68 protein-coding genes (1 of these 68 cut by a window edge) are annotated in these 53,752 nt (G+C 62.0%); 63 read left to right on the top strand and 5 right to left on the bottom strand.

The annotated features are described in order from the left end of the window. The 12 genes from GO615_RS18975 to GO615_RS18920 form a co-directional block, all read left to right on the top strand. Positions 1–417, top strand: the 3' portion of a protein-coding gene (locus tag GO615_RS18975; protein WP_169130901.1) for a DUF932 domain-containing protein. The gene continues 411 nt to the left of window position 1, outside the view; the window shows 417 of its 828 coding nt (coding positions 412–828); the start codon falls outside the window, past its left edge; the stop codon is at positions 415–417. A 69-nt stretch (positions 418–486) separates the two neighbouring features. Further along, complete coding sequence (locus GO615_RS18970) at positions 487–795, top strand: hypothetical protein (protein ID WP_009242150.1); 309 nt, start codon at positions 487–489, stop codon at positions 793–795. Positions 796–902: 107 nt separating this feature from the next. Then, the gene (locus tag GO615_RS18965; RefSeq protein ID WP_009242149.1) at positions 903–1,133 is read left to right on the top strand and encodes a hypothetical protein; all 231 of its coding nucleotides are present in this window, start codon (positions 903–905) and stop codon (positions 1,131–1,133) included. Positions 1,134–2,235: 1,102 nt separating this feature from the next. Then, positions 2,236–4,212, top strand: coding sequence for a DUF3560 domain-containing protein (locus GO615_RS18960; protein ID WP_049791400.1), 1,977 nt, complete (start codon positions 2,236–2,238; stop codon positions 4,210–4,212). Positions 4,213–4,265: 53 nt separating this feature from the next. Further along, positions 4,266–4,733: a stable inheritance protein KleA gene (kleA, locus tag GO615_RS18955; protein ID WP_009242059.1), complete on the top strand. Its 468-nt coding sequence runs from the start codon at positions 4,266–4,268 to the stop codon at positions 4,731–4,733. A 13-nt stretch (positions 4,734–4,746) separates the two neighbouring features. After that, positions 4,747–5,196 carry a hypothetical protein gene (locus tag GO615_RS18950; RefSeq protein WP_013723336.1) on the top strand — a complete coding sequence of 150 codons (450 nt, stop codon included), beginning with the start codon at positions 4,747–4,749 and terminating at the stop codon, positions 5,194–5,196. A gap of 43 nt (positions 5,197–5,239) precedes the next feature. After that, positions 5,240–5,458 carry a hypothetical protein gene (locus tag GO615_RS18945; RefSeq protein WP_013723337.1) on the top strand — a complete coding sequence of 73 codons (219 nt, stop codon included), beginning with the start codon at positions 5,240–5,242 and terminating at the stop codon, positions 5,456–5,458. 559 nt (positions 5,459–6,017) lie between these two features. Next, the gene (gene radC, locus GO615_RS18940; RefSeq protein WP_013723338.1) at positions 6,018–6,512 is read left to right on the top strand and encodes a RadC family protein; all 495 of its coding nucleotides are present in this window, start codon (positions 6,018–6,020) and stop codon (positions 6,510–6,512) included. A 172-nt stretch (positions 6,513–6,684) separates the two neighbouring features. Then, positions 6,685–7,014 carry a hypothetical protein gene (locus GO615_RS18935; protein WP_013723339.1) on the top strand — a complete coding sequence of 110 codons (330 nt, stop codon included), beginning with the start codon at positions 6,685–6,687 and terminating at the stop codon, positions 7,012–7,014. A 14-nt stretch (positions 7,015–7,028) separates the two neighbouring features. Then, positions 7,029–7,355 carry a ParB N-terminal domain-containing protein gene (locus GO615_RS18930; RefSeq protein ID WP_013723340.1) on the top strand — a complete coding sequence of 109 codons (327 nt, stop codon included), beginning with the start codon at positions 7,029–7,031 and terminating at the stop codon, positions 7,353–7,355. Positions 7,356–7,367: 12 nt separating this feature from the next. Continuing rightward, positions 7,368–7,604, top strand: coding sequence for a hypothetical protein (locus GO615_RS18925; protein WP_009242065.1), 237 nt, complete (start codon positions 7,368–7,370; stop codon positions 7,602–7,604). A gap of 7 nt (positions 7,605–7,611) precedes the next feature. Continuing rightward, a complete protein-coding gene (locus GO615_RS18920) occupies positions 7,612–8,229 on the top strand; it encodes a recombinase family protein (RefSeq protein WP_009242066.1) in 618 nt (205 codons plus the stop codon). 635 nt (positions 8,230–8,864) lie between these two features. On the opposite strand, the gene GO615_RS18915 is transcribed toward GO615_RS18920, so the two are convergent. Then, positions 8,865–9,086: a hypothetical protein gene (locus tag GO615_RS18915; RefSeq protein WP_009242067.1), complete on the bottom strand. Its 222-nt coding sequence runs from the start codon at positions 9,084–9,086 to the stop codon at positions 8,865–8,867. 592 nt (positions 9,087–9,678) lie between these two features. After that, entirely contained in the window at positions 9,679–9,999 is a 321-nt protein-coding gene (locus GO615_RS18910; protein ID WP_013723342.1) for a hypothetical protein, read from the bottom strand. A gap of 312 nt (positions 10,000–10,311) precedes the next feature. On the opposite strand from GO615_RS18910, the gene GO615_RS18905 reads away from it, so the two are divergent. From GO615_RS18905 to GO615_RS18870, 8 genes are all read left to right on the top strand, one after another. Beyond that, complete coding sequence (locus GO615_RS18905; RefSeq protein ID WP_169130899.1) at positions 10,312–10,689, top strand: plasmid mobilization protein; 378 nt, start codon at positions 10,312–10,314, stop codon at positions 10,687–10,689. 1 nt (position 10,690) lies between these two features. Further along, positions 10,691–12,688, top strand: a complete 1,998-nt coding sequence (locus GO615_RS18900) for a type IV secretion system DNA-binding domain-containing protein (RefSeq protein ID WP_009242071.1) — start codon at positions 10,691–10,693, stop codon at positions 12,686–12,688. Between the two features lie 11 nt (positions 12,689–12,699). Continuing rightward, entirely contained in the window at positions 12,700–13,155 is a 456-nt protein-coding gene (locus GO615_RS18895) for a protein-disulfide reductase DsbD N-terminal domain-containing protein (RefSeq protein ID WP_169130897.1), read from the top strand. A gap of 5 nt (positions 13,156–13,160) precedes the next feature. After that, positions 13,161–16,037, top strand: a complete 2,877-nt coding sequence (gene mobF, locus GO615_RS18890; RefSeq protein ID WP_238530183.1) for a MobF family relaxase — start codon at positions 13,161–13,163, stop codon at positions 16,035–16,037. A 141-nt stretch (positions 16,038–16,178) separates the two neighbouring features. Beyond that, positions 16,179–16,391, top strand: a complete 213-nt coding sequence (locus GO615_RS18885; RefSeq protein ID WP_009242074.1) for a hypothetical protein — start codon at positions 16,179–16,181, stop codon at positions 16,389–16,391. Positions 16,392–16,481: 90 nt separating this feature from the next. Continuing rightward, complete coding sequence (locus GO615_RS29225; RefSeq protein ID WP_009242075.1) at positions 16,482–17,336, top strand: PAS domain-containing protein; 855 nt, start codon at positions 16,482–16,484, stop codon at positions 17,334–17,336. Between the two features lie 32 nt (positions 17,337–17,368). Next, complete coding sequence (locus GO615_RS18875) at positions 17,369–17,644, top strand: YunC family protein (RefSeq protein ID WP_009242076.1); 276 nt, start codon at positions 17,369–17,371, stop codon at positions 17,642–17,644. A 41-nt stretch (positions 17,645–17,685) separates the two neighbouring features. Then, positions 17,686–18,621, top strand: coding sequence for a sensor histidine kinase (locus tag GO615_RS18870; protein ID WP_232295875.1), 936 nt, complete (start codon positions 17,686–17,688; stop codon positions 18,619–18,621). Here GO615_RS18870 and GO615_RS18865 read toward each other — a convergent pair. Continuing rightward, positions 18,590–19,438 (bottom strand): response regulator transcription factor, encoded by an 849-nt coding sequence (locus tag GO615_RS18865; protein WP_231403503.1) that lies wholly within the window; start codon positions 19,436–19,438, stop codon positions 18,590–18,592. The two genes, GO615_RS18870 and GO615_RS18865, sit on opposite strands and share 32 nt — an antisense overlap. Before the next feature lie 294 nt (positions 19,439–19,732). On the opposite strand from GO615_RS18865, the gene GO615_RS18860 reads away from it, so the two are divergent. The 22 genes from GO615_RS18860 (at position 19,733) to GO615_RS18755 (ending at position 39,655) form a co-directional block, all read left to right on the top strand. Then, complete coding sequence (locus GO615_RS18860; protein ID WP_013723312.1) at positions 19,733–20,233, top strand: lytic transglycosylase domain-containing protein; 501 nt, start codon at positions 19,733–19,735, stop codon at positions 20,231–20,233. 1 nt (position 20,234) lies between these two features. After that, on the top strand, positions 20,235–20,618 hold the full coding sequence (locus GO615_RS18855) for a hypothetical protein (protein ID WP_009242080.1): 384 nt from the start codon (positions 20,235–20,237) through the stop codon (positions 20,616–20,618). A gap of 94 nt (positions 20,619–20,712) precedes the next feature. Next, on the top strand, positions 20,713–21,045 hold the full coding sequence (locus GO615_RS18850; RefSeq protein ID WP_009242081.1) for a TrbC/VirB2 family protein: 333 nt from the start codon (positions 20,713–20,715) through the stop codon (positions 21,043–21,045). Positions 21,046–21,060: 15 nt separating this feature from the next. Beyond that, entirely contained in the window at positions 21,061–21,354 is a 294-nt protein-coding gene (gene traL / locus GO615_RS18845; protein ID WP_009242082.1) for a type IV conjugative transfer system protein TraL, read from the top strand. A 14-nt stretch (positions 21,355–21,368) separates the two neighbouring features. Next, entirely contained in the window at positions 21,369–21,962 is a 594-nt protein-coding gene (locus GO615_RS18840; RefSeq protein ID WP_009242083.1) for a type IV conjugative transfer system protein TraE, read from the top strand. After that, the gene (locus GO615_RS18835) at positions 21,898–22,635 is read left to right on the top strand and encodes a type-F conjugative transfer system secretin TraK (RefSeq protein WP_009277744.1); all 738 of its coding nucleotides are present in this window, start codon (positions 21,898–21,900) and stop codon (positions 22,633–22,635) included. The genes GO615_RS18840 and GO615_RS18835 overlap by 65 nt, the downstream gene beginning before the upstream one ends. Further along, a complete protein-coding gene (locus GO615_RS18830; protein ID WP_009242085.1) occupies positions 22,628–23,977 on the top strand; it encodes a TraB/TrbI/VirB10 family type IV secretion system protein in 1,350 nt (449 codons plus the stop codon). Before GO615_RS18835 ends, GO615_RS18830 begins: the two co-directional genes overlap by 8 nt. Further along, positions 23,970–24,719 carry a DsbC family protein gene (locus tag GO615_RS18825; protein ID WP_009242086.1) on the top strand — a complete coding sequence of 250 codons (750 nt, stop codon included), beginning with the start codon at positions 23,970–23,972 and terminating at the stop codon, positions 24,717–24,719. Before GO615_RS18830 ends, GO615_RS18825 begins: the two co-directional genes overlap by 8 nt. After that, a complete protein-coding gene (locus tag GO615_RS18820; RefSeq protein WP_009242087.1) occupies positions 24,716–24,865 on the top strand; it encodes a hypothetical protein in 150 nt (49 codons plus the stop codon). Before GO615_RS18825 ends, GO615_RS18820 begins: the two co-directional genes overlap by 4 nt. Further along, positions 24,862–25,512: a type IV conjugative transfer system lipoprotein TraV gene (traV, locus tag GO615_RS18815; protein WP_009242088.1), complete on the top strand. Its 651-nt coding sequence runs from the start codon at positions 24,862–24,864 to the stop codon at positions 25,510–25,512. Before GO615_RS18820 ends, traV begins: the two co-directional genes overlap by 4 nt. A gap of 37 nt (positions 25,513–25,549) precedes the next feature. Further along, positions 25,550–28,174: a type IV secretion system protein TraC gene (gene traC, locus GO615_RS18810; protein ID WP_013723313.1), complete on the top strand. Its 2,625-nt coding sequence runs from the start codon at positions 25,550–25,552 to the stop codon at positions 28,172–28,174. Further along, positions 28,164–28,592 carry a hypothetical protein gene (locus tag GO615_RS18805; protein WP_011798629.1) on the top strand — a complete coding sequence of 143 codons (429 nt, stop codon included), beginning with the start codon at positions 28,164–28,166 and terminating at the stop codon, positions 28,590–28,592. Before traC ends, GO615_RS18805 begins: the two co-directional genes overlap by 11 nt. After that, positions 28,592–29,068: a S26 family signal peptidase gene (locus tag GO615_RS18800; RefSeq protein ID WP_009242091.1), complete on the top strand. Its 477-nt coding sequence runs from the start codon at positions 28,592–28,594 to the stop codon at positions 29,066–29,068. The genes GO615_RS18805 and GO615_RS18800 overlap by 1 nt, the downstream gene beginning before the upstream one ends. Further along, a complete protein-coding gene (gene traW / locus GO615_RS18795; RefSeq protein WP_009242092.1) occupies positions 29,055–29,693 on the top strand; it encodes a type-F conjugative transfer system protein TraW in 639 nt (212 codons plus the stop codon). The genes GO615_RS18800 and traW overlap by 14 nt, the downstream gene beginning before the upstream one ends. Then, positions 29,690–30,691 (top strand): conjugal transfer pilus assembly protein TraU, encoded by a 1,002-nt coding sequence (gene traU, locus GO615_RS18790; RefSeq protein ID WP_009242093.1) that lies wholly within the window; start codon positions 29,690–29,692, stop codon positions 30,689–30,691. Before traW ends, traU begins: the two co-directional genes overlap by 4 nt. Beyond that, a complete protein-coding gene (gene trbC / locus GO615_RS18785; protein ID WP_009242094.1) occupies positions 30,691–31,467 on the top strand; it encodes a type-F conjugative transfer system pilin assembly protein TrbC in 777 nt (258 codons plus the stop codon). Before traU ends, trbC begins: the two co-directional genes overlap by 1 nt. Beyond that, positions 31,464–32,762, top strand: a complete 1,299-nt coding sequence (locus tag GO615_RS18780; protein ID WP_013723314.1) for a hypothetical protein — start codon at positions 31,464–31,466, stop codon at positions 32,760–32,762. Before trbC ends, GO615_RS18780 begins: the two co-directional genes overlap by 4 nt. After that, positions 32,759–34,003: a conjugal transfer protein TraN gene (locus GO615_RS18775; protein WP_009242096.1), complete on the top strand. Its 1,245-nt coding sequence runs from the start codon at positions 32,759–32,761 to the stop codon at positions 34,001–34,003. The genes GO615_RS18780 and GO615_RS18775 overlap by 4 nt, the downstream gene beginning before the upstream one ends. Continuing rightward, entirely contained in the window at positions 34,000–34,362 is a 363-nt protein-coding gene (locus GO615_RS18770; RefSeq protein ID WP_009242097.1) for a hypothetical protein, read from the top strand. Before GO615_RS18775 ends, GO615_RS18770 begins: the two co-directional genes overlap by 4 nt. Before the next feature lie 4 nt (positions 34,363–34,366). Next, positions 34,367–35,179, top strand: coding sequence for a conjugal transfer protein TraF (locus tag GO615_RS18765; RefSeq protein ID WP_009242098.1), 813 nt, complete (start codon positions 34,367–34,369; stop codon positions 35,177–35,179). Positions 35,180–35,189: 10 nt separating this feature from the next. After that, complete coding sequence (locus GO615_RS18760; protein WP_009242099.1) at positions 35,190–36,596, top strand: conjugal transfer protein TraH; 1,407 nt, start codon at positions 35,190–35,192, stop codon at positions 36,594–36,596. An 11-nt stretch (positions 36,597–36,607) separates the two neighbouring features. Then, positions 36,608–39,655, top strand: a complete 3,048-nt coding sequence (locus GO615_RS18755) for a conjugal transfer protein TraG N-terminal domain-containing protein (protein ID WP_009277742.1) — start codon at positions 36,608–36,610, stop codon at positions 39,653–39,655. A gap of 24 nt (positions 39,656–39,679) precedes the next feature. Here GO615_RS18755 and GO615_RS18750 read toward each other — a convergent pair whose 3' ends face one another. Both GO615_RS18750 and GO615_RS18745 read right to left on the bottom strand, forming a co-directional pair. Beyond that, positions 39,680–39,991 (bottom strand): hypothetical protein, encoded by a 312-nt coding sequence (locus tag GO615_RS18750; protein WP_232295882.1) that lies wholly within the window; start codon positions 39,989–39,991, stop codon positions 39,680–39,682. Beyond that, complete coding sequence (locus GO615_RS18745) at positions 39,991–40,245, bottom strand: hypothetical protein (RefSeq protein ID WP_013723315.1); 255 nt, start codon at positions 40,243–40,245, stop codon at positions 39,991–39,993. The genes GO615_RS18750 and GO615_RS18745 overlap by 1 nt, the downstream gene beginning before the upstream one ends. Positions 40,246–40,328: 83 nt before the next feature. Between GO615_RS18745 and GO615_RS18740 the strand changes: the two genes are divergently transcribed. The 21 genes from GO615_RS18740 (at position 40,329) to GO615_RS18640 (ending at position 53,626) form a co-directional block, all read left to right on the top strand. Continuing rightward, positions 40,329–40,658, top strand: a complete 330-nt coding sequence (locus GO615_RS18740; protein ID WP_009277741.1) for a TrfB-related DNA-binding protein — start codon at positions 40,329–40,331, stop codon at positions 40,656–40,658. Positions 40,659–40,733: 75 nt separating this feature from the next. Continuing rightward, positions 40,734–41,459 (top strand): M48 family metallopeptidase, encoded by a 726-nt coding sequence (locus tag GO615_RS18735; protein WP_009242138.1) that lies wholly within the window; start codon positions 40,734–40,736, stop codon positions 41,457–41,459. A gap of 7 nt (positions 41,460–41,466) precedes the next feature. Then, on the top strand, positions 41,467–41,727 hold the full coding sequence (locus GO615_RS18730; RefSeq protein ID WP_009242137.1) for a hypothetical protein: 261 nt from the start codon (positions 41,467–41,469) through the stop codon (positions 41,725–41,727). Beyond that, positions 41,727–42,146 (top strand): CFI-box-CTERM domain-containing protein, encoded by a 420-nt coding sequence (locus GO615_RS18725; protein ID WP_013723316.1) that lies wholly within the window; start codon positions 41,727–41,729, stop codon positions 42,144–42,146. Before GO615_RS18730 ends, GO615_RS18725 begins: the two co-directional genes overlap by 1 nt. Beyond that, positions 42,143–42,667, top strand: a complete 525-nt coding sequence (locus GO615_RS18720; RefSeq protein ID WP_009242135.1) for a PD-(D/E)XK nuclease family protein — start codon at positions 42,143–42,145, stop codon at positions 42,665–42,667. The genes GO615_RS18725 and GO615_RS18720 overlap by 4 nt, the downstream gene beginning before the upstream one ends. A 23-nt stretch (positions 42,668–42,690) precedes the next feature. Continuing rightward, complete coding sequence (locus GO615_RS18715) at positions 42,691–43,059, top strand: hypothetical protein (protein WP_169130895.1); 369 nt, start codon at positions 42,691–42,693, stop codon at positions 43,057–43,059. A 125-nt stretch (positions 43,060–43,184) separates the two neighbouring features. Next, complete coding sequence (locus tag GO615_RS18710) at positions 43,185–43,430, top strand: hypothetical protein (RefSeq protein WP_009242133.1); 246 nt, start codon at positions 43,185–43,187, stop codon at positions 43,428–43,430. Positions 43,431–43,442: 12 nt separating this feature from the next. Further along, entirely contained in the window at positions 43,443–43,670 is a 228-nt protein-coding gene (locus GO615_RS18705; RefSeq protein ID WP_013723317.1) for an antitoxin VbhA family protein, read from the top strand. Further along, on the top strand, positions 43,667–44,755 hold the full coding sequence (locus GO615_RS18700) for a Fic/DOC family protein (protein WP_009242131.1): 1,089 nt from the start codon (positions 43,667–43,669) through the stop codon (positions 44,753–44,755). Before GO615_RS18705 ends, GO615_RS18700 begins: the two co-directional genes overlap by 4 nt. Positions 44,756–44,787: 32 nt before the next feature. Then, on the top strand, positions 44,788–45,249 hold the full coding sequence (locus GO615_RS18695) for a hypothetical protein (protein WP_009242130.1): 462 nt from the start codon (positions 44,788–44,790) through the stop codon (positions 45,247–45,249). A gap of 12 nt (positions 45,250–45,261) precedes the next feature. After that, a complete protein-coding gene (locus GO615_RS18690) occupies positions 45,262–45,522 on the top strand; it encodes a hypothetical protein (protein WP_009242129.1) in 261 nt (86 codons plus the stop codon). A gap of 17 nt (positions 45,523–45,539) precedes the next feature. Further along, positions 45,540–47,222: a zeta toxin family protein gene (locus GO615_RS18685; protein WP_169130893.1), complete on the top strand. Its 1,683-nt coding sequence runs from the start codon at positions 45,540–45,542 to the stop codon at positions 47,220–47,222. Positions 47,223–47,237: 15 nt separating this feature from the next. Beyond that, positions 47,238–48,449 (top strand): DUF1173 domain-containing protein, encoded by a 1,212-nt coding sequence (locus GO615_RS18680; RefSeq protein ID WP_009242127.1) that lies wholly within the window; start codon positions 47,238–47,240, stop codon positions 48,447–48,449. Further along, a complete protein-coding gene (locus GO615_RS18675; protein ID WP_009242126.1) occupies positions 48,446–48,970 on the top strand; it encodes an HAD domain-containing protein in 525 nt (174 codons plus the stop codon). The genes GO615_RS18680 and GO615_RS18675 overlap by 4 nt, the downstream gene beginning before the upstream one ends. Positions 48,971–49,125: 155 nt before the next feature. After that, positions 49,126–49,401, top strand: coding sequence for an HU family DNA-binding protein (locus tag GO615_RS18670; RefSeq protein ID WP_009242125.1), 276 nt, complete (start codon positions 49,126–49,128; stop codon positions 49,399–49,401). A 3-nt stretch (positions 49,402–49,404) separates the two neighbouring features. Then, positions 49,405–50,460, top strand: coding sequence for an OmpA family protein (locus GO615_RS18665; RefSeq protein WP_013723319.1), 1,056 nt, complete (start codon positions 49,405–49,407; stop codon positions 50,458–50,460). A gap of 9 nt (positions 50,461–50,469) precedes the next feature. Next, positions 50,470–51,288: a retropepsin-like aspartic protease family protein gene (locus GO615_RS18660; RefSeq protein ID WP_232295879.1), complete on the top strand. Its 819-nt coding sequence runs from the start codon at positions 50,470–50,472 to the stop codon at positions 51,286–51,288. After that, positions 51,285–52,076: a hypothetical protein gene (locus tag GO615_RS18655; protein ID WP_238530181.1), complete on the top strand. Its 792-nt coding sequence runs from the start codon at positions 51,285–51,287 to the stop codon at positions 52,074–52,076. The genes GO615_RS18660 and GO615_RS18655 overlap by 4 nt, the downstream gene beginning before the upstream one ends. 31 nt (positions 52,077–52,107) lie before the next feature. After that, positions 52,108–52,458: a DUF1294 domain-containing protein gene (locus GO615_RS18650; protein ID WP_246262370.1), complete on the top strand. Its 351-nt coding sequence runs from the start codon at positions 52,108–52,110 to the stop codon at positions 52,456–52,458. After that, positions 52,455–52,982, top strand: coding sequence for a retropepsin-like aspartic protease family protein (locus GO615_RS18645; RefSeq protein ID WP_013723322.1), 528 nt, complete (start codon positions 52,455–52,457; stop codon positions 52,980–52,982). Before GO615_RS18650 ends, GO615_RS18645 begins: the two co-directional genes overlap by 4 nt. Further along, on the top strand, positions 52,979–53,626 hold the full coding sequence (locus tag GO615_RS18640; RefSeq protein ID WP_013723323.1) for a phosphohydrolase: 648 nt from the start codon (positions 52,979–52,981) through the stop codon (positions 53,624–53,626). Before GO615_RS18645 ends, GO615_RS18640 begins: the two co-directional genes overlap by 4 nt. Positions 53,627–53,752: the final 126 nt, after the last annotated feature.

The raw sequence follows: 53,752 nt of genomic DNA, 5'->3' as shown, positions 1-53,752 counted from the left end.
GTGCGCCATAACGGCGACGTGGTGGGCGATGTGATCGAAGGCGCTTTGAAGGTGCTGGACAGCTTCGAGGAAGCCACCGCCCAGCGCGAGGCCATGCAGGTGCTCACGCTCAACCAGGGCGAGCAGGCCGCCTTTGCCCGCGCTGCACTGGCCCTGAAGTACGACGACCAGGACAGCGGGGCTGTGCCCGTGACTGAATCCCAAATCCTGGCCCCGCGCCGCTTCGAGGACCGCCGCGACGACATGTGGACGACCTTCAACCGCGTGCAGGAAAACATGATGAAGGGCGGACTGCGCGGCCGCAACCGCAGCGGCCGCACCACCACGACGCGCCCGGTCAACGGCATCGACCAGAGCGTTAAGCTGAACCGCGCCTTGTGGGTGCTGGCCGAGGAAATGCGCCGCCTGAAGGGCTAACCCGAGCCGCCCGGCCACGCTGGACGCGCGGCCGGGCCTCCCTCCCACCACTACACGAAGGACGACACCATGAGCAGCCACCACGAATGGGCCGAGGAAGTCACCGCCCAGCACGACGCGCAAAAGCCCTATGCACCCGAGAACGGCCAGCCCTTGCGGTTCAAAGCCGGCGATCCAGTGATTTACACGAACCCGGCAGGCATTGAGTTTCCCTTGCGTGTCACCGGCTTCTATCAGCGCCCGGCTTCGCCGTGCGGCCAGTACGCGAACGGCGCGCGCTATCTGCTGGACTGGGATTGCCCGTGGTTCCCGGTTCCCGAATCCCGCTTGCGCCTGGATGAATCCCGCGCCGTGCCCGAGCTGGAGGCCGCCGCCTAAATCGGAGCGCCGGCCGCTGGCCGGCGCTGCACCCGGCTGACGCGCACCAGGGCGAGCAGGCCCGCGCGTCAGCCTCACCCTCGACCATCCAACCCAAGGACATGACCATGAGCAAGACCGCTACCGACACTGCCACCAACGAACTGATCCGCCACGCTATCGCCGCATGGGGCTACTTGGTGCGCTGGGGTTCCCGCCTGACCCTGGCCGAGTTCGCGGCCGCGATCCGCCGCCACTCGTCCCATGCGCGCGCCGAGGCCCTGGCCGCCGCGCTCGAATCGGCCACCGGCTTTGTGGCCCGCGACTGGCGCGGCTTCCGTGCCAACTGGCAATGCTGATGACCACCGCCCGCCTGCGCGGGCGGGCGCTCTTGGGGCTGCGCCCCGCCGCGCGGCATCCTGCTGGGCTTGGCCGGCACGGCTACGCCGTCCCGGTATGGCCCTTTTCCGGGTGCGCGCCGTGGGCGTGAGAGCTGGCCAGGGCTTCGGTTCCCGGAAGCCGAAACGTGGGCTTTGCCCGGCGTGTGCAAAGCACGGTTTGACGCAATGGCGGGCCACGGCTGCGGGGATGCTCCGCTGGTGCCAGTATTGCCAGCACAGCGAAGGGCAGGGCGTCTATGACCTGTTGCACCAGGATTCCCGCCGTCGTTAGGGCGTCTCCCCTGCGGGGCCGGGCTTTCGTGCTGCGCATCGAGCCGCCTGCGGCGTCTCGCCCCTTCGGGCGTCAATCCCTGACGCCTCCGCGCCTTACCGGCGCTGCGCGCTCCGCTTGCCCGGCCTGAAGGCCGCATCGAGGAACTTTCGCGCGCGAAAGTTCGGGCTGTGGATCTGATCCGTGGTGTGCCGGCGCTGGTGCGCTGAATCCGCTACGCGCGGGGCCGCACCCCACCACTACCTCGCGCCTTTATTCGTCGTCATGGTGCCCTCCGGCCGGGCTTCTCCGGTCAAGGGCCGGGCTGCGCCCTGAAATCCTCACCCGTTCGGTGCTCGCCCTTCGGGCTGCGCTCCGCGTGCGGCCTCCGGTTTCTCCCTTGACCGCGCCCGTCCTGCGTGCTCCTGGACGCCGAGGCGACGAGGTAGATGGTGGGATGCAAAAGCCGGCCCCGCGCTCCGCTGGCCATGTGGGTGATCGACGGGGAGCAGGGGAGCTTGTGCCCCTGCGGGGCAAGAGCAACTGCAACACCTTGGGGGCCTGTTCCGGCCCCCAAACCCCGCCCCGAGGCTCCAAGGTAGCTTGCCTGAACCCCGAAGAAACACAAGCCCGGAACCCGCGAAAAATCAGGCTTTTTTCTCTCACAAACTATTGACGGTCAATAGTTTGACGGGTAGAATGTAGGCATTGCTTCAGTGATGAGGCGATGCCCCGGCAGGGGTGACGGTGAGCAGACCAGACCCCAGCCGCTTAGACCATCTTCAACCCTTCCGCATAAGGAAAACGACCATGCAAACGCTGACCGCCACCTATTCCCCCGAAGACAACAAGCTGCGCCTTTATCCGTCCTCACGACTGGACAGCGCGACTTATGAGCGCGTGAAGGCGGCCGGCTTCAAGTGGGCACCCCGTCAAGAGCTTTTCGTGGCCCCCATGTGGACGCCGGCCCGCGAAGACCTCCTGATGGAGCTGTGCGGCGAGATTGGCGACGAGGACACGGGCCTAGTTGAGCGCGCCGAGGAGCGCGCCGACCGCTTCGAGGACTACAGCGACAAGCGCGCCCATGACGCCAGCGCAGCGCGCAACGCCGTGCAGGCCATCGGGCAGCGGTTCGAGTTCGGGCAACCCATCCTTGTGGGCCATCACAGCGAACGCAAGGCCCGCAAGGACGCCGAGCGCATGGAAAACGGGATGCGCCGTGCCGTGCAGATGTGGGAAACCTCCGAATACTGGAAGCAGCGCGCAGCCGGTGCCCTGCGTCATGCGAAATACAAGGAGCTGCCCGCCGTCCGTCATCGCCGCATCAAGGGGCTGGAGGCCGACAAGCGCAAGCAGGAGCGCAGCAAGCAAGAGGCCGAAATGTGGCTGAAGCTGTGGCTTGAATGCGAGGCCGAGCGAGACGCCGAGCTGCAAAAGGCCGTGGCCCTGCGCATCGCTGGCATGTGCTGGCTGCACTTGCCGCGCAAGGAAGGCGACCGCGAAGACTGGAGCCACACCCCGACCGCTTACGACGCCTTGAACGGCTCGCATCCGAACCTCTACGCGCCGCGCACCCTGGCCGAAGTGATCGAGGCCGCCAAGAAGACCTACCCGGCCACGGTTGCCCACTGTGACCGCTGGATTGCCCACTATGAAAACCGGATTGCCTACGAGCGCGCCATGCTGGACGAGCAAGGCGGCCTGAAGGCCGAGGGCTTCGACATCCAGCCGGGCGGCCGCGTCCTGGTTGATGGTGAATGGCTGGTGGTGATGCGCGTCAACAAGAAGGGCGGCCAGATCAACAGCGTGACCACGAACGCCCGTTATGTGCGCGTGCGCGGCATTGAGGAAATCAAGGACTACCGCGCGCCGACCGAGGAAGACGCCGCCAAGGTCAAGAAGGCCGCCAAGCTGCCGCCGCTGGTGAATTTCCCCGGTGAAGGCTTCATCGAAATGACCGCCGAGGAATATAAGCGCAAGCCCGCCGACTACAAGGGCACCCGCACCGCGCAAGCCACGGCCGAGCATGGCGCGTACCGCTACCGCACCGCCTTTTTGGCCAATAGCGGCTATCGGATCGTGCAGGTTTACATCACCGACGCCAAGCGCGTGGACAAGCCCGCGCCCGAGGCCGCCGAGCCGGTGAAATTCGAGCGCGAACCCGTGGCCCCGGCCCCGGTGACGGCCGAGCAGGCCCCGGCCAGCACCGAGAGCGCCGACAACCGCGCCGCGATGGCCGAGGACTTCCAAGCCATGCGCGACCAGCTCAAGGCTGGCGTGCAGGTTGTGAGCGTCCCGCAACTTTTCCCGACCCCGGCCGATCTGGCCGCGCGCATGGTTGAGCTGGCCGACATCGAACCGGGAATGCGCGTGCTGGAGCCGAGCGCCGGCACCGGCCGGATTCTGGAGCAGTTGCCCGAGGGCTGCGAAGTGGTGGCCGTGGAGATTAACGCGGCCTTGGGCGGCCGCCTCGATGCAGACCGCCGCGCCGTGGTGATCGGTGACTTCCTGCAATGCACGCCCGAAACCCTGTGGGGATCGTTCGACCGCATTCTGATGAATCCACCCTTTGCCAACGCCGACGACATCAAGCACATCCGCCACGCGCTGCGCTTCCTGAAGCCGGGCGGCAAGCTGGTAGCGATCTGCGCCAACGGCCCCCGCCAGAATGACCAGCTCCGCCCGCTGGTGGAGCAGCACGGCGGCGAATGGGAGAGCCTGCCCCCCGATACCTTCGCGGAATCCGGCACCGCCGTAAATACCGCCCTTTTCACCCTGACCGCCTAACCCACCAACGCACGCGCCCCGGCTTCGCCGGGGCCTCTCAAGGAGTACGAGCCATGCAACCGAAATTCATGCCTTGGGTTGACCTGCTGCCGGAAGTGGGCGACCCGATCCGCAACGAGCGCAACAAGCTGGCCGCCAAGCTGGCCAGCGCCGAGGAACTGGAAAAACAAGCGGCCGCGCTGCGCGCGGGAGTCCGTGAGGGCCGCGCCGCCCTGCTGGATCGAATCATGAAGCAATGGACACTGCACGACATCGAGCAGGCCGCGACCGCAGCCGCCGACCGTGGCCAGCCGTTCCCGCCCGGCTTCGTGAAAGACGGCGAGCTGCGCGAGGCGCTGCGCGCCCTCGATGGTGCCCCGTCCCCGCTGGAGGTGCTGCAAGCCTTCCACGCTGGCCGCGTGATCCGGCAGCACAACCTTTTCAGCACCGCGACCGAGGAAGAACAGCGCGCCACGCTGCACCGGGTTTTTGACTGGTGGAATTACGGCGCTGTCCCGCTGCTGACCCGCTTGGAAGGCTAGGGGAGGGCGGCCGATGTCTATACAGGAGCAGGCCGCCGCACTGGTGGCCGCCGTCGATCCGGCCGCTGTCGCGGCCCTGATCGCGGAATTCCCCGAGGCCGAGAAGGTGGGCATCCGCGCCAACTGGCAAAGCCTCGATCCCCATCTAGGGCACCGCGTCCCGAAGGCCACGGCCGACCGGGCCGAGTACCTGGCCCGGAAAATCGAGCAGTACGAGGCCGAGCTACAGCGCGACATCGCCACATATACGCGCTACCGCGAGCAGGGCCTAGCGGCCCTGTCCGCTTACGACGTGTGCATTTCCAGCGGTAACAACCCGCTGGGCGCGCTGCGCACGGCGCTGCGCCTGAAGGACGCCCACATTTCCTATGACCTGTCCATTCTGGTCAAGCTGACGCTTGAGCTGGAGGACGTGAAAACCGAGCTGGCCGAGGCGGAACCCCCGCAACTGGCCCTTTTTTGAAACGCGCGGCCGCCCGGTGGCGGCCGCAACTGGAGCACCTACTATGCCCCGCGCCCATGTCCCGACCATTGACGAAGTTTTAGCCGATCCCGCCGCCTCCCACTGGATGAAAAACGCGCTGCGCTCCGCGCTGACCCGTGACCCGGTGGACGTGGCCAACGATGCCGCCTTCCTGTGCGCCCTGCTGGACAAGCGAGCCGATGCTGCTATGGAGGCGGGCAGGGCGGCCGTAGCCGCGACCGCTCCCCAGGTGGAGCGGTAGGCCGGCGACAAGCCCGGCTGCGCCGGGCTGGAAGGGCAGGGCTTTGCCCTGCTGGCTGGGCCGGCAAGCCTGCGCGCTGCGCGCACCGTCCTGCCGGCGTCCTTCCTTGTGTCGCTGCTGCTGGCTGGGTGGATCTTCTCCTTCCCCGTGTTCCTCTCTCTCCCTGGCTTCCTCTAACCCCTGAAAACCTGCCGGGCGAATCGCCCCGCGTTGCGGGCCGACCGGGCTGCTCCAGGTTCGCGCATTCGCGCTCATCCCCGCGTTGCGGGGACTGCTGCGCAGCCTTGCACATCCCTTTCGCTTGCGCCCTCCGGGCGCTGGCCTGTCGGCCTGAAGTGAGCTTTCGCGCGCGAAAGCTAGACAACTGCACAAAGGCGTCCGTGGTGTGCAGAGGGTGGGGGTTGCCTGTCACTTCCAAGGGTATCAGTTCGTTCTCGCCGTCAAGGGCTGCGCGCCCTGGCGGGCGCTTGCGGCCGCTGGCCGTTTCACCCTTGACCGCTGCGCTGCGAACCGATCCAGAGGAAGTAGGCAATCCCGCCCACTTCCTGGAGTCCATGACATGACTGCTTCGCACATCGACCTTTTCACCATTGACGACAACGGCCAGTTTCAACTGGCCAGCGCCGGCCAAGTCATCGAGGCCGCCTTGGCCATCCTTGACGAAAAGGTGATGCGCAACGGCCTGATTTCCGCGCCGGCTGACGCCAGCGCCTTCTTCTCGCTGCGCCTTGGGAGCTTGGAGCATGAAGTGTTCGCGGCCATCTTCCTGGACGCACAGAACCGCGTCATCGAGTACATCGAGCTGTTCCGGGGCACGCTGACGCAGACCAGCGTGTACCCGCGCGAGGTGGTGAAGACCTCGCTGCGCCTGAACGCCGCCGCCGTCATCTTCGCGCACAACCACCCCTCCGGGGTGCCCGAGCCGTCACGCGCCGATGAGAACCTGACCAAAGTGCTGAAGGATGCGCTCGCCCTGGTGGACGTGCGCGTGCTGGATCACGTCGTCGTCGCCGGCGGGGCGTCCGTGTCCTTCGCTCAACGCGGCCTGCTGTAGCCGCTGCCAGCCGGGTGAAAAACCCGGCAAACGCCCCTCCGGGGCGTTTTGCCCGGTAGTTTTAACGACCGTTTTTCCTGCCGGAAAAAGCGGCATTAAAACGTACCTTTTAATTACCGTCGAATCCGGTAAAATTCGCCCTTTCTGGACAAATAACTACCGTGAGGCCCTTATGAGCGAGCATCGCCCGATCTACGGCGCGAATACAGCCGTTTTGAGCGACTTTCCCGAGCCGGTGAGGGCAACCCTTCACCTGATCGAAAAAAACCCGTCTAACGAGGCCGCGCTGATCCTGCTCCAGTGCGCCGCTTCAGCCGCGCACCCGGACTACCTTTTCAGTCTGGCCATGCTCAGTGCTCTCCCCATCGAGTACAAGGAGGCCGCACTGGAGCTGATCGAGCACAGCCTGACCATCGGTTTCACCGTGGACGAGCAAAGCGCATTGCTGCGCTTTGTGGAGCCATTGATGGCCACCGCGCTGCGCGCTCCGCGCGCCCGCTGACGCGCTGCCCCATCATGGCGCTCGACATCTTCGCGCTGCTGACTTCGGACGGCGACCACGCCCAAGCCGACCACATGTTCACCGGCAAAGCCGGCGACATGGTGGCCGTGGCCGACGTGCTCGATGCCGTGCATTGCGCGAATCGCCGGCTGCGCGCCGTGCCGGCGCTGGCCAGTCGATTCCGCAATGGCGCTACCTATCCCATTCCCTGCGTGCGACTGACCAAAGCCGAGTGCCGCGTCCTGGTGGACGCGATCACCGACTTTGGCCAATCCATGCCCAAGACCACCAAAGCCCGCAAACTCGCTGACCTGCTGGCCAGCTCCGTTTGCGTCTACTGATCGGAGCCCTTCATGGATGACAAAACCGCCGACCGAGTGATGTCCGCATCCCTCGACTATTTCAGCCGCAACACCTTCTTTGCGCTCCTGGTGCTTGTCGCCGGCTGGGGCCTTGGCTGGCTGCTAGGCTTCGCTCTCGCTCGCAGCATCCAGTCCAAGACCGGCGCGGCATTCTGCCGCCGCCTGTGCCCGATTGTGGGCGTCCTGGCCGCTTTCCCTCTCGCGTACAAACTCATGTTCTCCGCGTGAATCGGCCGTGCCTCGTTACTTCGCTTACTTGCGAGTCTCCCGCGACTCGCAAGACGTGGCGAACCAGCGGCTTGGCCTGCTGGATTTCGCCAACTCGCGCGGCTACGCCCCGCTCGTTGTCGTTGAAGAAACGGCAAGTCGCTCTGTTCCCTGGCGGGAACGCGCGCTGGGCTCGCTCCTAACGGAGCAGGCCCAGCGTGGTGACTTGCTTTTAACTTCCGAATTCACCCGCTTGGGCGGGTCGCCCGGACAAGTCTTTTCGATTCTGGAGACTGCCGCCGAGCGCGGCGTCACCATCATCATCACGAAGAACGGCACCGTCATGGACGGTAGCCTGAATGCTCAAATTCAGGCCGCCGCTTTCGCTATGGCCTCCATGATCGAGGTGGAATTCACCCGTGCGCGCACCCGTGAAGGCTTGCAGCGTGCTCGCCTTGAGGGCCGCATCGGCGGCCGGCGCAAAGGCAGCACCGGCCGCCTCAAGCTCGACCCTCAACGCGATAAAGTAGGGGAGCTGCACGCCCTCGGTTTGACGACGCCGAAGCTCGCCAAATACTTTGGCGTTACCGAGAAAACCATGCGCAAGTTCCTTGCGCGGCACTTTCCCAAAAAAGCGCCGGATTGACACGGCTGGCCCTTCGGCCCAACCGTGCCAATCCGGTTTTCCCGCTCCGCTTCCTTGCCGGTCTTTCGTTCCAGCTTCGCCTGAACTCAGGCCGGCAACCTCTCCGCTTGCACTGGCTCGATGGTGGCCAGCCTTCGGCCGACCACCATCCTTGCCGTATGCCTTTCTCGCGGCTTTTGATCTGGATCGCCGCGAAAGACGCAGGCCACGCAATGCGCGGCCTGGCTCGCAGTTGGTGATCGCCTATTCGCTATCGCTTCTAGGCTTTCCACTTCTCGCCCCGTAGGCTGCTACCGTTGCCATTCTGCTTCGTGTCGCCGGGCCGTCGCGGTTCCCGCTGCCGCCATTCGGCGGCCGTCCCGGCCCGTCCGCTCCGCTGCCGGTTTTGTACAACTTTCGCACGCGAAAGTCGGGGAGGCGCAATACGGCTTCCCTTGCTTCGCAGCGGTTCGCCTTGCGCCTTCTCCCGCTTTCCGTCCTGCTGTTTCGTTCCGCGCTTGTGCCGCGTCACGCAGGGCCGGAAAGTGCGAAAGGCGAGGGCGACTTCCTTCGTCCGTCACCTTCGCCTTTCCTTGTCACGCAACCGCGCCCGTTCCGTGGCGTGTGTCGGTTGCCTTGAATTCTGAATGGCAGCACTACAGCGTGCCCCATTCCCTTTCGTGATCGTCAGTTGAAATGCGCTCCAGGATGCCGGCGCATCCTTCCGCGTTGTTGGCGTAGAACCCCACGTCGATGCCGTAGGGGTTCGTGAGCCAAATTTCCGCACCGTCCGCGTTAATCGCCCAGCCGTCAATTTCCGCGCGTCCGTGGGTCTTCAGGTGCTGGTATAGCTCCTGGCTCCCGATGCTTTGCTCCATCGTCTTCACCGTCCGTTGTTGGGCGAATCGTCCCGCTTTGCGGGCCGACCGGGCTGCTCCAGGTTCGCGCATTCGCGCTCATCCCCGCGTTGCGGGGACTGCTGCGCAGCCTTGCACATCCCTTTCGCTTGCGCCCTCCGGGCGCTAGACCGTGCCACTATCAACCGCCGCGTTTCCCACAAGCTCCACAGGCCCTCGCGCTGATCCGCTTTCCCACAAGAGGTTTCTTGTGGAAAAGCGGGCGCGACCGTTGCCTCTTGCGATATTGAGGTATCGCGGGCAACGGCTACGGGGCCTGTGGATTTGTGGAAAACGCTCGTCCGCTGCTTGCAGCCTTCTGCCCCTAGGTGAGTCAAAAACCAACCCCACCCGTTTCGTCTCCCCGTGAGGGGAGCCGACCAAAGGCGCGCCTCTGGACTCCGGGCCGTCTCTCCTGCAACCGCCGCGTTTCCCACAAGCCCCACAGGCCCTCGCGCTTTTCCGGTTTTCCACAAGAAGTCTCTTGTGGAAAACCGGGCGCGACCCTCTCCCTTTGGGATATTTGGGTATCCCCGGTCGAGGGCACCGGGGCCTGTGGATTTGTGGAAAACGCTCACTGGCTGGCCTCGGCCGTCGCTGCTACTTCAGGCGCAGTCTGAACAGGCTTCACCGGCTCTGCCGGTTTCGCTGCATCGACTACCAGAAGGGCCTTGATCTTTGGCATCGCTTCGCGCCAAAGATCAGATGGAACCGCATCAAGCCGTTCCGTCTTGATGAGTTCCATCACTGCCTTCTGGTTGCGCTCGCGTTCCTTGCGCTGCTGCTCTCGCTGTCGTTCCTCCAGCTTCCGCAGCTTCTCGCGTTGTGCTGCGATTTCTTCATCCAGCGTCTTGGCCTTGCGGCCTGACTTCGGATTCGTCGTTTCACTACTCATGGCTCTTACCTCGCGTTGTGGGTTCTAGTGGAAAACCTGCCTGATCTGGCGGGACGTGCTGCGTCCCTGATCGGCTGCATTTTACCAAATGCGCGGTTTTCTTCCACTAGGGCCTGGGGGAGAGAACGGCACCGTTCTTCCAGCTCGCAGGGCAAGCCCCGCGCCCCGGAAGAACGGTCACACACCACGCAACATGGTTGCCGGTGCTAAAAGCCGCGCTGTGGCGCGCCTTTTAGCGTGGCGACACCGAAAAGACAACGCGGCGACACCGAAAATGCTATAATGGCCTAAACCCTTATGGAGTAAAGGAAAATGCCGAGAGCGAAAGGAACAGGGAAAGGCCCAACCGAGCGGTTCAACATCCGACTCGATGAGGACACGGCGGGGTTCTATCGAACCAAGGCAAACGAGCACGGAATCAGCATTTCCGAGTTTTTGCGCCAAACGCTGGTGCAGGGCGTGATCGCAGAAAACGTGCAAGACATCGAGCAGCGGCTGCGCCGCCTTCTCGATGAAATCCGCGCTGGCGGGGAGGGTGGCGGAAAGGTCGAGATTCCCGATGAACTGTGGCTTTCGGTCTTCACTGCGGAGTACATGCTGGCGGCGATTGTTGAGGCGCGTGACGTGCAGCAGTTGTACGAAGCGCAGAACAAGGCGAAGGCAAAGCTCAAGCGAGTGAAAGGAGGCTGAAATGGCAAAGAGAGAGGAAAAGGGAAGCGCCGGTAGCTTCTCCCGTGGGGCCGAGTTGTGGATGCACCAAGCCAGGCTGTTCGTGGTGGCCATCTGGACGGTTGTGCTGATTTCCATCTTGGCCGGTCTGGCAGTCACGACGGCGTACTTCTGGAATGCGACTACCGCAGACGAAAAGTACGCGCTGGAGCGGAACGTCTTGGCGCACACGCGGGATGCGCTCTACATGACGGCCGGAAAGATGGAGCTGAACGTCAACGGCGAGCTGCGCAAGATGGAAGTTTCCGAGGTTGCCTTGCTGACCGACGACATGGCCGAAGATGCTTGGCGAAAGCTGCGCAACGGCGGCATGTTCGGCTTGCTGACTTCCATCGGTGTGGTGTTTCTGATCTCTTTGTACTGGTGGGGCTATGGCCGTGAACGGATGCAGGACAACCAACTGCGCGGGGCCAAGCTGGTGGAAGGAAAGGAGCTTGCGCGACTGATCCGACACCGCGACGAGGCAAGCCCTTATGAGATTGCGGGCGTGCCCATGCGCGTGAAGTCAGAGACGCTGCATACGCTGTTTGCCGGCGCGCAGGGTACGGGTAAGTCACAGCAGTTTTTCGCACTCATGAAACAGGTGCGGGCGCGTGGCAAGCGGATGATCGTGTATGACCCGACCGGCGAGTTCACCCAGGCGTTCTACCGTGAAGGCAAAGACATCCTGATGAACCCGCTGGACTCCAGAAGCCCGAACTGGAACATCTGGAACGAAATCGCCAAGGACTACCACTTCGACAACATGGCGAACGGCCTGATCCCCGATCCGGCCGAGTCCGATCCATTTTGGGCGCTTGCGGGCCGGATGGTGCTAAAGGACGTGATTGCAGTATTGGGGCGCGAGGGCCGCCGCACGAACCGCGACCTCTACAACGCTATCGCCAAGAGCAACCTGGACGCCATGCACGCATTGTTGCAGGGGACAGCGGGCGCAACCTATGTTGATCCCACGACCGAGCGCACGGGGATGTCACTCAAGATGACTGTTCAGAACCAGCTTGAAGCCTTCCGGTTTTTGCCAGATGAGGGCGAATCGTTCTCCATCCGAAAATGGGTACATGAAGAAGGCGATTCATGGATGTTCATCACAGCACGGGAAGCGATGCGCGAGGCATTGAAGCCCGTTCTGTCGTTGTGGATCGACACGGCAATCAAGGCCGTGCTTGACTTGGAGCCGATCCACCGCGAGCGGCTTTGGTTTTGCATTGACGAGCTGCCGACACTCCAAAAACTCGACATCCTGAAGCTGGCTCTGACGAACACACGGAAGTACGGTTTGTGCATGGTGCTGGGCGTGCAGGACTTCAGCCAGCTCTACGAAATCTACGGGCACGATCTGGCCAAGACGATCATTTCCGGGTGCCAAACGAAGCTGCTGCTGCGTGTGACGGATGGAGCTGCGGCGAAGCTGTTGGCCGAATTGATGGGACAGGCCGAGGTGGATGAAAAGGATGAAACCTTGAGCTACGGCCTCAGCTCGCAGCGTGACGGCGTGAGCGTGATGGCGCGCCGACAGATGCGCGACCTTGTGCTGACATCGGAGATTTTGACGTTGCCCGATATGACCGGCTATCTGCTGGTTCCGGGCGACTATCCCATTGCCCGCGTCAAGTATGGTTACGTGCCGACAGAGAAACAGGCCAACGGCTTCATCGAGCGCGACGGCTTTGCGATCAGCTTCAAGCCGACCACGGCGGCCGCAGCGCCGGCACCCGCTCCGTCCGCCGCTGAAGTTCAGCAGCCGGCCGCGCCGGAGCAAGGCGACATGTTGGATGACGACGATATGGACGCGCCGGCTACGGTGGAGGTTATGCGCAACGAAAATGGCGATGTGATCGACAAGGCAACCGGCGAAATCATCAAGCCAGCCGAGAAGGTTTCGCGCGCGAAAGATGATGCAGATGCGAAATCAGCCGGCCAGGGCAAGAAGCCCAACCCGCTGGCGGATGCGCTATAGGAGGATACCGAATGAAAACTCAGAGACGGGCATTTCTACATTCCGTCGCGGCCGCCTGCTTGGCGGCTTTTTGCGTTTCCGTGCAGGCCGAGCCGGACTTGCTGCAACCTGATGAAGCCTTCCGGGTGTCGGCTCGCCGGGTGGATGCGCGAGTGGTGGAGCTGGAGTACATCATCGCACCGGGCTATCACCTGTACCGCGACCGTTTCAGCTTCAAAACGGACAACCCAGCCGTGACGGTGGCCGGCGTTGAGCTGCCGCCACCGCTTGAAAAGTTCGACAAGGCGATGGGCCAGAACATGCGCTACTACACCGAGCGGGTGGCGGTGCGCGTGCGCTTGGCTGGGGGCAATCAGGCCGTCAAACTGGTGGCTACGGCACAGGGCTGCGCGGCGATTGTGGGGGTGTGCTATGCACCGATCACCAAGGCTTTCAGCGTGCCGTCAATGGGAGGAAGACAGGGATGATTAGCATGAACAACGTGGGCAGCGCCGGGCAGGCACTGCACTACTTTTCCGCTGACAACTACTACACCCAGGACGAGGGCTTGGAGCATTCCGAGTGGTTCGGCAAGGGGGCCGAGCACCTTGGGCTTTCCGGCAAGATTGATCGTCAAGCCTTCTTCGAGGTGTTGAACGGAAAGGTGGATGGCCAAGAGCTGGGCAAGTGGGTCAAGAACGAGGAAACCGGCGAGAAGGAACGCGAGCACCGGCCGGGCACCGACATGACGTTTTCCGCGCCCAAGAGTGTTTCTCTCATGGCCGAGGTGTACGGCAAGCGGGACGTGCGGGAGGCGCATGAGGCGGCCGTCAAGAAGGCACTCAGCCACATCGAAACCGAGCTGGCCAGGACGCGGCAAACCGTGGACGGGAAGACCGAAGCGGTACAGACCGGCAACGTGACTGTGGCCATGTTCCGGCATAACACAAGCCGCGACCTCGACCCGCAGACGCATACGCACGCCGTCATCATGAACGCCACCAAGCGGGAGGATGGGCAGTGGCGCTCCCTGACGAATGAAGAAATCTACAACGCCCAGCGCGTTATCGGGGCCATCTACACGTCCGAGCTGGCCGACCGGCTCCAGGCGCTGGGCTACGACATTCGCCGCACCGACGAGAAAGGCAACTTCGAGATTGCCGGTATCACCCGCGAGCAGATCGAGCACTTCAGCCAGCGCCGGGCAGAAATAGAGGCGGCGCTGAAAGCCAAGGGCGTGGACATCGACGATGCCAGCGCGCAGCAGAAGGAAGACGCCACGCTGAAGACCAGAGCGCGCAAGGTGGACGTGGATCATGAAGCCTTGATCGGGAGCTGGAAGGAACGAGCCAAAGACATCGGGATCGACTTCGACGCCATCCAGGCCAAGGCCGACGCGCAACGGGCGCAAGGTGGTGTGGTGCGCGCTGACAAGCTCACCGGGCGCGAGGCGATGTCCTTTGCGGCCGCACACCTGATCGAGCGCGAGGCCGTGGTATCCAAGAACGACCTCATGGCGGCGGCCATCGAGCACGGGGCAGGGCGCGTATCGGCATCGGAGGTGAAGCGGGCCTTCGACAAGCTGGAGAAGGATGGTGATCTGGTGGCCTTGCCTGACGGCAACTACACGACCAAGAAGATGCTGGGCAGCGAAATGTGGGCACTCGACCAAGTGCGCGCACAGAAGGGCCAGACGCCGAAGATGATGGAGCCGGAAGCGGTGGCAGCGCGGATCGCGCAGGCCGAGGGCCGGCAGGGCTTCAAATACAGCGAAGGCCAGAAGGAGGCCATCAGCAAGGTACTGACCACTGAAGATCGTTACGTGGCGGTGCAGGGCCTTGCCGGGACGGGTAAGACCACTATGCTCAAAGGCGTGCGCGAAATGGCGCAGGAGCAGGGCTACACGGTGCGCGGCATGGCTCCGACCGGGGCGGCCAGCAAGGTGCTGGCCAGGGAGACAGGTATTGCTACTGATACCGTCTCGATGTTCCAGATCAAGGAGCGGCAGCTACAGAAGGACATCGAGTTTGCCAAGCAGTACGCACCCGACTTCCAGCGCAAGGCGGAAGTCTGGATCGTGGATGAATCGTCCTTCCTGTCGCAGCGCCAGAAGGCCCAGCTCGACCACATGGCCGAAAAGGCCGGGGCCAAGGTGGTGTACCTGGGCGACACGCTCCAGTTGCAGGGTGTAGAGGCCGGCAAGCCCTTCGAGCTGGCCCAGCGGGACGGCATGGAAACCGCGTACATGACCGAAATCAACCGCCAGAAGACCGCCGACCTGAAGCAAGCCGTGGACATCATCACTGGCCGCGACAACCTGGGGGACGGCCAGCGGCTCACCCAAGTGGAGCTGGCCAACAACGCGCGGGCCTTCGAGTACATGGACAAGGCTGGAATGATCCGGGAAATTCCCGAGAAGTCCGAGGAGGACAAGGGCCGCCTGGTGGCGGCCGTAGTGCAGGACATCTTGAAGCTCGACAAGGCAGAGCGTGAGCGCACCATCGTCATTACCGCCTATAACGAAGACAGGCGGGCCATCAATGCCGGCGTGCGCGAGGGACTGAAGGAGCAGGGCGAACTGTCGCGCTCCGAGGATACGCGCGAAATCTACACCTCGAAGGGGTGGACGCGGGCCATGCAGAAGGAGGCGCAATACTACAAGGCCGGCGACGTGGTGCGCTTCGGGCGGGACTACCAGCAGATCGACGCCAAGAAGGGCGAATACATGCGCGTGTCGGCCGTGGATGCCCCCAATGGCACTGTGGTGCTCCAGAAGGAAGACGGCTCTGTGATCGCATGGCAGCCGAAGAAGCACAACAAAATCGAGGTGTACGACCGCGACACCCGCGAGCTGGCCAAGGGCGACCTGATCCGTATCACCCGAAACGAAGGCGAGTTCAAAAACGGCGAGGTGGCGCGCGTCACGGCTGTGGCTGGGGACAAGGTGACGCTGGAGCTGAAGCAAGGCAAGGATGTGTCACTGCACCAAGTGGATCTCTCTCGCAACAAGCATTGGGATCATGCCTACGCGCAGACGGTTCACGCCTCCCAGGGCGCGACTCAGCACCGGGCCATCTTCCACATCCGAGCGCCTCAGACCGAGAGCGAGAAGAAGCAGGAGCGGGCGCTGGAGAACATGGCCAAGGTCTTCGGGGATCGGAGCTTCTATGTCGGGGCCACGCGCGCCTCGCATGAGCTGCGCATCTACACCAACGACAAGGCGGTGGCGGCCAAGGCGGTGGCGGCGAAGCAAGACAAGACCAGTGCGGTGGAAACGCTCCGGCAACACGAACGGGCCACGGCAATCACGGCCGACAAGGCGGGAGAACGCCCGGTGTCGCCGCAGCGAAACGGTGACGTTCAACGGTAATCCCTATAAAATGTCAACTTACGCGCGCTGGCCTTAACCAACTTTCGCGCGCGAAAGTTGGCGGCTGGTTCTGCCTTTCGCCAGTAGGCAAGTCGGCTTAGACTTGTGTGATGAACCTTTGACTATGCTAAAGAACAAGCCATGACCGACCCAAAGGACGCCGAGATGTCGGCCGATGGGCAGGGAACTAAACGCCGTAGAACTCGCAATTATGGCGATCGCCGAACGGTATCCCTGCGGATGGACCCCGAGCTGCACGAGCGCATGATGGACTTGTGCGACGATCTGAAAATACCTGCCAACACCTATATTTCGGGACTCATCGAGACCGACCTGAAGAAACGGAAAAAGTGACCGCGCCATAGACGCCTCGCCCTGTTTGCCGGGGTGCCGAGAACCCGAATATCATGTGAGGTTCATCGGTGGATTCAGGGAGAGGCGCGCGTGTCTATTATTTCAACGATCAACTGGAAACGTCTGGCTTCGGTTTTTGTGCCGGGCGTACTGATCGCAGCCATCAGCATTTATGTGCTGGGCTTTCGTGCCCCGCCTTCCCCTGATCTTAGGGTTCTGCCCGGTAAAGCACTGGCCGCCTACGACGACTTCTACCCGATCCGCGCCGATGACACCGGGGCGCTATACCTGGATCGGGAATTGTTCGTGAAGGCGGTCAACTACCTCTCTCAGCATCCCTCGCCGCGCGCCGTGGCGGATTTGATCTACCTGGGCAACTCCAACAACGTCACCCTGTTGCTGGACGGGCCGACCAAGGCCAAGTACCTCATGCTGACCCAGCAGCCCGACTATGTGGCGCTGTCGGAGGTGGATCGGGAGAAGGATCGCATCTTCCAGTCCTATGCGGACATCGTGAACGGCATTGGCCAGACGTTCGCGGGCACGCCGGTAGAGATCGTCTTGCACGACACGCGCAACCCGCTGCGCTCGATTGTGGCTGTGCAGAACCCCATTTCCGGCCGCAGGCTGGGCGACACGAATACCAACTTCGGTATCCAGCTCATCAAGAACTACAGCTATGGCGAAGGGCAGGGCCAGGGGCGTGGTGCTTCGTTTGTGAGCTACGACCTCACCCTGAAAGACGGACGCGCGGTGAAGTCCACCACGATCCCGATTTTTCACGATGTGTACGGCTTGATCGGATTCATCTGCATCAATATCGACATATCGAAAATGGACAAGAAACACCCGGAATATATCGAGCATTTTGTTGATACCTTCAAGGCTACCATCGCCAATGACGCCATTAACGAAATGATCCAGAACAGCAAGCGTAAGAACTGATTTTCTCAACCCTCTCTGTAAAGGAAATGACTATGGACGCTGGAGCCATTCAAGAGCACCTGGAGCTGCTGCAATTCGATCTGGCGCGGCCGCTACTGGTAATGAAGGCCCCCAAGGGGATTCTCGGTTGCGGTTATATCAATGTGGAAACCTGCAACAAGACCGGCGAGGTTTGCGCCATCGTCACCGGGGTGAATACCTTTGACGACATGCGCAAGGCCAAGGTGGTAGCCACCTCGAACAAAGCGGTTGAGCTGGGCATCCAAGTGGGTGAGTCTGGCCAAGACGCACTGAACAAGATGCGGTGATTTAGACCGTGCCGCCTGGAGATTGGAGCAAGGCCATTCAAGTGGAAGTCATCTTCTATACGAGCTGCGCTTTTCTGCTGACCGTCTTTTTGGTCAGTATGGTGCTGGCTCTGCGCGGCAACCAGGCGGCCAAGTATTTCCTGTGGGTATGGGCGGCGCTGATGATCCTGGCGCTGCCGCTCATGAACCGGGCCAACATGATTTCGCACATCGCCGCTGGCCTGATGCTTGTGTTTTTTCTCTACGTGCTCTACATCACCGTCCGCTATGGGATGGAGCGCGTGGACGTTTCTCACGAAGAAACCCGCCGTGTCCTGGCTGAATCGAACCGGCGCATTGACGAGGAACGGCGCACCCTTGCACGCCGTCTGCACGACGAGGTGAATCCCCAGCTCCTGCTCACGCGCAACGTACTGAAGCAGCTTGAGCCACTGGTGGCTGGGAATGGGCGGGCCGCCGAGCTGCTGGGTAATGCCTCGGGAATGCTGAATGATGCCTATGCCGAAATGCGCGACATCATCAAGAACACGCGAATCGAGGTGATCGACTCCATCGGCTTCACTGCGGCCTTGGAGTCGCTGGTGGCCCACTACACGAACATTTCCGAAAAGCCGGCCATCACGCTGGAGCACGATCTACCAAAGCGGCCTGCGATGCCAGAGGCATCGGCTATCAGCGCCTACAAGATCATCCGGGAAGCGATTTTCAATGCCATCAAGCACTCCAAAGCTGCCCAGGTGCGCGTCAGCATCCACCACAACAAGGCGCTAGACACCTACAAGGTGGAAATCACCGATGACGGGGTGGGGATGAAAGCCACGGCTCGCAATGGAGAGCACGCCGGCATTGGACTGATCGACATGCGCGAGCGGGTGCGGGTGCTTGGTGGTGCGCTGAAAATACAGGCGGCCGATCCTGCCAACCAGAAGCGGCCGGGAACGAAACTCAGCTTTTCGTTTTCAGGGCAGTTGTCGTAATGCCGTGACGGATCGCCAGCTTGGTGATGTCAGCTTGGCTTTCAACGCCTAGCTTGGCTTTTACGCCCTTCATCAAGTGGCCAATGGTCTTGGTGGACAAGTCCATCGCGGTGGCAATTTCGGTCATGGATGCGCCATCGGCTGCAAGGCTGAAGGCCCGCATTTCGTTCTCATCCAGGAGCCGGTTCGGGTTCCGATCCTTGACGGCCGACCATGCGAGTAGGCGGGCAATCTCGGGGGAAAAGTATTCCTTGCCCTGGGCTACCGTGTTGATCGCCTCGTTGAGCACTTCCGTACTTTCATCCTTGCGCACAAAGGCCAGCACGCCGAGCTTGTAGGAACGCTCGATGATGTATTGGTCGTCAAACTGGCTAAAGACAATGATTTTGGCCGAGGGGTCGCGGGCCAGTAGTTCCTCGCACACGTCCAGCCCGTTCTCACCACAGCCTTTGCTGTCAAAGCGCACGTCGATCACCAGGACATCCGGCTTGACCTCTAAGAAGCGGTCGATCAGCCCATCCAGGCTGTAGGCCACCTCTACTACGTCGATCCCGTAGTCCTTCAATACATCGCGGAAACCGGCTACCAGCAGCCGGTGATCGTCCGCAAGAAATACTTTTATTCCCAAAACGTCACCTATTGGTTTGGGATCGTATTGATCCCGAAGTTCGTTGGCCATGCAGGCAGGCGCTGCCGTGCTTGGCGGATAGCGGCCATGCAGATCGGCGGTGGGTGCAACACCCTCGCCGGCGAGGCAATAACCGAATTTTGACAGAAAAGCCGCATTCGATATACCGCGCCCGGCTGATCTAGCCATGATCCGCACCGTTCGGGGGACGGCATTATACGTGCGAACTAACCTATTGCTTCCGCTGACAGGAAGTTATTTTTCTACTGCATGGTATCATTTGGCCCCTTGTCGTGGGCATTTCATGCCTTTGGCAAGCTGGATTCGGCGGGTAAAGCGGGGCTGTCGGATGGGTGCCTCAACGCCACCTCCCACGATGACAAACCTAGGCTAGATGCCTTGTCGCTCTAGGTTTTTTCTGTTATCGTGCTTTCATCGTGAAAGCAAGTTGACTGCTACAATATCGCAATGGGAAACGCCTCTATGTACTTCTCTGCACGCGCACTGATCGCGGCGGCATCGCTGATGATGCCGCTCGCTGCTTCTGCAACGTGCTGGGATGAGGCTGGGCGCGGCTACGGGATCGACCCCTTGCTGTTGAAGGCGATTGCCTGGAAGGAATCGCGCGGCTGGACGGGTGCAGTCGGCCCGAAGCTGAAAGACGGCAACCGCGCGCTGGGCCTCATGCAGATCAACACGATCCACCTGCCGAACCTCGCGCGCTTCGGCATCCGCCGTGAACACCTGTTCGACGCTTGCACCTCGCAGAAGGTGGGGGCCTGGGTTCTGGCCGACTGCATCCAGCGTTTCGGCGCTACCTGGAAGTCCGTGGGCTGCTACTACGCCGGCCCGGCATCGACCAATGTGAGCGCCCAGGTTGAGTACGTCCGCGACGTGCAGCGGTTCTACGAGGGCTACCGCAGACAGCAAGCCCACCAAATTTCAACTTCACCGGCCCAAGTGGCCAGTTTCCAAGGGGATTGATATGGCGTTGCCAGCCAAACCGTTTCGCATTTCTATCGTCTTTGCGCTGGCTGCTGCTGGCGTCACTGCTGCCAATGCGCAGTCACTGAACCAGCCCAACCCCCTGGATCGTCTCTCCGACGTGGTGCAGTTCGGCGTGCCCCGCGACACCAAGTTTGTGTTCTGCGACGGGGAAGACTGCCCGGAACGCTCCATCAAGCATCTGTACGTGCCGCCTCCACCGCCGCCTGCTGTCCAAGAGCCGGTCATGCCTGCGCCTCAATCCATCCAGCCGCCCGAAGAACTTTCGCACGCGAAAGTCCCGGCCAAGAAAAAGCCACTGAAGAAGAAGCGGAAGAAGCCCGCGATTCAGTACGAATGCAAGCCTGTCAGCAAACCGAAGTGATGGGCTTTCCGTCTTTGCGCATCCCCCTGGCGCAAGGCCCCACACGGGGAAATGCAGGGGTTCCAACCAACTTTCTACGTAGGAGTTATTGAAGATGAACGCAGCAATTCAAGCAGTCGATGTTCGCAAGGAAGCGGGCCAGTGGTTCAAGGCCCTGATGCTCGCCGGCCTGATCCTGGGTCTGATGATGCTGGCTTCCGGCGCATACGCCAGTGACGGCACGGAGTTCGACGCCGCCGTAACCAAGTGGGACGGCTGGGTGAAGGGCAACCTGGGCAAGCTGGCCGCCCTGATCGCCATCGGCGTGGGTTCCGTCGTCGCCGCCGTCAAGAAGGACTGGAGCTGGTTCTTCGGCGCGGTGGTGCTGTCGATGGGTATCGGCGTGATCGTCGGCATCGTCAACGCCAGTTTCACGGCCGTCATCTAAGCGCAGGAGGTGGCCATGTCCGAAAAAACGGATCTCTCTCACTACATCCCGCGCCGATTGGACGACGGAGCCAAATTCCTCTTTTGGGAAATGGACGTTGCCATGATCGGCCTCATGGGCGTGTTGGTTGGCATTGGCTCAGGCTTCCCGGTGATTGGGCTGTTCCTCGGTATTGGAGCGGCCTTTTTCTACGGGAAGCTGAAGGCTGGGAAGCATCCGGGCATGGCCACCCACCTCCTGTACTGGTTCACCGGGTTTCCCGAGCCGAAAGAGCTGCCGGGTAGCCACATTCGAGAACTCAATGGATAGGGGCTACACGCGCTATGGCACCAGATAAAGCAATCAATGAGCGGGACAAGTTGCAATCGCAAGTCCGCTTCCACCGCGCGATGAACGCGGGCCTGCTGGGCACTCTGTTTTTCGGGGTGCTGCTGCTGGGCTTCGTCGTCGTGCGCGACACAACCAAGATCGTGCCGCCTGAAGTTAAGCGGCCCTACGAGATTGGATCGAACTACGCCAATAAGGACTACCTGCTGGATATGGCCGGTTATGTCCTGGGCACGGTGTTGACCGTCACGCCGGAGACGGTTGATTACAACAACAAGGTGATTCTCAAGATGGCCGACCCGGACGGCTACGCCGGGTTGAAGACCGCGCTTGATGCGGCCGCAATGCGGCTCAAACAGGAGCGAGTCACCACTATTTGGGTTCCTCGCAAAGAGGAAGTCAGCGAGCAGGACAAGCGCGTGAAGGTCAGCGGAAAACTCAAGACCTTTATTGCCGACAAGCTCACTTCCGAACGCGAGAAGGACTATCTCGTTGAATTCACCATCACTACCTCGGGGCGTCTCTATGTTTCCAAGATCGAAGAAATCGTTAAGCGCGATCCTTCTGCTAACAAGCCTGCTGGCAACTGAAGCAGGCGCAACGCAAGTCGTTGAGAACGCTGACCGGGGCCACGTTCAAGTCAATATCTCGGTCAACGAAACCAACCGTCTCGCAATCGACGGGCGCCGCATTGCCAATGTGGTGCCCAGCGTGAAGGGCGTGCTGGCAGGCCAGAAGGACGAGGCCCTGGGGGCTTACTACTTCACGCTGGCCAGCGAGTCGCCCAACCAGGGCACGGTCACGGTTTTCGTGTCCGACGAGAAGGGCGTTACCTACAAGCTGATCCTCGTTCCGCGTCCGGTGGCCGGCGAGGAAATCATCATCCGGCCGCCGAGCGAGAAGGCTACGCCTTCGAGCCGCGCAGCCGCTGATGGCCGCACCGTCTCCTACCAGCGCCGCATCAAGGACTTGATGCTGGTGATGGCCGACGACGAGCTGAAGGACAGCGTTGAAACCATCCAGGTGAACAAGGAAGTGCCTTTGTGGAAAGAGGGGCGCTTGATCTTGGTGGCCAAGTACATGGATGGCGAAGTGGTGGGCGAGAAATACCGCCTGACCAACGTTTCCCCCTCCGAAATGCTGCTGGTCGAGCAGGAGCTTTACCGCCGTGGCGTGCGCGCCATTGCCGTAGAGCACCACACGCTGATGCAGGGCGACGGGACGGACATCTACATCGTTCGGGAGCGCAAAGACAATGAGTGAGCCGAACGCACAAACAAAGAAACGCCAGATGATGCTCATCGGCGGGGCAGTGACCGGCATTCTCGGTCTGGCCGGGGCTGGCATGTTCCTGTTCGACAGTGGCCCAGCACAGCACCGCGAAAAGCCCAAGACCGTCAGCATCACCGCACCGGGCACCGTAGATGACAAGGATGCGTGGCGTGCGCAGCAAGCGGCCAAGGAGAAGTCCAACGAAGCCTTGATCGGGGAAGTTAAGACCCAGCTCAAGGCCCAGGAGGAACAGAACAAGAAGCTCGCGCAGGCGCTGGAGGAACTGAAGGCCAACAAGGCCGCAGCCGGTTCGGCTGGCAGCGCAACGGCTGCGAAGCCAGATGCTTCGGTTCTGGACAAGCCTTTGCCCATTGGCAACGGCACCGGGCCGGGCCAGCGTGTTCTCCAGTCACCGAACGGCAAGGGCGGGGCCACCACCCTAAACCAGCCGCTCAATCAGGTGGATGTGCCGGCGCGGCGGGAAGTGGAAATCATCACCTTCAACAATGCCGAGGGCAAGGGCGCAGCGGGCGCAGCCGTTGGCGGCGCTGGTGGCATCACCGAGGTGCTGGGCTTCCCAACCGACGAGAAGGCCAAGAAGTACGGCACCACCTCGGGCGGGGCAGACGGCAAGAAGCAGACCATCGAGTTTCTGCCGGCTGGCTCCTTTGTGCGCGTGGCCATGCTCAACGGCGTGGATGCGCCGACAGGCGGGCAAGCCCAATCGAACCCGCTGCCGGTGGCTTTCCATGTGCTCGATGTCGCCAATCTGGCCAACAAGCACAAGCTGGACATCAAGGATTGCCGCATCGTGGCCGCCACCTGGGGCGATCTGTCCTCAGAGCGGATGATGGGCCGCACCGAAACCCTGGCCTGCGTTATCAACGGCGAGGCCGTTGAAATGGCGATCAAGGGCCAAGTGATTGGGGAAGACGGCAAGGCTGGGGTTCGGGGCCGTCTCGTCACCAAGCAGGGCCAGTTGCTCGCCAATGCCCTGTTTGCCGGCGCGCTCAGTGGTATCGGCAAAGCCTTCCAGTCCTCCGCAACCATCACCAGCACAGGCGGCGGCGGCATCACGCAAACCATCGACCCGGACAAGATCGGGCAAGCCGCTATCGGTGGTGGGGTAGGCAGCGCGGGCCAGCAGCTCGCTCAGTACTACCTCAAGGCTGCGGACAAGCTGTACCCCGTCATCGAAACCGATGGCGGCCGTACCGTCGAAATCCTCATCACCAAGGGCGCTGTTTATTCCGGCAAGGCGCTCGCCAAGGACGATTACCGGGGCCTCCTGAAGCGCACCGGCACCAACTCCAGGAGATACGAAGATGATTAAACGAGTGTTGACCCTCGCGCTGGCTGCTGCGCTGGCTGTTCCCGCATTTGCCCAAGATGAAGCGCCCGCGTCCGTGGTCGAGAAGTTCAAGACCATGTACCCGAAGACGACCTTCAAGGAAATTCGCAAGTCGCAAGTTTCCGGGCTGTATGAGGTAGTGATGGGCGAGAACATCGCCTACACCGACGAGTCGGGCCGCTACTTCATTTTCGGGCACCTGTTCGACATGCAGCAGCAAGTCGATCTGACTGCCCAGCGCAAGCTCGATAGCAAGAAAACCGAGTTCCCGGCACAGCAACTTGGCCAAGCGATCAAGACGGTCAAGGGCGACGGCAGCCGAATCCTGGCCGTGTTCAGCGACCCGGATTGCCCCTACTGCAAGCAGTTGGAGGGCGAGCTGGCCCGCCTGGACAACGTGACCATTTACACGTTCCTGTACCCGCTCGAATCGCTGCACCCGGAAGCCAAGACCAAGGCCGTCAGCGTGTGGTGCGCGCCGAACAAGGCGAAAGCCTGGAGCGAGCTGATGCTGGCCGGCAAGAAGCCCAAGCTGGTGGCCTGCAACAACCCCGTCAACGACAACTTGGTGCTGGGTTCCAAGCTGGGCGTGGTGGGCACTCCTACCCTGATTGCCGCCGATGGCCGCGTCCTGCCTGGTTCCGCACCGGCCGAGAAGATCGACCAGTGGCTGAACGCCGGTAAGCCTGGCGCGCCGGCCGCTGCGCAGGAGGCAACCCAATGAAGCGCACCGCCTTGATGTTTGGTGCCGGCGCGCTCGCCTTGGCCCTGACGGGCTGCGGTTCGCTCGCTGGCCGCGACTGCGGCGCTTGCTGCAAGGGTGTCGGTTTCAGCGGCAGTGCCGCGCACGCATGGGAGGGAAGCAAATGAAGGCACTGGCCTTGACCTTTGGCATCGGGGCCGTGGTGGCCCTATCCGGTTGCAGCAGCATGTCTGGCTTTGATGCGAAATCCGAATTCGCGTGCAAGGCCCCGGACGGCATCTTGTGCGAGTCGATGAGCGGCATCTACGCCAATGCCCAGGCGAAGAACCTGCCGGGCCAGCGCGTGAATGCGCGCGGCGAGGCTCCGGTGGAACTTTCGCAGGCGAAAGCCGGCAGCAACGTGATGACCAAGCCCATCTACTCGGGCACGCCGATCCGCAGCGCACCGCGCCTGCTTCGCGTCTGGTTCGCCCCGTGGGAAGACACCGATGGCGATCTGCACGACCAGTCCTACGTGTACCTGCCGGTCGATTCCGGCCGCTGGCTGATCGAGCACAACCGCCGCCGCATCCAGGACAACTACCGGCCGGTACGCGCCCCGTCGAATGTGACGGCCCAGGCTGCGCAGCCGCAAACGGCCGGCGCTGGCCAGCAACGGCAAAGCCCTGGCGTGCTGGGGCAGCAGCCAACGCCTCCCGCTGACAACGGGATGGAGTCTATCGGCGTCCGTCAAGACCGCATGAGCAACGAGCAAGCCACCGAGCTGCTGAACGGAATCATGCGCCCCGGCAACGTCATCCCGGACAGCGAATAAGCATCGCTGGCCGGGCGGCCAACATGGAGAACATTCAATGCAAGACAGCATGATGGACAAGCTAAAGGGTGCTGCCGCCCGGTTTTGGGACGAAACCGTGCTGGGCAACACCTCGGATGTCGGGAGCCAGCCGGCCCCCGTGGCGGCCGCCAACGAGGTGACGAGCCTCTATGGGCTGCACAGCATCCTCAAGTACGACCAATACGACCCCGACACGGGCCTTTTCTACAACGACAACTCGGTGGCCTTCTGCTTTGAAGTCATCGCGCAAACCGGCGCGGACGACGACATGGCGAGCCGCCTCAATACGCTCTTTACCCCGGTGCCGCCGCACTACGGAATTCAGTGGTGCCTGTTCGGTAGCCCGGTGCTGGATGACCAGTTCCAAGCGTACATGGATCAACGCCATATCGCGGTGGACAACGGCAAGACCACGCCGTTCTTTCAGGAGCTGGCCAAGCGCCGCGTGGAGTACATCTACAAGGCAAAGGGCAAGCCGCTTTGGCCCAATGACAACTACGTGGTGAAGAACATCCGCCTGCTGTTCTCCATCACCAAAGCCGGTTCCTTCCGTGACGCCAAGCTGGTGGAGGAAATGTACGAGCTGCGCGAGACAGTGCGCGCTTCGCTGCGCACGGCAAGCCTGCCGTCCTTCCCCCTCGATGCTGACGGGCTGATTAGCTTCCTGTGGCCGATCCTCAACCCCGAAAGCATGTTCAGCAAGGAGCCGTTCCCCGATCTGCGCTACGACGACGGGAAATCCATCAAAAACCAAGTCACGGCCTTTGGCCAGCATGTGCGCGTGAAAGCCAACGAGCTGCTGTTTGGCCTGCCGCCCGAGAAGCAGGGCGACGAAGACAAGCGCATCGCCGTGCGTGGCTTCGGCGTGCTTCAGTACCCGCAGAAGAAAGAGCTGTGGGAGATGGCCAACATCATCGGTTCGTTTTTCGATGACGGCCTTCAATACCCGTGCCCATTCCTGGTGTGCGGTGGCGTCTTCACGCTTGACCCCAACGTGGTGGACGGCAAGGCTCAGATCAAGGCCGCACGCACCAAGCAAAACGCCAAGTCCAAGATGGCCGAGTTCCAGCCCGAGCTTCAGGCCCAGGCGAACGATTGGGACATCGTGCTGCACCAGCTCAACAACGGCGGCAGCATGTGCGAGCTGTACCACACGCTGCTGCTGTTCGCACCCAAGCGCGTCATCAACCGGGCAAGCCAAGTGGCCCTGAACGTGTGGCGCAGCGAACGCTTCACGATCTGCCCGCTGCAACTGCTGCAACTGACGGCCCTGTATTCCAGCCTGCCCATGACGCTCACCGAGACGGTGCGCGACGACTTGCAGAAGCTACGCCTCATCACGTCCAAGACCACGGTGAACGCGGTGGACATGGCCCCGGTGATTGGCGAATGGAAGGGCGCAGGCGACCCGGTGATGATGTTCTTTGGCCGTCGTGGCACCCCTACCTTCCTCGACTTCTACAGCAACCAGCAGGGCAACTACAACGTGTTCGTGGCGGGCGTGTCCGGTTCGGGCAAGTCCGTGACCATGAACGAAGTCGTTTCGGCCTATCGAGGTATTGGCGCGCGGGTGTGGGTGATCGACGTGGGCCGCAGCTATCAGAACCTGATCCGGCTCCAGAAAGGCACCTTCCTGGAGTTCACGCCGAGCACGAAGCTGTGCATCAATCCATTCACTTGGGTGGGCACTGACGACGAGCTGGATTTCAAGGCGGAAATGCGGATGCTCAAGCCGATGATCGGCCGCATGGCGTCCCCCAATGCGCCGCTGACGGAATTCCAGTACGCGCTGATCGGGGAGGCGATTACCGCCGTCTGGCAAGACTACGGGCAGGACACCAACCCGACCCGCATCCGCGACTACCTGTTGAGCAACATCAAGAACGAGTCGGGCAGCACCGAGCGCGTGGCCTACGAGCTGGCCAAGCAGCTCGCGCCGTTCACCAAGGATGGCGTCTATGGGGACTTCTTCAACGGCCGCGCCAACATCAGCTTGGACGCCGACATGGTGGGGCTGGAGCTGGAGGAACTGAAGAACGCTCCCGAGCTGCGCCGCGTGGTGCTGTTCGTGCTGACCTCGCGCATTGCCCACGACATGTATCTGACCCGCGACCGCAAGAAGCTGTGTCTGGTCGATGAGGCATGGCAGCTCCTGGGGGCTGACAAGGAAACCGCAGAGTTCATCGAGGAAGGCTACCGCCGCGCCCGGAAGTACAACGGCATTTTTTGTGTGGGCACGCAAGGTATCGAAGACGCCTATAAAAATGATGCGGCCCAGGCGGCCTACAACAACGCCGACTGGAAGATTCTGCTGCGCCAAGACCGCAAGAACCTGGAAAAGCTGATCGAGGACGGCATGGTGAATTTCTCGCCGGCCGTGAAGCGGATGCTGCTGTCGCTGCGCACCGAGCGCGGCCGCTTCAGCGAAATGCTCATTTCCTCGCCCAACGGCGATTCCGTGGTGCGCCACATCCCCGATCCCTTCTCCCTGCTGATGGCTTCGACCAACGCGCAGGACTTCAACGAATGCAACGCGCTGCTGGAGCAGGGCCATTCCACGATGGAAGCCCTGGAAATCATGCTGGCCCGCCGCACCCCTCAAGAACAACTGTCCCCGCGCCGGAGGAAAGATGACTACTGAACCGAACACCAACCCAACCCCCGAGACGCCAGCGCCGGCCGAGGCCGCCGCGCCGGCCGCCGACCGGATGCGTTATGTGATCCCGGCCGTGCTGTCCACCTTGCTCACGCTGGTGGCGCTCGCGCCAGTGGCCTACGTCATCAACCGCAACATGCCTGCGCGTGTGGCCACCGTTGATTTGCAGGTGCTGGTGGAGGAAGACCAGAAGCGCACCCTCGACGTGATCGGGAAGGGTGGCGACGTGACCGACGAGCAGCGCGCCGTGGCGCAGAAGCTGACCATCGACTTTGCCAAGAAGCTGTCCGCGACCGTGGATGCGCTGGGGCAAGAGTGCAACTGCGTGATCGTCAACAAGGCGGCGCTGCTGGGTGGCGTGACCATCGACTACACGGATCAAGTCCGGGCGAGGATGAAGTGATGAAGGCGAAGCGCATCTACTGGACAGTTTGCGCGGGTGTGTTCGCCGTGGGTGCGCTGGCCGCCGCCACTACCCCTTGGCTGGATTACACCTTCAACCTCACCAACAGCCTGCCCGGCACCCTCTACGTGATCCACAAGGGCGGGGAAGTGAAGAAGGGCGAGCTGATCGCCTACCGCTGGCATGGCGGTGCGACCTATCCCGCTGGCACCACCTTCATCAAGCGCGTGGCCGGTGTGGCTGGCGACACGGTTAAACGGGCCGGCAGCGCGTTTTGGGTGAATGACCAATACATCGGCACCGCCAAGCCCTTCTCGAAGGCTGGCGTGCCTCTCCAGCCCGCGCAAGAGGGCGTTATCGGGGCAGGGGAGTATTTCGTTTCGACGCCCAACCCGAACAGCCTGGACTCGCGGTATGCGCTGACCGGCAACGTGAAGCAGGCCGAAGTCATCGGGAGGGCTTATGAGATTTTCTAAGCTGATCGCAGCCCTGCTGATCGCCTCGATCCTGCCTGCCGCGAACGCGGCGAGCTTGGGCAGCATCGGGCCGACCTACCCGATTGGGGAGGAAAGCGCCCTCGACATGATTATGAAGAAGCTGCGCGAAAAGGAGCGTAGCGGCGAGCTGAAGCGGTTGCAGGAAGAAGCCATCCGCCGCTCGATGGGCAGCATCAAGAACATGAAGCCGGTGGACGGTATCACCACCGTGCGCGCCCGCGCGCAGCGTTTCATCGACCCCACCGTGACCTACACCAAGCCGGTGACGACCGACGACGGCCGCATCGTGGTGCCGGCTGGAACGAAGATCAACCCGCTGGACATGACCAGCCTGACGAAGACGCTGGTTTTCTTCGACGGCCGCGACCCCGAACAGCGCGAAGCAGTGGGGCGCTTGGTGGCCAAGGGCGGCCAGCTCAAGGTGAAGCCGATTCTCGTTGCTGGGTCTTGGCTCGACCTCACCAAAGCCTGGAAGACCCAAGTTTTCTACGACCAGAAGGGCACCCTTTCCAAACGGTTCGGCATCACGGCCGTGCCGGCTGTGATTCGTCAGCAGGGAAAGATGCTTGTGCTCGATGAGATTCCCGCGAAGGAGCTGCAATGAAACGCTGGCTTGTAATGGCTTTCATGGTGCTCGCGGCGACTTTCGCGCGCGAAAGTATGGCCGGCGTGTGCCAGGGCAAGTTTGCCAACCCCATCACCGATATTTGCTGGAGCTGCCTGTTCCCGCTGACGTTGGGCGGCACGCCGATCATGACGATGGGCCAGGAGGACACCGGCAACCCGGACGGCTTCCTCTGCACCTGCACCAACCCGCTGCGCATCGGCATCAAGACCGGCTTTTGGGAGCCGGCGCGGCGCGTGGATGTGACCCGCACCCCGTACTGCTTTGTCTCGCTGGGAGGCATCAAGCTCGATCCCGGTATCCGTGCCCCGGAAGGCGAGATCCGTTTGCAGCAGGACAACACCAAGCAGTCCAACTATCAGGTTCATTGGTACGCCGATCCGATCCTTTATTGGCTGGAGGTGATCCTGGATAACCCGTGCCTGGAGACGGGTTCCTTTGACGTGGCCTACATCACCGAAGTCGATCCGACTTGGAACGACGACGAGCTGACCATGCTGCTGAACCCGGAAACTTTCCTGTTCGGCAACCCCATTGCCCAAGCCGCGTGTGCCGGCGACTGCGTGTTGTCATCGGCTGGCTTTGGCAGTAACGCGCTTTTCTGGTGCGCCGGCTGCCAGGGTTCGATCTACCCCTTCAACGGCCATGTGCAGGCCCACGTCTCACACGTACAAGCCAGTTCGCTGCTGGTGCAGCGCATGACGGCCAAGCTGCACCGCGAATTCCTGATGTGGGGCACCTCTGGCGCTGACGGCTTGTGCGGCATCTATCCCGAGCCGGTGATGGACAAGACCCAATACAAGTACCAGATGCTCTACCCGATCCCGCAGACGGAAAAGATCAACGGGCGCTGCTGCCAACCCTATGGCCGCACGACCGCGATTTGGGGCGCTGGCAAGAGCTACCCGTATGCCGGCGAAGACTTCGCCTACATGATTTTCCGCAAGAAAAACTGCTGCCTGGGAGTGGGATTCTGATGAACAAGAAAACTGTCATCGGGCTGATGCTGCTGGCCGCTTTCGCCCGCGAAAGCGTGGCGCAGAGCACGCCGACCGCATCCCAGCTCGACCAAGAACGCCAACGCATCGAGCTTGAGCGCAAGCAGATGTTTGACCCGAACAACCCCGCCTCGAAGGCCAAGAAGGGCGCTATGCCCAACTCGGCCGACATCGACCGGGAAATGCGCCGCGTAGATCGTGAGCGCAAGCAGATGTTCGATCCAAACAACCCCGCGACCAAGAACGCCGCCAACGTGTTCCCCAACGTGCCGACGCCGGAGCGCGCCGGGATCGACATCGAGGCGCTGGCCAAGCAATACGAGCAAAAGGCCCAGGCCCGCAAGATGGATGACCTGATGATTTTCGCCAGCTTCACGATGCCGGCCGAATCACTCAAGCGGATCGTCAGCCAAGCCAACCGGGTGGGGGCTTCTGTGGTGCTGCGCGGTTTCAAGAACAACTCGCTGAAGGATACGGCGCTGGCCATCAAGGAGCTGGGAGAGCAGGGCGGCAACGTCCTGGTGAACCCCAACGCCTTCACCAAGTACAAGGTCAAGGCTGTTCCCACGATGGTGCTGGCCAAGGCCGCAACCATCGACCAAGTGGACAACGAGGGCTGCGCCCTCCCTGACAACTTTGTGGCAGTGGCCGGTGACGTTTCGCTGGACTACGCCCTGGACGAGATTGTGCGCCGCGCGCCGCAGTTTGAAGCCGTGGCGTCTCGCTACCTTCGCCAGATCAGGGGGAACCAATGAAGCGCGTCCTTTCCATCGCCGCGATGCTGGCCGCTGTGGGCGTAGCCAGCGCACAAACCATCACGACGCCGGCCGACGCCTTCAATGCCGGCAAGGACTTCGCCAACACGGGCAAAGGTGTGGCGGGGGGCAAGATCAATGGGGCAACTGGCTCCAACGTGCTGCCGTACTACAGCACCACGGCACCGGAGACGGCCAACTTCCAGGAGGGGCGCAACCTCATCGGCGGGGCGGGCACGAACAAGCAGATTCAGTGCGAGACGTACAAGGCCCCCAATGCCTTCCAGCAGCAGGAATGCGACGCGGTGAACTTCATGAGCAAGAACCCGACGCAGCGGCCGAAGTTCACCATCGACAAGCAGACCGACCCGATCCTGACCGGCTCCAAAGGCGTCATCAACAACCCCGGCAGCATCCCTGGCGCTTCGACGCAGCAATGCCGCGTGGAGCGCGTGAAAAACCCGGCGACCTACATCACCGAGACTTGCACGGAAACGCAGACGCTGGAAAACCTGTCCTGCAAGCGCGTGCTCAAGGTGGCGTGCGATCCAGAACGCGACGGCTGCGACCAGGGCGGCATTGTCCCGAATAGCTGGGCCGGCGACATGGCCACCAGCTTCACCCCGGACGGGGCCGGCAACTACATCCTCCAGTTCGGCACCATCGCGGACAACTATTGGGGCGGCTGGGGTGCGGTGTACGACCGCAACCTCACTTTCGACATCCGTGACGTGGGGCTGATTACCCGTTTCGCCCTGACCCGTGCCGCGTTTGACGACTGGCTGATGGTCAAGGTGAACGGCAACCTCGTCTATGTCGGCCCGCGTGGTGGCGACCGCCTCGAAATCTATTCGCCGCCTCCGGTCTTCGAGTCCTCCAGCACGCGCTCATGCACGCAGACTTGGGACGATTGGGGCAGTGGCTGGCAGTGCTCCGATACGGGCGGCGGCGGTTGGTGGGGCGGCGGCGGTGGCGGTAATGCCGTCTCCTACCAATCCTGCACGGCCGTGGGCGGCGGCTGGAATTGCACAACCAGCGACTACCGCACCGGCATGGTTCAGTACTGCGCCACCTGCTTCAGCGGCCCGGAGCTTTCGACGAGCTGGAACTTCGGCTTGAACATCGACGTGAAGCCCTACCTCAAGAACGGCTCCAACACGATCTTCATGCGGACGATTGTTGCGGGCGGCGGGGAAGGGGCGATCCAGCTCACGACGCGCCAACTGTGCCCGCGCAACTGCTATGACCAATGGGACAACAGCCAGTGCGCTCCCCTGGAACAGAGGGCTCAATGATGATGAAGAAGATTCTTGCCGCATTGGCCTTTGTCGCCAGCTTCAGCGCCTTCGCAGCGCCTGACTGCCAGAAGACGGGAACGGTTTGCACCGCGCCCAACCAGACCCGCAACGTGTCGGGCCTGTCCGTCTTTCGTGAATGCTGGGAATACCAGGACACCTATCAATGCCGCAGCCAGAACATGGTCAACGACTGCCAGCCGCTGCGAGACAAGGGGTGCTCTCAGATCGGATCGTCATGCGTGGAGCGCGACGATTCCGGCACCTGCGTGATGTACGAGCAGAAATACAACTGCCCGGACAAGCCTGAAACCTACACCGAGAAAACGGTGTGCGATCAAAGCGCCTTCTGCCAGAACGGCGGGGCTGGGTGCTTTGATACCAGCGCGCCACCCGACAAGGACTTTGGCCAAGCGGCCGTGATGATGGAGGCCGCCCGCGAGGCCGGCGTGTACGGCATCGACCCGAACAAGGTCGAAATCTTCAAGGGCTACATGGAGGAATGCAGCATCAAGGTCTTGGGTGGCACCACGCTCAAGAGCTGCTGCAAGTCAGCCGGTGGTGGCGCTGCCTTCAGCAATTACGCGCTCCTGGGCGCCGGCATGAAGGCGGCAGGCGAAGCGGGCCGCGAATCCATCGTGCTGGGTTCCAAGTACATGTACGACTCGCTGTATGGCCAGCTCGACAGCTCCCTTGTAGATAAGGGACTTGGCGCAATGAATAGCTGGGCCTCCGGCTTGGGTGATGGTGTCTTCAATCCGCAATTCGGGTTCTATGGCTTCACTTTTGAGTTCACCTTTGCCAACGGCTTCCAGTTCGTCGGTTTTGACCCGTACAGCTTCGCCCTGTCCGTGGCAATCATGCTGGTGCAGGAATGGTTGAGCTGCGATTCGGCCGAGCAGGTCATGGCCATGAAGCGCGGCCAAAACCTGTGCGTCCATATTGAGACGTATTGCAGCAAGAAGGTGCTCAAGGTCTGCGTGGAGAAGAAGGAACGCCACTGCTGCTTTAACTCCAAGCTGGCCAAGATCATCAACCGCCAAGGCCGCGCCCAACTCGGGATGCCGATGAATAGCTGCGGCGGCTTCAACCAGGCGCAGCTCCAGGCCCTCGATTTCTCCCGGATTGATCTGTCCGAGTTCATCGCGGACATCGTGCCCAAGGATGTGCCGGCATCGACCATGAGCAACCGGGTGCAGCAGACCGTCAACAAAAAAGTTCAGAGCTACTACGACCAATGAAAACTCTCTCTATCGCCCTCATTCTGCTGGCCTGCTCGACTTTCGCGCGCGAAAGCCTCGCTGGGCCAACCGTCTATACCCGGCAACACGACGTGCTGGCCGCTGCGATCCGCAACGGCAGCTCCAGCGGCGTCATGGAAGGGGAGGTGGCCGAGCACTTCACGCGCCAATTCCGCTCGACCGGGCCGCTGCTGGTGACTGCGAAGGTCATCAAGTCTTTCAGCCGCGCCGACTGCAAGCGCCTTGAAATGGTGTTCACCAAGAAGGACGTGGATACCCCACAAGGCCGCACCGACGCGATCCTGAAGACCCAGCTCAACTACTGCCTCGACGGCACCCCGCCAATTTCCGTGGAGTAAGCCAATGATGAAGCGAAGCCTTCTCCTGCTGGCCCTGCTGTCCGGGTACGCCAATGCGCAGTCACTGGATTACCCGTCTGTTTGGCAGTGCGATGCGAACAAGCCCAACTGGTACTGCGACATGGAAGACGCCAAGCCGCAACCTGTGCAGCCGACGCCGGCACCGGCACGGCAGCAGACTAGCCGCAAGGCTGACCAGCCAAAGCGCATCGAGCTGAAGGACATCAAGACCGCCGAGCAACTGCGACAAGAACTGAAGCGCCGGGAAGACGTGGCGGTGATGAACCCCACCGACCAGAACATGAAGGACTACCTGGAGCTTTGGCAGATGACGCAGGACAAGGGGGCTGTCTTCGCTGACAACTGGCGGCGCGTGGTCTGGCAAAACCCGAGCCTCGACTACGCGCAAAAGCGGCCGGTCAATAACTCCGCGATCAAGATTTACGACGAAGGCCGCATTCAGAACGAGGAACAGCAACTGAAGATGTTGGCCAAGGAGCACGGGCTGATCTTCTTCTTCCGTAGCGACTGCCCGTACTGCCATGCAATGGCCCCGACGCTGAAGATGCTTTCCGACAAGTACGGCATCGAGGTGCTGCCGGTATCAGTCGATGGCATGGGCCTGCCCGAGTTCCCGAACCCCCGCGACGGCCGCGCGCAAGCTGCGGCTTGGGGGATTGAGCGCGTGCCGGCACTGTTCATTGGCTCAAAGCAGACCGGCGACCGTGCGCCCGTGGGCTTCGGAATGATGGCCCTAACCGAAATCGTCAATCGAATCTTTGTCCTCACCGGCACCAAGCCCGGCGATAACTTCTAAGGAGCTGCCCATGCTACTGAAAAAAGTAACGGCGCTGGTGACGGCATTTGCTTTCACCACCTCTACCTACGCCATGAACATGCAGGAGCTTTTCGACTCCGTGAATGCTCAAGGCAACGTCAGCAACCCGGCCGTGCTGCAAGGCCAGACGATGAACCTCTACACCGGAGGCAGTCTGTTCATGCGGATGCCCAAGCGCACCTACCAACTGGCGACGGTGACGCCGCCGAGCTGGAACGCTGGGTGCGGCGGCATTGACCTGTTCGCGGGCGGCTTCTCGTTCATCAACAAAGAGCAGTTCGTGGCCATGCTGCGCAACATTGGCTCGAATGCCCTGGGCTACGGCTTCAAGCTGGCCATTCAGAACCTGTGCCCGACCTGCGACAACGTGATGCAGGCCCTGCAAGCCACGGCGCAAGCTGCCAATCGTCTCAACATGGATTCCTGCGAGGCGGCCAAGGGGATCGTCAATGCGGCCGTGCCCGACACCTGGACGCGCGGCAAGCAAAACGCGGCTAAGAACTTCGGTGTGGACACCAACATTTTCGAGAACATCACCGACGCTTGGACGAACGTGATGAACAGCGAAAGCCGGGCCAACCAGACGGTGAACTCGGCGGCCAGCGCGCGACCCGAGGCGAAAGACCAGCTCCCGACCGGCAACGTGGTTTGGAAGGCGCTCAAGAAGCTCGATGGCGTCACCGACGAGCAACGCATGATCCTGATGTCGATGATCGGCAGCATGATTTTCCCGACCGGCGACACCCCGCAACTGCCTATCCCGCTGCTGCGCAAGGAAATCACGGTGGAGGCCCTGGTGGGTGCGCGTACCACCTCCGACACCATCACGGTGCCGATCTGGCGTTGCGACACCACCAGCGCGGACGGCTGCTTGAGTCCGACCGAGGATGAAGTGACCACCAAGAGCTTCAAGACGATGGTGCGGGAGAAGATGGAAAAAATCTCCGACAAGATCGCCAACCGTTCAGCTCACGACGACATGGCGGCCACCATCGGCTTCCTGAACGCAACCGATCTGCCCATCTACAAGATGCTGGCCGTGACGACAACCCTCAACAACACCTCGATGGCCGACGCGCTGATTGGCCGCTACCAGGAGCTGATCGCCGCCAAATACGCCGAGGTTTACATCCAGCGTGCCGTCACCGACCTGCGCGGCGCGATGGCGAAGTTCTCTGCCGCAGCCGATGCCACCCAGGCCGCCGAGCTGGGCAAGATGAAGCCCGAGCTGGAGGAAATTTCGCGCGCGGCAAAGCAGGTGCTGGCCACTGCCTACTCGCAGACCATCAGCACCTACAACATCGCCCAGGAGGTGCAGTACATGGAGCGTGCGCTGAATGCCAACCTGTCGCAGACGCTGCGTAACTCGCTCGCCTTCGGCAAGAGCCTGCGCTAAGGGGGGATGCCGTGGACATCGAAATTCAAACCTACTGGAACGTAGAAACGCTCTACTACGTCTTCAACGCCGTGGCCTCGATGATGGCCGGCGCTGGCTTCGCTGGCTTGCTGAAGCTGGTTTTCCTGTTCGCCATCGCAATCGGCATGTTCGGCTACATGAACAAGCAGCTCGAAATGGCGAAGTGGTTTATCCACGCCCTGGCCTTTGTGACCGTGCTCAATCTGCCGATCGCGCGCGTTGCCTTGACCGACAAGACAGGGCTGGAGCCGCCGCGCGTGGTTGATAACGTGCCCTTTGCCCTGGCCGTCACTGCGCAGACGACCAATCTGGTGTTCGGCGCGCTGACCAACACCTATGAAACGGTCTTCGGTGTCCCTGAAGACCTGGGCCTGCAAAAAGGGGATGTGGGCTTCGGGCACCGCATCCTGAAACAAGTCAATAACGCGACGATCCGCGACCCCAGCTTGCGCTCCGACCTGATGCAGTTCATCAAGGAATGCACGCTGTACGACGTGAAAGACGGTGAAATCACCCCGCAGCAGATTGTGGGCGGCACCGATACCTGGAACGTGATTTTCAACAACACGAGTCCAGCCCGCTTCGTCACCTACAACACCCTGACGAATGCGCCTACCACCGATACCTGCACCAATGTTGCGGCCATCCTGAAGGAGAAGGTCAACGACGCGGTAACGGCTGGCCAAGCCTTCTACGGCAAGCAGGCTTTCACGCGGGCAAGCAGTGATGCTATCGCTACCAGCATGTTCGTTTCGACGGTGGGCACGTCCTACGACTGGATTCTGAACAACTCCAGCAACGCCTCAGACGCGATGAAGCAGGCGATGTTCAACAACATCTGGAAGGAGGCCGGCACCGAGCTGCCGGCGCTGCTGAACGATCCTGCGCGGGTGGCCGAGGTTAATGCCCTGGCCGGCGCTGCCCAAGCGGCGCGGCAAGCGGACGGCTCCAACAGCACCTTGAGCCTGCTGGCGCAAGAGACGCTGCCCCACATGCGCAACTGGATCGAGGCAATCATCTACGGTCTGTTCCCGGTTGTTGTGGTGCTGATGGTTGTCAGCTCGACCGAGGGGGCAAAGAAGATCATTGCGGGCTACATGATGTCGCTGGCCTGGATCGGCCTGTGGCCAATCTTGTTTGCCGTCATCAACCACCTGTCGCTCATGCACTTGCGCTACAAGGCGCGCGCGCTGGAGCTGGCGGCCGGTGTGCCGTTCCAGCTCACCGATGCTTTCGACGCCACGCTGACCAACGAGCAGGCGGCCATCGGCTACATGGTTGTCCTGGTGCCATTCATCGCCGGGGCCATCATCAAGCTGGGGCAGGGCGGTTTCATGGGTGTTGCCGACCGGATGATGACCGGCTTTGCCTCTGCCGGGGCGGCGGTGGGCGCAAGCAATGCCAGCGGCAATGTCAGCATGGGCCAAGCTGGACTTGATACCGCATCGGTCAACACGACCTCGATGAACAAGTACGACAGCAACATCGGCCTGCAAGGTGGCGGGGCAACCATCGGTCGGGGCAATGGCTCGACGGCCACGATGGCCGCGAACGGCGCGGTTGCCTTGCAGCAGCTCCAAAACCGGATGCTGACGCAGATGAACATGGATCACCGACTGGAAGCCGGCCGCAACCAGGAAGCGCATCGTACCGACATCACATCGACCGGGGATCAACTGGCGCGCCGGCACGGCGACAGCTCCAGCCTCACGGACGTGAAGGGGCACGATACAACCCGTGGTCAATATCAGAATACGGGTGTGGTGGCGGCTCGCGGGAGCGAGGGTGGGTATGGTGGCCAGCACTCAACCGGCCAGAACTTGGATCGCAACTTCCGTGAGGGTTCGCACTTCCGCACGGCGGCCGGTGCCAATGACCAGCTCCACATGAATTTGGGTGTTGGCCGTGGGAACCCCAACGGCGGCGGTGCGCCTGGTGCTGGCGGTGCAGGCGGTGCGCCTGATCCGCGCGAGGAAAAGCGCATTGCCGACGCCATGAAGCAGGGCGGCGCGAACCAGCAACAGATCGACCAAGCTCTGAAGAACTACCGGGGCGGCAAGGGTGGTGCCCAGCCTTCGGGCGGCCTCATCAACGCGGGCCTGGGGTACAACGGCGCGAAGACCTACACGGCCGAGCACGGCCGGGATCGGGGCGTGGATACGGTTCATGGCAACCAGGAAGCCGCGCGCACCGAGCGCACGTTTGCTGAACGCGGCTCACGAACCGAGCAGGCCGGGACGGGCAACCAATCGGCCCAAAACGACCGCCACGGCCGCGATGCAGCCCTCACAAACGTGGATGAAGTTTCCCGCGTGCGTGATGTCTCTGACCGCCGTGAGTTCGGTACTGGCGACCGCGCCAACCGTAGCGACAGCAACAGCTTCACGACTCACAAGGATCTGATGGCCGATCCGTATCTGTTCGAGAAGGTGGCCGCGCGCAATGGCATGACCGCCATGCGTTTCGCCAACCAATCCGAAGACCGGATCATGGACATGGTGCAGGACTACGTGAGCGAGAAGGGCATGGTTCAACAAGCTACCACCATGCCGCAGCAGACTTTCGCAGGCGAAAAACTGCCGACCACGAAGGGCGAGCTGGAGAAGCAATCCGCCAAGGATCGCGCCGGCATCCCGCAGGACATCCAGGGCGTCCACAAGAAGAAGGTGGCACAGACCGGCTACGGCGGAACCGCTCCGCTCAAGGTCGATACCTCTGCGCCTCCGATCATTGCGGAATCCAGAGGGGACGTACAGGGCCAGCTCGACCCGAAGAACAAGGGCAGCATCCCGGCGCGTGCTGGGGCCTTGGACGAGAACGTGAATGCCTGGGCCAGCCCGGACAAGGCTGTAGGCGCTGGGCGGGCCAATCCCGCAGCCGTCAACGAGGACAACATGATCCGCGACGGCAAGGACACCGTTCAGAAGGCTTGGGACAAGCTGACTGGCGGCGACGGTACGGCAGACGGCGAAAAGCTGAACGACAACATGAAGCGGGAAACGGCCGCCTCGGTTCAGATCAACAACGGCAGCAAGTAAAGGGAAAGGGGGCTTTGCCCCCTTTCAAGAATTGCCGCCCGTGTAGTTATCGCCCCAGGGTAAATGATGAACAACACAAGACTTGCCGGTAAATGGATTAACGCCTGCTGCGCTATTTGGCGCGCCAGTGCCGGGCCATTTCGACATTCCCTTGAATCCATCGCTTAACCACCATGCAAGCCAGAATGGAATCCAGAAAATCAATCCGCCGCCGAGCATTGGAATGTAGTCGGCAAGGAAATTACCACCGGATGCCGAAAGTGCGGCAGCGGCCGGCAATGGAAGCCAGAGCATCCAGCGCCTTCGAGAGAACAGCATTTTTTTCAGTCGCATCATTATTGTTCCTCAATAACCAGCATCACGTAGGTGGCCGTGTTTTTGTCATCTTGCATATGCACGACACGGAAGCCCTTTTCGTAAATCTGCTTGATCGTCACCTTGCCGATGTGTTCGCACTGCAACACCGAGTCGCCACCACGGAAGGGGCCGATGCAGACACCGCCACGCTTCGCGGCGGCCGCTTGGGCGCTGGCGTTCGTCATGTCGGCAAGTGCTGCCACGATGAAAGCAGCGTAAAGCATCTTTTTCATTACAACTCTCCTTCCAATTTGGATAGAATTTGCGCATCTTGTCTATTGACAAAATACGCTCAAAACCCTTACGGTGCAAGGGGATGAGCCAGATATTCAAGACTGTTTCCGCAGCGTGTGGCCATGTGTCGCGTGCTGTCTTCGTGAAAGCAGCGCGGCGGCTTGGTCTTTCGTCCGAATCTTACCGCATCGCTGAAGAAGTGTTCCTCAAAGGCTACCGGCAGGCAACCGTCGCGCGCCACGTCGGCGTCTCGCGTCAGCGGGTGCATTCAGTGTGCCGGGAGCTGCTGGAAGAAATCAACAACCAACTTTCCCCTGAAAGGGCAACCGATGAAAAAACTACTCCTGATTCTCATTACCACGGCCACCTTGGGCGGATGTGCTTCGCAACAGCCTCTCAGCATGAGAAATGACTGGCGCGCTGGCACCGATCAAACGCCGTATCGCTCGATCCCCACAGCCTTAATCTGTGACGACTGCAATTTGCAATGATCCCGTCTCACTGGTTCAGACGGATCATTCTGATCGTCTTCATCATGGAGGTTGCTGGCGGCATTTTGTGGGTAACTGGCAGGTTATCCACGAATCCGGCCGCCAAGCCAATGACTCAGGCTCTCGGTAGCCTGATATTCCTGTTCGGCTTTTATGCCAGCGCGCCATTATCGGCGCGCTTCCTTGCTCCGCGACCGTCGCGGGATGCTGTGCTTCAAGAGCGTTTGGCAAGGATAGTGGCAACCGTCCCTGATAGTCGCCCCGTCTTCCTGTATGACCATGCCGACAAGGAAGCCAACACCGTGGGGCTGCTGCCGAGTCATTCGCGCATCTACGTGACAACCGGCCTGCTGGCCAGCATGAGCGACGAGGGTATGCGGGGCGTGATCGCCCATGAAAACGCACATGTTCATGAGCGCCATATCTTCGCCACGTTCACCTATGCCTGCTGCTTTGCTGTGAGCAGCCACCTCCTGGACAACAACAACTTTTTCTTTGCCGCCTTCCTCCTGTTCCTGGGGATTCGCCGGTATTGCGAGTACCGGGCGGATGCCGGCGCTGCGCAGTCCGTAGGGCGCGAAGCGATGTTGACGGCGCTGCGCGAGCTGGCCGTGTTGTACCCCTCGAAATCCTGGGTTCGCTGGTTCTCGTTCGCCAATGCTTACCCAACCTTGGCCATGCGGATGCGGGCCGTGGAAACCGGGCGAAAGGCCCTTCTGTGAGGTGAGCATGGATGCCTTCTACCTGCAATGGATCGGCTGCGCGTTTGGGGTGCTGGGGGCCTTGCTGCTGGCCCTCAACAACCGTTTGTCGGGCTGGGGGTTCGTGTCTTTCCTAGCCTCGAATGTCTGCTGGATCGGCTTCGGCGTCATGACCGACGCGCCGGGCCTTATCTTCATGCAGGTGGCTTTCACTGCCACAAGCCTGCTGGGCATTTATCGCTGGATGCTGGCCAAGCCCGGCTTTCGCGCGCGAAAGCAGGAGGGGTGATGAGGCGGGCGAAAAAGTACCACACCATCACCGACATCGTAGGCACGGTTTACTGCGAGCAAAAGGTGGTTTTCGACCGTGAGCGCGGGGATGCCCGGCCGCTGGAGGTTCGGGCGAAGGCCGCTGCCGGCACCTTCGAGCACCTACGGTTTCAGGTCGAAGGGCAGACGCGCGCGGCGATTGACCGGCGCTGTTTCATTGCCACCACGATCTACGGGCCTGACGCCGCCGAGACAAATTTCCTCCGCGCTTGGCGTGACCGGGTGCTGATGCCGGCAATGGTAGGGCGCTTGTTCGTCCGAGCCTACTACGCCGTCTCACCTGGCTTGGTGCCTCTGCTGTGCAGGAGCCGGTGCGCGGCCACGGCTGTGCGCGCTGGGCTGAACGCCCTGCTTCGCTTGCTGGGGATGCCGCGATGAGCAACTTGGCCAGCTACATCCTATTCGCCCTGGCCCTGGTGCTGGCCGGCTGGACATTCATGGTCTGGCGCGGGTTCACTCAGAACTGGCTCCCTCCCGAGCTTGCGGCCGGCAAGGTGGCTCAAGTGGAGCGCAACCTGTTCATCAATGCACCGTTCCCCGTCGTGGGCCGGCCCGATCAGGTGTATCGGCTTCCTGATGGGCTGCATGTTCCCCTCGAAAACAAGAACCGCGATGCCCACCGCGTCTATGAGACGGACATTGCACAGCTCTCTTTGCAAGCGTGGCTGCTTCGCCTGAACGGACTCGAAACAGCGCCCTTTGGCTTCGTGGCCATCAACAACCGAAAAACCCGTGAGCGCCGAGCCATGCGCGTGGAGCTGCGCGACGACGCCTATTGCGAGCAGTTGGTGGCCCGGTACATCGACCTCACCGAGCGCAGGGCCAAGGCGCGCAAAAGCCGGGGCCGCAAATGCGACACATGCGGCCATCGTTCCGAATGCTTTTCTCTCAACCCTTAACCAACAACATGGAGATTCCACCAATGACTACCCCTGACCGCGAACTGCGCCTGATGGAAACCTTTGTCGGCCTTCTCAGCGACCATCAAAAGGACTTCGAGGGCTTCGTGCGCGACGTGGAGAACGTCCGCTACTGCCATACCCCCATCGACGGCCAGCAAATCAATCGTTGCGAGTATGCGCTGCGCAACATGGAGATTCGCCTGCTGAACATCCACAACTGCATCCAGGCGGGGCGGTTCGACGCTGAAACGCTCGATGCGTTGGTTCAGACCAAACATACCTGGGCCAGCATGAAGAACCGGGTGGATAGCTACCTGGGCGAAATCCACCAGATCATCAGCCAGACATCCGCCGCGCTGCGGCCGGTGCGCGAGAGCTTGGTGGCGTGATCGCTCTCCCCTTCCTATTGACGTTATCGCGCTAAACGCCTAGTGCCAGTAGGATTTTTTTGATAAACTTGCTTTCACCGTGAAAGCAAACAAACGGCATCTGAATACTGGCACTGGACACCCGCATGGACAACTTACCGATGGATGCGCTGCTGACGCAGATATGGCAAATGGTTTCTCCCTACGTGGGCGGGGCCTGGGCCGCACTGCAACGCATCTTCGCTGAAACCCCTACCCCGCTGTTAATCGGCATTGTCGTTGGCTTGTTGCTCGCGCGCGTGCTGCGCGGCGTGCTGATCGTGGCGGGGCTGGCGGCAGTGGTGTTTGTTGCCGTGCGGGTGTTTGGCATTGCTGTGCCCGGCTTGGGCTGACTGGAGGCGAACATGGAAGACAAGAACCCTTATGAACTCGATACCGGCCCCGTGGCTGCGCCCCATCCGGCCGACGTGCGCCGTGCGCAGTTTGTTCAAGCCAATGCTTCCCTGTCCCTGGAGGGGATGCCGGTGGACGCCGCCGACCTCGCCATTCAGGAGGCCGTCATCGCCGGCACCCTGACCCCTGACGAGGCGGTAGCCAAGTACCTGGAGCGCACACGCGGGGCCAGCCAATGAGCGAGCAAGAGGACTACACCTACCCCGGCACGCACGTTCTCAAGAACAAGGCCGACATCCGCGACCTCGCGGCGCTTCAACGCTTCGAGCGCGGCGCAACGGCCGTTCGCATCCAGGAGCTGCGCGAAAACCCGGTACGGGGCGAATACGACTTGGCCCACCTTCAGGCGATCCACAAGCAGGTTTTTCGGGATGTCTACGAGTGGGCCGGCGAAGTGCGCAAGGTGGATATTGCAAAGGGGCCTGCGGGCGACCGAACCCTGTTCACCTTCAAGGAAGACATCCCGCAGAAGGCGCAGGAAATCCAATCCGCGATCAAGGAAGCCAACTATCTGCGCGGGATGGACAAGGAGCAGTTCAGCGGGAAGATGGCCGAGGTCTATGCCGGCGTGAACGAAATGCACCCCTTCCGCGAAGGGAACGGCCGCACGACGCGCGAATTCATCGGGCAACTCGCCAAGGATGCGGGCTACCAGCTCGATTACTCCAAGGTCGATAAGCAGACGTGGAACGAGGCCGCCAAGGAATCCGCGCGCGGCAACCTGGAGCCGGCGCGCGAGGTTTTCTACGAAATCACGACAGTGGAGCGGGCGGTGGCCTTCGACAAGCTGGCCACGCGCGAAGCTCTGGCCAAGCATCCCGAGCTGGATGGTGCCTACAAGATGCTGCACGACGCCCACCGGGCCGGGCAGGACGCCGCTTACCTGCGGGCAGAAATTTCCAAAGAGCTGCACAGCGGCCGGCTGGTGGGCGATGGCGTGACGCTGGACGAGTCCAAGCGAGTCATCGACCACGCCGCAGCCTATCGCGGCCTGATGGTGCGGGATGCCGAACGGCTTGGCGGGCAATTCAAGGGCGAAGTGGTGGCGGTTTCGTCGCACCACGCGATGCTCCAAGTGGGCGACATGATCGCCGTGCGCTACGAACGCGCCAATCTGGATCGTGACCTTGCCGTGGGCGACCGCGTGACGATCCAGTACGACAAGGCGCGCAGCCAAGTCTATGAGCAGGGCAAGGAGCCGGCGCGGGATCGTGGCGGCAAGGACATGCAGATGGAGCGCGAGCGCGTGCCGACGCCGCGCTGACTTTCGCGCGCGAAAGACCAACGGAGAAGAACATGAATCGAGAAACGCTTGAGCTGCTGGTTTTTGTGGGGATGTGCTTTGCCGCGTCCTACCTGTTGATGCGCGAGTTTCGTGCCTACCTGGATGCCGTCTTCAGCCGTTCCCCCGGAGAGCTGTGGGCCGATGTCTGGAAGCGCGCTCATGCCGAGCACGACCTGAACCGTAAGGCCCAGCTCGAAATGTTCGGCTCCAAGTGGGCGACCGTAGGGGGCCGCTTGCTTGTGGTGGGGCTTGTCATAGCTGGGGTGTGGTTTCTGGCTTTTGTCCCGGCTGCTGCCGTGCTGCTGGCCGTCTATCTGGCTTGGGGGTTGTACGCCACCCGCAGCCTTGGGCTGACGGCCAACGACGTGTATGCGCGCCTGCTGAAGCGCGACCGCATCACCTACCGCCTGCTGCACGCGGCCCTGTGGCCGCTCCATGCAAACCAAGCCAAGAACCAATCCGGTAATCAGTGAGGAATCCAGACCATGACCAATCAACTTTTCAGCCGTGCCGGCGTCCGCTACGAGGTGGCGCTGGATGTCCTGGGGGCCATCATCGCCCACCACTCCGAAGCCATTGCCGCCGAGCGCGAAAAAGCTACCCCTGACGAGGCCGTGATTGCGGCCGCTCAGAAAGCGAAGGACGAGCTGCGCACGATCCGCGAAGACCTCGATCCGAATGCTGACGAGGCCATCGAGCGCGTCATCACTCAGTACGGCCAGCAGGCCCGCGACCTTTACCAATAAGGCAGGAGGGCAGACAAATGGCTGGGGAGGTTTCCAAGTACGCAATGGAGAGCGCCTACAAAGACGTAGAGCGCGATGCACTGGCAAGAACGACGGCGCAGGAGAATCCGAAGGCGATCCTGTTGGGTGGCCAACCGGGATCGGGTAAATCGGCGCTGGCGGCCGAAGCGATCCGCGAGCTGCGCGCCAACGGTGGCGCTGTGGTGATCGACGCCGACCGGATGCGCGAGGAAAACCCGCGCTACAAGCAGCTTTCGCGCGAAGACCCCCAGCACGCCGCCGACCGAACGCAGAAAGAGGCCGGCGAATGGGCTACCCGCCTCACGCTGGCCGCCGTGGAGAACCGCCGCAATCTGGTGGTGGACGGCACGATGCGCAGCCCGGAGAACATCCGGGACTTGACCACTCGCCTGAAGGAACAGGGTTACGAGGTGGAGGCCAGAGTGTTGGCCGTCAACCCGGAAACCTCAGTGACCCGCGCACGGCTGCGCTTCGAGGAACAGGTGGCCGAGCGCGGCACCGGGCGGTTCGTCAACAAGGAACAGCACGACAACGCCTACAACGGCATGGTGGAGTCCGTGCGCGCCTTGGAGCGGGACAAGCTCACCGACTCGGTGCGCGTCTATGACGCCAACCAACGGCAAATCTACGAGAACAGCCAAGAGCGCGGAGAGTGGAAACGGCGAGCAGCAGCGGTTGATGTGTTGGAGCAGGAGCGCGGGCGCGCCTGGACGCACGCCGAGCGGCGCGATTACGTGTCCGCCCTGGACGACATCAATACGCTGGCCAAGCAGCGGGAAGGTGTGCGCGACAACGTGACCTACACCGTGGGCACCGTGGCCAAGAACGATGCGAAGGACTACAGCAACGTCAATGACGCCGCCAGGGCCTTCCGGGATGCCAAGGCTGAAGACCAGCCCTATGTGATCCGCACCGAGCGCCTTCCCAATGGCCGGGAATCGGCCTCGACGCCGGGGCAGACCACGTACACCGAGAAGGAGGGTGTGCGGGAGTATGGCAAGTACATCGGGGGCAACGACGAGGCCCTGAAGCGGGCCTACGCTGATGCCTTGCGGCCGGAACAGGAGCGCACCGCGCGGCCGGTGCTGGCCGACCGTGACGAGCTGGCGGCCAAGCTCGAAGCGGCTCGAAACGACTTGGCCCGTTTCGAGCAGACCCCGGCCTATCAGCGCGCCCAGGCATTCGACCAGCTCACCAAGCGGGAGGCGCTGGAGCGCCACCCGGAGCTGGACGGGGCCTACAAGCAGCTTCACGACATCAAGCAGAGCTGGACACCTCAGACCAGTCAAGACCAGCGGGAAACCAGCTACTTCAATGCGCGTGCCGAGCTGTCCGAGCAGCTTCATCGGGGCCGCGTCCCGGAGGGAAGTGTCACCGTGGATGAATCGCGGCGCGTGATCGACATGGCCGCCAGTCATCGGGGCTTGGTGGTGCGGGATGCGCAAGAACTCAAGCAGGACGTGAAGGGCGAAGTGGTGGCCACCTCATCGCATCACGCCCTGGTGAAGATGTCCGACATGGTGGCTGTGCGCTACGAGAAGGAAGGGCTGGATCGGGATGTCCGGGTAGGCGAGAAAGTGACGATCCAGCACGGCAACGAAAAGAGTCAGGTGTACGAGCAGGGCAAAGAGCCTGCGCGGGAGAACGCGCGGGACGTGGGCCGGGACATGGGCCGGTAAGCAAGGGAGAAAAACATGGCGATCTACCAGATTGGCGGGCAATCCATTCATTCAGACGACCCAGCCTTGTCCGAGCTGCTGGCCAATATCTACAGCTCGCGGGAGCGGCCGCTGTGCCTGTGCCGTACCCCTGGCATTGAAATGTACGTGGCCAAGGTCGATGACAAGTACCTCATCAAACGGATGCCCAATTCTGGTAGCGGCCACGCCCCGGCCTGCGATTCCTACGAGCCGCCGCCCGAGCTGTCCGGGCTTGGCCAAGTCATTGGCTCCGCGATCCAGGAGAACCCCGACGAAGGCACCACGGCGCTGAAGTTCGACTTCGCGCTGTCCAAGGGGGCCAGCCGATCCGCGCCGGCACCGAGCGGAAAGGAGACGGATAGCGTCAAGACCGATGGCAACAAACTGACCCTGCGCGGCACCCTGCATTACCTGTGGGAAGAAGCGGGCTTCAACCGATGGGCACCGACGATGGCCGGCAAGCGCAGTTGGTACGTGATCCGCAAGTATCTGCTGCAAGCAGCCGAGGACAAGACTGCAAAAGGCGCGAGCTTGGCCGGAATGCTCTACATGCCCGAATCGTTCAACGCCGAGAAGAAGAACGAAATCACCCAGCGGCGACTCGCGCAGATGATGCGAATCGCCACGCCCGAGAAGGGCACCCGGCGCTTGATGCTGGTGGTGGGGGAGGTGAAGGAACTGGCTCAGTCGCGCTACGGGCACAAGATCGTCCTCAAGCACCTGCCCGATTGCCACTTCATGATGAACGACGACATCTACAAGAGGCTGCTCAAGAGATTCGAGGTGGAGCTGGGCCTGTGGGATGCCTTGGAGGGCACCCACCTGATGATGATCGGCACTTTCAGCATCGGCGCTACCGGCGTGGCCTCGCTGGAGGAAGTCGCGCTGATGTGCGTGACCGAGAACTGGATTCCGTTTGAAAGCACCTTCGAGAAGATGGCGCTCGATGCTCTGACGCAGCAGAACCGGCGCTTCATGAAAGGGATGCGGTACAACCTGCCTTCCACGCGGCCGCTGGCCTGCGCGGTGGCTTCGGATACCGAGCCGGAGCCGACCGCCATGTACGTGGTTCCGCCTGGGGCCAGTGAAGACTATGCGGCCGCCGTCGATGAATTGATTGCGGAAAGCAAGCTCCCTTCATGGAAGTGGGTGGCTGGCGAGGCTCCTATGCCGGCGCTGCCGGCGCTGCCGGAGCACGGCCGATGATGAGCGCCCTACTCCGCTTCGTCGGCATTCGCCCGACCGTCGCCCCGACTTTCGCGCGCGAAAGTCTGCCGGCGACTCAACGCGCAACACGATGGGCGCTTCAGCGTGCTCCCCGTGGCCCCGTCCTGATGCTGGACATCGACGGGGTTCTACACCCTGGCCAGTCTGGCACGCTGATTTACCTGCCCCTGCTGGAAACATGGCTGCGAACGCATCCCGATGTTGATGTGGTGATTTCGTCCAACTGGCGCGAGACGCATACGCTGGATGAGCTGCGCAACTTCTTCTCCATCGAGCTGCGCGAGCGCGTTATCGGCTGCACGCCCGTTTTGCCTGATTGCACCAGGCTGGACGAGATCCTTTGCGTTGTCCGCGAGTACGGCGTCACCCAGTGGGCTGCCCTCGATGACCGCGTGCAGGAATTTCCAGATACACGCCGGCTGGTGGCCACCGAGTATCTGGACGGACTTACCGGGGAGTCGCTGCTTCAGCTCACCCGCGTGATGTGGGCCGCACCGTGAAGGTGTGGAACGCCCTGCTTTGCCTGTTTGGCATCCATTCGCCGCTGTCCACGCCCATCTATTCGAGCTGGGACGGAACCCAAGTACATGAACGGCGCTGCGCCCGTTGCGGCAAGGTGCTGGGTCATATTCTCAACTGACACACGGAGATTTCCATGAACCGACAAGACCTGATCGACGCCATTGCTGAAGACACCGAAGCATCCAAGGCGGCCACCACGCGCTTTCTCGATAGCCTCATCACCATCGTACAAAACGAGGTGGCCAAGGGCGGCGCGGTGAAGCTCACCGGCTTTGGCACTTTCGAGAAAGCAGCCGTTGCGGCGCGCACCGGGCGCAACCCGAAGACCGGCGCGCCGATCAAGATTCCCTCGACCCACAAGCCGAAGTTCACGCCTGGGGCCACGTTCAAGGACTTGGTGAAGGACTGAACCATGAGCAAACATCCCGACTTGAACGGAACCGCGCTTGCGCTGCTGCGTGCGCTCGACCGTGGCGAAGTGCGGGGCATTCGGGTGCTTTCGGAACGCGCGGCGGGCCGCCCATTGTGCGGTGCTGTCGATCTGGCCGTGATGCGCGAGTACCTGGGTGAAACCCGCCACCTTATCGACCGCGGCTATCTGTCGCGCAAGCCTGCCGGCACATCCATCCGACTGTCTCTGACGCGCAAGGGCCGGCGCGCACTCCATCCTGGCACGCCGTTCTGGCCAGCGCCTGTGACTTGGGCGCTAGGGGCGTCCATGCTTGCCGCTGGCGTAACCGGATGCGCGCCGATGCCTCCCGAGCAACCCCGTGTGCTCCTGATGGGCGCGCCCGTGCTCACCGGGCTGGCCCAAGTGCGCGATCCACAAACCGGCACCGACTACTTTGTGCCATGCAATCCGTGTGCGGCACCAACGCCCAAGACTCCGATGCTGGGCAGCACCGATGCTGCACCAGAGGCGACCGGCAAGGCGGCTGCACGGCCGCAGCCTTCGGTCTTGGCCAAGCTAGACGCCCATACTGTCGCCACACTCGCCATCCGGGCCGAAGCGGATGCCATCCCGGCCGGCTCCGCCCAGCTCACCGACGACGTGCGCCCCGTGACGGTAGTTGCAGTCGGCCCGGCCACGGCCGCGCCAGTCGCGGCTACTGCCTCCAGTTCCTTGCGCTCGCTCCCGTTTTCTAGCTCCGTGGCAAATCTGAACGATGAGGCCAAGCGTAATTTGTCCGAGCTGCTGCCACTGGCCATGACGGCCGAGCGCGTCTTGATCCGTGGCCGCACTGATTCGACCGGCACCGTGGCCGGCAATCGCGCCTTGGCCATCGCAAGAGCTGCGACTGTGCGCGCCGCGTTTGCCCGTGGTGGCGTTGACCCCCGAAAGCTGAAAGTCTCCTACTGCGTGACCTGCTTTGTCGCCTCGAATGACACCGAGGCTGGGCGCAGCGCAAACCGGCGCGTAGAGGTTGAGCTGGTGATGCCAGCGCCGGCCGTGGCCTTCAGCAAGTGAAAGCTGGCCATGAGCGCAGATGACCGGGATTGGTACCGAGAGCGGGCCGCGAAAACCATGCAGGATCATTACTATGACCCGAAGGTGTTTCGCGGTTCGCGCGAGGTTCGCGCAGACCAACCCCGTATCACCTTTTTGCAGTTCGTCATCGCCAATGCGCTGCCCTACGCCTTTCTGATTGTCGCGGGCGCGATCTGGCAAATAGCGCATGGGGCGACTCCACACGACGCCCTCTTGATGACGACCCAATGGCTCAAAGGTTTCGTGTTGAGCCATCCGGTCTTGTGCCTCCTGATGGTAGCCGGTGCGGCCTTCTACATGGCAAGGCCGCGCCTCGCCGGCATCGCCTATGTCTGGATCGGGATCGGGTTCCTGTGCTTTGTTGCCTTCGACTACTTCGGCAAAAAGCCTGCCGCCACGGCCGCACAACGAGCGGGCGAGCCGCCGCGCGTGGCCACCATGAGCGTGCCAAAGAATCAGCGCGGGCACTATGAGACGCCGGGCAGCATCAACGGCCAGCCTGTCACCTTCATTGTGGATACCGGCGCGGGCGTGACATCCGTTCCTGGCTCGCTGGCCAAGCCCTTGGGCATCACATCATGCGAACCTCGCCAGTTCAGCACGGCGGCCGGCGAGGTCTTCGGATGCGTCGCCACGGTAGCAGAAGTGGTTTTCGGTTCCTTCCGTGCCCATAACGTCCAGGTTGCCGTCATGCCCACCATGAACGGCCCTGCATTGCTGGGCATGAACATCCTGGGGATGGTGCAGATCGAGCAACGCGGATCGGCGCTGCTGTTCTCCACCACCCATTTCCGAGAAGACGATTGAACATCAAGAACAACAAGGAGGAAAACATGCGTCACCTTCCGCTTTACCTGCTTCTGACCGCTGCGGCCGGCTGCGCCCTACCTGCGCTGGCCAGTTCTGAAGCGGTGCCCGACGATGCTCCGGCTGCTGTAGCGGCCGCCACGGCCGCCACGGCCGCCGAGGTCAAGGTGGCCATCACCGGGCGCATCGACCTGACTGCTGATCGAGGGCGCAAAGTCTTCATCGAATTCCTGGCCAGCCCAAAGCTGACGGCCGCCGCGCGGGCTTCGCTGGCCTCCAGCGGCTTCGAGCTGGTGGACACCCGCGAACAGGCTGACGTGGTGTACGAGCTGGACGGTGCCTTCCAGGCGCTGCGCCCCGCGACCCGGCGTACCGCCGAGGTTCGCGTGGGCGACTATGCCGAGAACCCCGCACCCTTGGCCACCAAAAGCGGCCGGGGCGGCTCCGTGATGCTGTCGCTGAACCCGCTGGCCATGCTGATCGGCACGATTGCATCCAATGTCGGGAATGCAACCGGCGCGCAGGACTCGGTGAACGCGGCCACGGCCGGCGACCCGGACGGCAAATGCCTGTCGCGCTGCGAGACGTGGCGCTACCGTCAGCGCAATGTCGTCAACCTGACGCGCAAGGAAGGCAGCACGGAACAGAAGTGCTCCGTGCTGGCCACGGCCGAGGATGCCGAGCTGGTGCCGGCGCGACTCATCCAGTCGTCCCTTGCGGGCTTGCAGGAGGCTGCCGGCTTGATTGTGGCCCTGGGCCTCTCCGCTGATCCTGCTTTGGCGAAATGAACGCGCCGGGCCTGTCACTGGCGGATCGCTTTTGGATCGCCCATCGCTGGGCACGGTGTTCCTTGTGGGCGTAATTGTCGCCAGCATCGCCGGGCGTATCCGGCCTCACTACGCTTGGGCCTATGCGCTCATGAGCAACTTGGCCTTTCTGGCCTACGGCCTCGACAAATCAGCGGCCGTCGCTGACCGTTGGCGCTGGTCTGAAAAGTCTTTGCACTGGATCGCGCTGCTATGCGGCTGGCCCGGTGCCTTGATTGGTCAACATGCCTTCCGCCACAAGTCGCGGAAGGCTTCCTTTCTGTTTTTCACCTGGCTGGCCAGCGCCGCGAACGCCGCTATTTTCGCGCACTTGACTGGCTTCTATCGCTGGAGTTGGCAATGAACGCTACTCGCGCCCTTGTGGCACTGATGGCCTGCCTTGCCATTGGAACATCGCACGCGCAGCAGCGCGAATACATCATCTATGACGGCCAGAGCTACCCCGGCGACCAGCTAGACGTTGCGGCCGCCTCTCCCGTGATGGTCAAGCCGGCGCAGCGCCTGGGCAATGGGGACTACTCCATCCCGCGCGCTGCGGACGGCCACTACTATATCGCCGGGGCCGTCAACGGCTTTCCCGTGGTCTTCATGGTGGACACCGGAGCGCGCTTCACGACGCTGCCGGTCAAGCTCGCCCGCAATGCTGGCATCCGCGCTGGCCGCGCAACATCCTTTGACACGGCCGCAGGCCGTGAACGTGGTGGCATCACTGCGGCCAACACGGTGATCGTCGGCCCCTTCGCCGTTGAGGGTGCGGCTATCGCCGTCCTGGAGCGCCTTTCCGCTCCGCTGCTGGGGATGGACGTGCTCAACCGCTTCCAGATCGCCTATTCGGGCGGCTTCATGATCTTGCGAGGCGGCCGATGACGCAGGCAAAGGCGCGCGCGTGGGTTCGGCTTCCTTCTGGCCGTCGCCTCGACCTCATCAATCCCGATCCCGGCGTGTGGCTCGACAGTGACCTTGCCTTGCGTTTGGCGAGGACGTACCGCTGGGGTGGGGAATCATCATGGCCCCTGCCCCTCTCTGTGGCCCAGCATTCGCTCCTGGTGCTCGCTTTGCGCCGGCAGTGGAGCGACACCCCTTTGCCGGCCTCTGACGCGCTCCTGGAGCTTCTACACGACGCCGAGGAAGGTTTCCTTGGGTTCGATTGCATTTCTCCGCTGAAGGACGTGCTGGGCCTTTCCTTCCGTGCTGTTTCGTCTCGCCTGATGGCTGCGGTTTCGGAACGGTACGAGCTGCGCGCTTGGTCGCCGGCAGCGCACGCCGTCCACAAGCGGGCCGACTCGGTGGCGGCCGCTTCCGAGGCTGTGCATTGCATTGGCTGGCCAGCTCATGAAGTGCGTGATGTCCTGGGCATCGTGCATCCGGTGCTTGATGTCGATCCGCTGGCTGAAATCTACGGTTGTCGGCCGTGGGAGCCGTGGGCGGCTGACGTTGCGGCCGAGCGGTTCCTGGCTGCGCTGGAGTCGTTGCGTGCTGCTGTGCATGGGCAGATCGAGGCGCAAGCGTGACCCCTGGGCGTCTCCCCTGCGGGGCCGGGCTTTCGTGCTGCGCATCGAGCCGCCTGCGGCGTCTCGCCCCTTCGGGCGTCAATCCCTGACGCCTCCGCGCCGTGCCGGCGCTGCGCGCTCCGCTTG

The sequence above is a fragment of the Aromatoleum evansii genome (genome assembly GCF_012910805.1).
GTDB lineage: Bacteria > Pseudomonadota > Gammaproteobacteria > Burkholderiales > Rhodocyclaceae > Aromatoleum > Aromatoleum evansii.
Note: the sequence above shows the minus strand (reverse complement) of the source record. Positions and strands in the feature narration are given on the sequence as shown.

What these genes read in the sequence shown, in the direction of transcription:
- GO615_RS18740 (WP_009277741.1), top strand. Translation starts at nt 40,329, where the DNA reads ATGAGCCAGATATTCAAGACTGTTTCCGCAGCGTGTGGCCATGTGTCG.
- GO615_RS18780 (WP_013723314.1), top strand. Translation starts at nt 31,464, where the DNA reads ATGAAGCGCGTCCTTTCCATCGCCGCGATGCTGGCCGCTGTGGGCGTA.
- GO615_RS18800 (WP_009242091.1), top strand. Translation starts at nt 28,592, where the DNA reads ATGAAGGCGAAGCGCATCTACTGGACAGTTTGCGCGGGTGTGTTCGCC.
- GO615_RS18675 (WP_009242126.1), top strand. Translation starts at nt 48,446, where the DNA reads ATGATGAGCGCCCTACTCCGCTTCGTCGGCATTCGCCCGACCGTCGCC.
- GO615_RS18850 (WP_009242081.1), top strand. Translation starts at nt 20,713, where the DNA reads ATGAACGCAGCAATTCAAGCAGTCGATGTTCGCAAGGAAGCGGGCCAG.
- GO615_RS18665 (WP_013723319.1), top strand. Translation starts at nt 49,405, where the DNA reads ATGAGCAAACATCCCGACTTGAACGGAACCGCGCTTGCGCTGCTGCGT.
- GO615_RS18765 (WP_009242098.1), top strand. Translation starts at nt 34,367, where the DNA reads ATGATGAAGCGAAGCCTTCTCCTGCTGGCCCTGCTGTCCGGGTACGCC.
- GO615_RS18885 (WP_009242074.1), top strand. Translation starts at nt 16,179, where the DNA reads ATGACCGACCCAAAGGACGCCGAGATGTCGGCCGATGGGCAGGGAACT.
- GO615_RS18710 (WP_009242133.1), top strand. Translation starts at nt 43,185, where the DNA reads ATGGACAACTTACCGATGGATGCGCTGCTGACGCAGATATGGCAAATG.
- GO615_RS18645 (WP_013723322.1), top strand. Translation starts at nt 52,455, where the DNA reads ATGAACGCTACTCGCGCCCTTGTGGCACTGATGGCCTGCCTTGCCATT.
- GO615_RS18730 (WP_009242137.1), top strand. Translation starts at nt 41,467, where the DNA reads ATGGATGCCTTCTACCTGCAATGGATCGGCTGCGCGTTTGGGGTGCTG.
- GO615_RS18745 (WP_013723315.1), bottom strand. Translation starts at nt 40,245, where the DNA reads ATGAAAAAGATGCTTTACGCTGCTTTCATCGTGGCAGCACTTGCCGAC.
- GO615_RS18950 (WP_013723336.1), top strand. Translation starts at nt 4,747, where the DNA reads ATGTCTATACAGGAGCAGGCCGCCGCACTGGTGGCCGCCGTCGATCCG.
- GO615_RS18700 (WP_009242131.1), top strand. Translation starts at nt 43,667, where the DNA reads ATGAGCGAGCAAGAGGACTACACCTACCCCGGCACGCACGTTCTCAAG.
- GO615_RS18960 (WP_049791400.1), top strand. Translation starts at nt 2,236, where the DNA reads ATGCAAACGCTGACCGCCACCTATTCCCCCGAAGACAACAAGCTGCGC.
- GO615_RS18830 (WP_009242085.1), top strand. Translation starts at nt 22,628, where the DNA reads ATGAGTGAGCCGAACGCACAAACAAAGAAACGCCAGATGATGCTCATC.
- GO615_RS18970 (WP_009242150.1), top strand. Translation starts at nt 487, where the DNA reads ATGAGCAGCCACCACGAATGGGCCGAGGAAGTCACCGCCCAGCACGAC.
- GO615_RS18725 (WP_013723316.1), top strand. Translation starts at nt 41,727, where the DNA reads ATGAGGCGGGCGAAAAAGTACCACACCATCACCGACATCGTAGGCACG.
- GO615_RS18670 (WP_009242125.1), top strand. Translation starts at nt 49,126, where the DNA reads ATGAACCGACAAGACCTGATCGACGCCATTGCTGAAGACACCGAAGCA.
- GO615_RS18660 (WP_232295879.1), top strand. Translation starts at nt 50,470, where the DNA reads ATGAGCGCAGATGACCGGGATTGGTACCGAGAGCGGGCCGCGAAAACC.
- GO615_RS18640 (WP_013723323.1), top strand. Translation starts at nt 52,979, where the DNA reads ATGACGCAGGCAAAGGCGCGCGCGTGGGTTCGGCTTCCTTCTGGCCGT.
- kleA (WP_009242059.1), top strand. Translation starts at nt 4,266, where the DNA reads ATGCAACCGAAATTCATGCCTTGGGTTGACCTGCTGCCGGAAGTGGGC.
- mobF (WP_238530183.1), top strand. Translation starts at nt 13,161, where the DNA reads ATGAACAACGTGGGCAGCGCCGGGCAGGCACTGCACTACTTTTCCGCT.
- GO615_RS18805 (WP_011798629.1), top strand. Translation starts at nt 28,164, where the DNA reads ATGACTACTGAACCGAACACCAACCCAACCCCCGAGACGCCAGCGCCG.
- GO615_RS18695 (WP_009242130.1), top strand. Translation starts at nt 44,788, where the DNA reads ATGAATCGAGAAACGCTTGAGCTGCTGGTTTTTGTGGGGATGTGCTTT.
- GO615_RS18935 (WP_013723339.1), top strand. Translation starts at nt 6,685, where the DNA reads ATGAGCGAGCATCGCCCGATCTACGGCGCGAATACAGCCGTTTTGAGC.
- GO615_RS18705 (WP_013723317.1), top strand. Translation starts at nt 43,443, where the DNA reads ATGGAAGACAAGAACCCTTATGAACTCGATACCGGCCCCGTGGCTGCG.
- GO615_RS18770 (WP_009242097.1), top strand. Translation starts at nt 34,000, where the DNA reads ATGAAAACTCTCTCTATCGCCCTCATTCTGCTGGCCTGCTCGACTTTC.
- GO615_RS18855 (WP_009242080.1), top strand. Translation starts at nt 20,235, where the DNA reads ATGGCGTTGCCAGCCAAACCGTTTCGCATTTCTATCGTCTTTGCGCTG.
- GO615_RS18945 (WP_013723337.1), top strand. Translation starts at nt 5,240, where the DNA reads ATGCCCCGCGCCCATGTCCCGACCATTGACGAAGTTTTAGCCGATCCC.
- GO615_RS18930 (WP_013723340.1), top strand. Translation starts at nt 7,029, where the DNA reads ATGGCGCTCGACATCTTCGCGCTGCTGACTTCGGACGGCGACCACGCC.
- GO615_RS18690 (WP_009242129.1), top strand. Translation starts at nt 45,262, where the DNA reads ATGACCAATCAACTTTTCAGCCGTGCCGGCGTCCGCTACGAGGTGGCG.
- GO615_RS18735 (WP_009242138.1), top strand. Translation starts at nt 40,734, where the DNA reads ATGATCCCGTCTCACTGGTTCAGACGGATCATTCTGATCGTCTTCATC.
- GO615_RS18760 (WP_009242099.1), top strand. Translation starts at nt 35,190, where the DNA reads ATGCTACTGAAAAAAGTAACGGCGCTGGTGACGGCATTTGCTTTCACC.
- traL (WP_009242082.1), top strand. Translation starts at nt 21,061, where the DNA reads ATGTCCGAAAAAACGGATCTCTCTCACTACATCCCGCGCCGATTGGAC.
- GO615_RS18835 (WP_009277744.1), top strand. Translation starts at nt 21,898, where the DNA reads ATGTTTCCAAGATCGAAGAAATCGTTAAGCGCGATCCTTCTGCTAACA.
- GO615_RS18865 (WP_231403503.1), bottom strand. Translation starts at nt 19,438, where the DNA reads ATGGCTAGATCAGCCGGGCGCGGTATATCGAATGCGGCTTTTCTGTCA.
- GO615_RS18875 (WP_009242076.1), top strand. Translation starts at nt 17,369, where the DNA reads ATGGACGCTGGAGCCATTCAAGAGCACCTGGAGCTGCTGCAATTCGAT.
- GO615_RS18775 (WP_009242096.1), top strand. Translation starts at nt 32,759, where the DNA reads ATGATGATGAAGAAGATTCTTGCCGCATTGGCCTTTGTCGCCAGCTTC.
- GO615_RS18900 (WP_009242071.1), top strand. Translation starts at nt 10,691, where the DNA reads ATGGCAAAGAGAGAGGAAAAGGGAAGCGCCGGTAGCTTCTCCCGTGGG.
- traW (WP_009242092.1), top strand. Translation starts at nt 29,055, where the DNA reads ATGAGATTTTCTAAGCTGATCGCAGCCCTGCTGATCGCCTCGATCCTG.
- GO615_RS18680 (WP_009242127.1), top strand. Translation starts at nt 47,238, where the DNA reads ATGGCGATCTACCAGATTGGCGGGCAATCCATTCATTCAGACGACCCA.
- GO615_RS18965 (WP_009242149.1), top strand. Translation starts at nt 903, where the DNA reads ATGAGCAAGACCGCTACCGACACTGCCACCAACGAACTGATCCGCCAC.
- GO615_RS18840 (WP_009242083.1), top strand. Translation starts at nt 21,369, where the DNA reads ATGGCACCAGATAAAGCAATCAATGAGCGGGACAAGTTGCAATCGCAA.
- traU (WP_009242093.1), top strand. Translation starts at nt 29,690, where the DNA reads ATGAAACGCTGGCTTGTAATGGCTTTCATGGTGCTCGCGGCGACTTTC.
- trbC (WP_009242094.1), top strand. Translation starts at nt 30,691, where the DNA reads ATGAACAAGAAAACTGTCATCGGGCTGATGCTGCTGGCCGCTTTCGCC.
- GO615_RS18915 (WP_009242067.1), bottom strand. Translation starts at nt 9,086, where the DNA reads ATGGAGCAAAGCATCGGGAGCCAGGAGCTATACCAGCACCTGAAGACC.
- GO615_RS18820 (WP_009242087.1), top strand. Translation starts at nt 24,716, where the DNA reads ATGAAGCGCACCGCCTTGATGTTTGGTGCCGGCGCGCTCGCCTTGGCC.
- traV (WP_009242088.1), top strand. Translation starts at nt 24,862, where the DNA reads ATGAAGGCACTGGCCTTGACCTTTGGCATCGGGGCCGTGGTGGCCCTA.
- GO615_RS18910 (WP_013723342.1), bottom strand. Translation starts at nt 9,999, where the DNA reads ATGAGTAGTGAAACGACGAATCCGAAGTCAGGCCGCAAGGCCAAGACG.
- traC (WP_013723313.1), top strand. Translation starts at nt 25,550, where the DNA reads ATGCAAGACAGCATGATGGACAAGCTAAAGGGTGCTGCCGCCCGGTTT.
- radC (WP_013723338.1), top strand. Translation starts at nt 6,018, where the DNA reads ATGACTGCTTCGCACATCGACCTTTTCACCATTGACGACAACGGCCAG.
- GO615_RS18750 (WP_232295882.1), bottom strand. Translation starts at nt 39,991, where the DNA reads ATGATGCGACTGAAAAAAATGCTGTTCTCTCGAAGGCGCTGGATGCTC.
- GO615_RS18825 (WP_009242086.1), top strand. Translation starts at nt 23,970, where the DNA reads ATGATTAAACGAGTGTTGACCCTCGCGCTGGCTGCTGCGCTGGCTGTT.
- GO615_RS18715 (WP_169130895.1), top strand. Translation starts at nt 42,691, where the DNA reads ATGACTACCCCTGACCGCGAACTGCGCCTGATGGAAACCTTTGTCGGC.
- GO615_RS18925 (WP_009242065.1), top strand. Translation starts at nt 7,368, where the DNA reads ATGGATGACAAAACCGCCGACCGAGTGATGTCCGCATCCCTCGACTAT.
- GO615_RS18685 (WP_169130893.1), top strand. Translation starts at nt 45,540, where the DNA reads ATGGCTGGGGAGGTTTCCAAGTACGCAATGGAGAGCGCCTACAAAGAC.
- GO615_RS18895 (WP_169130897.1), top strand. Translation starts at nt 12,700, where the DNA reads ATGAAAACTCAGAGACGGGCATTTCTACATTCCGTCGCGGCCGCCTGC.
- GO615_RS18860 (WP_013723312.1), top strand. Translation starts at nt 19,733, where the DNA reads ATGTACTTCTCTGCACGCGCACTGATCGCGGCGGCATCGCTGATGATG.
- GO615_RS18720 (WP_009242135.1), top strand. Translation starts at nt 42,143, where the DNA reads ATGAGCAACTTGGCCAGCTACATCCTATTCGCCCTGGCCCTGGTGCTG.
- GO615_RS18905 (WP_169130899.1), top strand. Translation starts at nt 10,312, where the DNA reads ATGCCGAGAGCGAAAGGAACAGGGAAAGGCCCAACCGAGCGGTTCAAC.